This is a genomic window from Helicobacter sp. CLO-3, from assembly GCF_001854545.1.
Lineage (GTDB): Bacteria > Campylobacterota > Campylobacteria > Campylobacterales > Helicobacteraceae > Helicobacter_B.
The window spans coordinates 1-55,207 of the sequence record NZ_MLQN01000004.1 but is presented as its reverse complement, the minus strand read 5'-3'; the positions used below and the strand labels follow the sequence as shown (position 1 = coordinate 55,207).

At 44.5% G+C, this 55,207-nt stretch carries 63 protein-coding genes and 4 pseudogenes (1 of these 67 cut by a window edge); 45 read left to right on the top strand and 22 right to left on the bottom strand.

Features of this window, described 5'->3' with window-relative positions:
• The 6 genes and pseudogenes from BKN38_RS02090 to BKN38_RS02070 all read right to left on the bottom strand — a co-directional run.
• Positions 1-4 (bottom strand): annotated as a pseudogene (locus tag BKN38_RS02090) (BspA family leucine-rich repeat surface protein); its annotated part reaches 284 nt to the left of the window's first position; the annotation flags it as partial.
• Positions 5-16: 12 nt separating this feature from the next.
• Positions 17-658 carry a BspA family leucine-rich repeat surface protein gene (locus BKN38_RS02085; protein WP_066456717.1) on the bottom strand — a complete coding sequence of 214 codons (642 nt, stop codon included), beginning with the start codon at positions 656-658 and terminating at the stop codon, positions 17-19.
• Positions 659-706: 48 nt separating this feature from the next.
• Entirely contained in the window at positions 707-841 is a 135-nt protein-coding gene (locus tag BKN38_RS11615) for a hypothetical protein (protein WP_256325511.1), read from the bottom strand.
• 241 nt (positions 842-1,082) lie between these two features.
• Complete coding sequence (locus BKN38_RS02080) at positions 1,083-2,510, bottom strand: radical SAM protein (protein ID WP_066456714.1); 1,428 nt, start codon at positions 2,508-2,510, stop codon at positions 1,083-1,085.
• A 301-nt stretch (positions 2,511-2,811) separates the two neighbouring features.
• Positions 2,812-5,034: pseudogene (gene topA, locus BKN38_RS02075) on the bottom strand (type I DNA topoisomerase); the annotation flags it as partial.
• A gap of 191 nt (positions 5,035-5,225) precedes the next feature.
• Entirely contained in the window at positions 5,226-6,350 is a 1,125-nt protein-coding gene (locus tag BKN38_RS02070) for an ATP-binding protein (protein ID WP_066456708.1), read from the bottom strand.
• 350 nt (positions 6,351-6,700) lie between these two features.
• Here BKN38_RS02070 and rpsJ point away from each other — a divergent pair, with 350 nt between their 5' ends.
• From rpsJ to BKN38_RS01915, 31 genes and pseudogenes are all read left to right on the top strand, one after another.
• Complete coding sequence (rpsJ, locus tag BKN38_RS02065; RefSeq protein ID WP_066456706.1) at positions 6,701-7,015, top strand: 30S ribosomal protein S10; 315 nt, start codon at positions 6,701-6,703, stop codon at positions 7,013-7,015.
• Positions 7,016-7,039: 24 nt separating this feature from the next.
• Positions 7,040-7,621: a 50S ribosomal protein L3 gene (gene rplC, locus BKN38_RS02060; protein ID WP_066456704.1), complete on the top strand. Its 582-nt coding sequence runs from the start codon at positions 7,040-7,042 to the stop codon at positions 7,619-7,621.
• A gap of 9 nt (positions 7,622-7,630) precedes the next feature.
• The gene (rplD, locus tag BKN38_RS02055) at positions 7,631-8,323 is read left to right on the top strand and encodes a 50S ribosomal protein L4 (RefSeq protein ID WP_082942596.1); all 693 of its coding nucleotides are present in this window, start codon (positions 7,631-7,633) and stop codon (positions 8,321-8,323) included.
• A gap of 15 nt (positions 8,324-8,338) precedes the next feature.
• Complete coding sequence (locus BKN38_RS02050; RefSeq protein ID WP_066456702.1) at positions 8,339-8,620, top strand: 50S ribosomal protein L23; 282 nt, start codon at positions 8,339-8,341, stop codon at positions 8,618-8,620.
• A gap of 11 nt (positions 8,621-8,631) precedes the next feature.
• The gene (gene rplB / locus BKN38_RS02045) at positions 8,632-9,459 is read left to right on the top strand and encodes a 50S ribosomal protein L2 (protein WP_066456701.1); all 828 of its coding nucleotides are present in this window, start codon (positions 8,632-8,634) and stop codon (positions 9,457-9,459) included.
• A gap of 9 nt (positions 9,460-9,468) precedes the next feature.
• Positions 9,469-9,750 carry a 30S ribosomal protein S19 gene (gene rpsS / locus BKN38_RS02040; RefSeq protein ID WP_066456697.1) on the top strand — a complete coding sequence of 94 codons (282 nt, stop codon included), beginning with the start codon at positions 9,469-9,471 and terminating at the stop codon, positions 9,748-9,750.
• A 10-nt stretch (positions 9,751-9,760) separates the two neighbouring features.
• A pseudogene (gene rplV, locus BKN38_RS11610) lies at positions 9,761-10,198 on the top strand (50S ribosomal protein L22); the annotation flags it as partial.
• Positions 10,199-10,305: 107 nt separating this feature from the next.
• Positions 10,306-11,013, top strand: a complete 708-nt coding sequence (rpsC, locus tag BKN38_RS02030; RefSeq protein WP_066456695.1) for a 30S ribosomal protein S3 — start codon at positions 10,306-10,308, stop codon at positions 11,011-11,013.
• A gap of 2 nt (positions 11,014-11,015) precedes the next feature.
• A complete protein-coding gene (rplP, locus tag BKN38_RS02025; RefSeq protein WP_066456693.1) occupies positions 11,016-11,441 on the top strand; it encodes a 50S ribosomal protein L16 in 426 nt (141 codons plus the stop codon).
• Positions 11,428-11,622 (top strand): 50S ribosomal protein L29, encoded by a 195-nt coding sequence (rpmC, locus tag BKN38_RS02020; protein WP_066456691.1) that lies wholly within the window; start codon positions 11,428-11,430, stop codon positions 11,620-11,622. Before rplP ends, rpmC begins: the two co-directional genes overlap by 14 nt.
• On the top strand, positions 11,619-11,879 hold the full coding sequence (gene rpsQ / locus BKN38_RS02015) for a 30S ribosomal protein S17 (RefSeq protein WP_066456689.1): 261 nt from the start codon (positions 11,619-11,621) through the stop codon (positions 11,877-11,879). Before rpmC ends, rpsQ begins: the two co-directional genes overlap by 4 nt.
• Before the next feature lies 1 nt (position 11,880).
• Positions 11,881-12,249 carry a 50S ribosomal protein L14 gene (gene rplN / locus BKN38_RS02010; RefSeq protein WP_023930279.1) on the top strand — a complete coding sequence of 123 codons (369 nt, stop codon included), beginning with the start codon at positions 11,881-11,883 and terminating at the stop codon, positions 12,247-12,249.
• Positions 12,249-12,479 carry a 50S ribosomal protein L24 gene (gene rplX, locus BKN38_RS02005; protein WP_066456687.1) on the top strand — a complete coding sequence of 77 codons (231 nt, stop codon included), beginning with the start codon at positions 12,249-12,251 and terminating at the stop codon, positions 12,477-12,479. The genes rplN and rplX overlap by 1 nt, the downstream gene beginning before the upstream one ends.
• 3 nt (positions 12,480-12,482) lie before the next feature.
• Positions 12,483-13,028, top strand: coding sequence for a 50S ribosomal protein L5 (gene rplE / locus BKN38_RS02000; protein ID WP_066456685.1), 546 nt, complete (start codon positions 12,483-12,485; stop codon positions 13,026-13,028).
• A 1-nt stretch (position 13,029) separates the two neighbouring features.
• The gene (locus BKN38_RS01995) at positions 13,030-13,215 is read left to right on the top strand and encodes a type Z 30S ribosomal protein S14 (protein WP_066456683.1); all 186 of its coding nucleotides are present in this window, start codon (positions 13,030-13,032) and stop codon (positions 13,213-13,215) included.
• A 10-nt stretch (positions 13,216-13,225) separates the two neighbouring features.
• Positions 13,226-13,621 carry a 30S ribosomal protein S8 gene (gene rpsH / locus BKN38_RS01990; RefSeq protein WP_066456681.1) on the top strand — a complete coding sequence of 132 codons (396 nt, stop codon included), beginning with the start codon at positions 13,226-13,228 and terminating at the stop codon, positions 13,619-13,621.
• 9 nt (positions 13,622-13,630) lie between these two features.
• Complete coding sequence (gene rplF, locus BKN38_RS01985) at positions 13,631-14,167, top strand: 50S ribosomal protein L6 (protein ID WP_066456680.1); 537 nt, start codon at positions 13,631-13,633, stop codon at positions 14,165-14,167.
• 13 nt (positions 14,168-14,180) lie between these two features.
• Positions 14,181-14,537, top strand: a complete 357-nt coding sequence (rplR, locus tag BKN38_RS01980) for a 50S ribosomal protein L18 (protein ID WP_066456677.1) — start codon at positions 14,181-14,183, stop codon at positions 14,535-14,537.
• A gap of 9 nt (positions 14,538-14,546) precedes the next feature.
• Positions 14,547-14,987, top strand: a complete 441-nt coding sequence (gene rpsE, locus BKN38_RS01975; RefSeq protein ID WP_066456674.1) for a 30S ribosomal protein S5 — start codon at positions 14,547-14,549, stop codon at positions 14,985-14,987.
• A 34-nt stretch (positions 14,988-15,021) separates the two neighbouring features.
• Positions 15,022-15,477, top strand: a complete 456-nt coding sequence (gene rplO, locus BKN38_RS01970) for a 50S ribosomal protein L15 (RefSeq protein ID WP_066456671.1) — start codon at positions 15,022-15,024, stop codon at positions 15,475-15,477.
• 20 nt (positions 15,478-15,497) lie between these two features.
• Positions 15,498-16,757, top strand: coding sequence for a preprotein translocase subunit SecY (gene secY, locus BKN38_RS01965; protein WP_066456670.1), 1,260 nt, complete (start codon positions 15,498-15,500; stop codon positions 16,755-16,757).
• Positions 16,758-16,818: 61 nt separating this feature from the next.
• Positions 16,819-17,577, top strand: coding sequence for a type I methionyl aminopeptidase (gene map / locus BKN38_RS01960; protein WP_066456669.1), 759 nt, complete (start codon positions 16,819-16,821; stop codon positions 17,575-17,577).
• Between the two features lie 13 nt (positions 17,578-17,590).
• Positions 17,591-17,809 carry a translation initiation factor IF-1 gene (gene infA / locus BKN38_RS01955; protein ID WP_066456667.1) on the top strand — a complete coding sequence of 73 codons (219 nt, stop codon included), beginning with the start codon at positions 17,591-17,593 and terminating at the stop codon, positions 17,807-17,809.
• 133 nt (positions 17,810-17,942) lie between these two features.
• Entirely contained in the window at positions 17,943-18,056 is a 114-nt protein-coding gene (gene rpmJ, locus BKN38_RS01950) for a 50S ribosomal protein L36 (protein ID WP_066456664.1), read from the top strand.
• Positions 18,057-18,059: 3 nt separating this feature from the next.
• Positions 18,060-18,428 carry a 30S ribosomal protein S13 gene (gene rpsM / locus BKN38_RS01945; protein ID WP_066456663.1) on the top strand — a complete coding sequence of 123 codons (369 nt, stop codon included), beginning with the start codon at positions 18,060-18,062 and terminating at the stop codon, positions 18,426-18,428.
• Between the two features lie 12 nt (positions 18,429-18,440).
• Positions 18,441-18,830, top strand: a complete 390-nt coding sequence (gene rpsK, locus BKN38_RS01940) for a 30S ribosomal protein S11 (protein WP_066456662.1) — start codon at positions 18,441-18,443, stop codon at positions 18,828-18,830.
• Positions 18,831-18,839: 9 nt separating this feature from the next.
• Complete coding sequence (gene rpsD / locus BKN38_RS01935) at positions 18,840-19,466, top strand: 30S ribosomal protein S4 (protein WP_066456661.1); 627 nt, start codon at positions 18,840-18,842, stop codon at positions 19,464-19,466.
• A gap of 21 nt (positions 19,467-19,487) precedes the next feature.
• Positions 19,488-20,501, top strand: coding sequence for a DNA-directed RNA polymerase subunit alpha (locus tag BKN38_RS01930; RefSeq protein ID WP_066456660.1), 1,014 nt, complete (start codon positions 19,488-19,490; stop codon positions 20,499-20,501).
• Between the two features lie 11 nt (positions 20,502-20,512).
• A complete protein-coding gene (rplQ, locus tag BKN38_RS01925; RefSeq protein ID WP_066456659.1) occupies positions 20,513-20,866 on the top strand; it encodes a 50S ribosomal protein L17 in 354 nt (117 codons plus the stop codon).
• A 283-nt stretch (positions 20,867-21,149) separates the two neighbouring features.
• Positions 21,150-21,794 carry a hypothetical protein gene (locus tag BKN38_RS01920; protein ID WP_066456649.1) on the top strand — a complete coding sequence of 215 codons (645 nt, stop codon included), beginning with the start codon at positions 21,150-21,152 and terminating at the stop codon, positions 21,792-21,794.
• A gap of 27 nt (positions 21,795-21,821) precedes the next feature.
• On the top strand, positions 21,822-22,028 hold the full coding sequence (locus tag BKN38_RS01915) for a hypothetical protein (RefSeq protein WP_066456642.1): 207 nt from the start codon (positions 21,822-21,824) through the stop codon (positions 22,026-22,028).
• 245 nt (positions 22,029-22,273) lie between these two features.
• Here the strand turns inward: BKN38_RS01915 and uppS are convergent, their stop codons facing one another.
• Entirely contained in the window at positions 22,274-23,044 is a 771-nt protein-coding gene (gene uppS / locus BKN38_RS01910) for a polyprenyl diphosphate synthase (protein WP_066456735.1), read from the bottom strand.
• Positions 23,045-23,304: 260 nt separating this feature from the next.
• Between uppS and BKN38_RS01905 the strand changes: the two genes are divergently transcribed.
• Positions 23,305-24,852 carry an NTP transferase domain-containing protein gene (locus tag BKN38_RS01905; RefSeq protein WP_233712844.1) on the top strand — a complete coding sequence of 516 codons (1,548 nt, stop codon included), beginning with the start codon at positions 23,305-23,307 and terminating at the stop codon, positions 24,850-24,852.
• 125 nt (positions 24,853-24,977) lie between these two features.
• Positions 24,978-26,570, top strand: coding sequence for a methyl-accepting chemotaxis protein (locus tag BKN38_RS01900; protein ID WP_066456640.1), 1,593 nt, complete (start codon positions 24,978-24,980; stop codon positions 26,568-26,570).
• Between the two features lie 429 nt (positions 26,571-26,999).
• Here BKN38_RS01900 and BKN38_RS01890 read toward each other — a convergent pair whose 3' ends face one another.
• The 6 genes from BKN38_RS01890 to BKN38_RS01865 are packed head-to-tail and all read right to left on the bottom strand — an operon-like array spanning position 27,000 to position 32,963.
• Complete coding sequence (locus BKN38_RS01890; RefSeq protein WP_066456630.1) at positions 27,000-27,575, bottom strand: hypothetical protein; 576 nt, start codon at positions 27,573-27,575, stop codon at positions 27,000-27,002.
• The gene (locus tag BKN38_RS01885) at positions 27,572-27,772 is read right to left on the bottom strand and encodes a hypothetical protein (RefSeq protein WP_066456628.1); all 201 of its coding nucleotides are present in this window, start codon (positions 27,770-27,772) and stop codon (positions 27,572-27,574) included. The genes BKN38_RS01890 and BKN38_RS01885 overlap by 4 nt, the downstream gene beginning before the upstream one ends.
• Positions 27,773-27,805: 33 nt before the next feature.
• Positions 27,806-28,597 (bottom strand): dTMP kinase, encoded by a 792-nt coding sequence (locus tag BKN38_RS01880; RefSeq protein WP_070957667.1) that lies wholly within the window; start codon positions 28,595-28,597, stop codon positions 27,806-27,808.
• Entirely contained in the window at positions 28,588-29,076 is a 489-nt protein-coding gene (coaD, locus tag BKN38_RS01875; protein ID WP_066456624.1) for a pantetheine-phosphate adenylyltransferase, read from the bottom strand. The genes BKN38_RS01880 and coaD overlap by 10 nt, the downstream gene beginning before the upstream one ends.
• Positions 29,066-30,013 carry a UbiX family flavin prenyltransferase gene (locus BKN38_RS01870; protein WP_143000180.1) on the bottom strand — a complete coding sequence of 316 codons (948 nt, stop codon included), beginning with the start codon at positions 30,011-30,013 and terminating at the stop codon, positions 29,066-29,068. The genes coaD and BKN38_RS01870 overlap by 11 nt, the downstream gene beginning before the upstream one ends.
• 43 nt (positions 30,014-30,056) lie before the next feature.
• Positions 30,057-32,963: a phosphoenolpyruvate carboxylase gene (locus BKN38_RS01865; RefSeq protein WP_233712843.1), complete on the bottom strand. Its 2,907-nt coding sequence runs from the start codon at positions 32,961-32,963 to the stop codon at positions 30,057-30,059.
• 386 nt (positions 32,964-33,349) lie between these two features.
• Between BKN38_RS01865 and BKN38_RS01855 the strand changes: the two genes are divergently transcribed.
• Positions 33,350-34,480 (top strand): hypothetical protein, encoded by a 1,131-nt coding sequence (locus tag BKN38_RS01855; protein ID WP_070957665.1) that lies wholly within the window; start codon positions 33,350-33,352, stop codon positions 34,478-34,480.
• Between the two features lie 6 nt (positions 34,481-34,486).
• On the opposite strand, the gene BKN38_RS01850 is transcribed toward BKN38_RS01855, so the two are convergent.
• Entirely contained in the window at positions 34,487-34,771 is a 285-nt protein-coding gene (locus tag BKN38_RS01850) for a hypothetical protein (RefSeq protein WP_066456601.1), read from the bottom strand.
• A gap of 74 nt (positions 34,772-34,845) precedes the next feature.
• On the opposite strand from BKN38_RS01850, the gene rpsB reads away from it, so the two are divergent.
• From rpsB to BKN38_RS01825, 5 genes are all read left to right on the top strand, one after another.
• Positions 34,846-35,622 carry a 30S ribosomal protein S2 gene (gene rpsB, locus BKN38_RS01845; RefSeq protein ID WP_066456596.1) on the top strand — a complete coding sequence of 259 codons (777 nt, stop codon included), beginning with the start codon at positions 34,846-34,848 and terminating at the stop codon, positions 35,620-35,622.
• Between the two features lies 1 nt (position 35,623).
• Positions 35,624-36,691, top strand: coding sequence for a translation elongation factor Ts (tsf, locus tag BKN38_RS01840; protein WP_066456594.1), 1,068 nt, complete (start codon positions 35,624-35,626; stop codon positions 36,689-36,691).
• 380 nt (positions 36,692-37,071) lie between these two features.
• Positions 37,072-37,734: a phosphoserine phosphatase SerB gene (serB, locus tag BKN38_RS01835; protein WP_066456591.1), complete on the top strand. Its 663-nt coding sequence runs from the start codon at positions 37,072-37,074 to the stop codon at positions 37,732-37,734.
• 374 nt (positions 37,735-38,108) lie between these two features.
• A complete protein-coding gene (locus BKN38_RS01830) occupies positions 38,109-38,639 on the top strand; it encodes a hypothetical protein (RefSeq protein WP_066456588.1) in 531 nt (176 codons plus the stop codon).
• 218 nt (positions 38,640-38,857) lie between these two features.
• Positions 38,858-39,694, top strand: a complete 837-nt coding sequence (locus BKN38_RS01825) for a radical SAM/SPASM domain-containing protein (protein WP_066456586.1) — start codon at positions 38,858-38,860, stop codon at positions 39,692-39,694.
• Between the two features lie 389 nt (positions 39,695-40,083).
• On the opposite strand, the gene BKN38_RS01820 is transcribed toward BKN38_RS01825, so the two are convergent.
• The gene (locus tag BKN38_RS01820) at positions 40,084-41,121 is read right to left on the bottom strand and encodes a M48 family metallopeptidase (protein ID WP_066456583.1); all 1,038 of its coding nucleotides are present in this window, start codon (positions 41,119-41,121) and stop codon (positions 40,084-40,086) included.
• A gap of 71 nt (positions 41,122-41,192) precedes the next feature.
• Here BKN38_RS01820 and rplI point away from each other — a divergent pair, with 71 nt between their 5' ends.
• From rplI to BKN38_RS01805, 3 genes are all read left to right on the top strand, one after another.
• Positions 41,193-41,636, top strand: coding sequence for a 50S ribosomal protein L9 (rplI, locus tag BKN38_RS01815; RefSeq protein ID WP_066456581.1), 444 nt, complete (start codon positions 41,193-41,195; stop codon positions 41,634-41,636).
• A gap of 283 nt (positions 41,637-41,919) precedes the next feature.
• Positions 41,920-42,444, top strand: coding sequence for a hypothetical protein (locus BKN38_RS01810; protein WP_066456579.1), 525 nt, complete (start codon positions 41,920-41,922; stop codon positions 42,442-42,444).
• A 25-nt stretch (positions 42,445-42,469) separates the two neighbouring features.
• Positions 42,470-42,823 carry a hypothetical protein gene (locus BKN38_RS01805; RefSeq protein WP_066456577.1) on the top strand — a complete coding sequence of 118 codons (354 nt, stop codon included), beginning with the start codon at positions 42,470-42,472 and terminating at the stop codon, positions 42,821-42,823.
• 166 nt (positions 42,824-42,989) lie between these two features.
• On the opposite strand, the gene BKN38_RS01800 is transcribed toward BKN38_RS01805, so the two are convergent.
• Together BKN38_RS01800 and BKN38_RS01790 are read right to left on the bottom strand one after the other, a co-directional pair.
• Positions 42,990-43,841 carry an arginase family protein gene (locus BKN38_RS01800; RefSeq protein ID WP_082942594.1) on the bottom strand — a complete coding sequence of 284 codons (852 nt, stop codon included), beginning with the start codon at positions 43,839-43,841 and terminating at the stop codon, positions 42,990-42,992.
• A 225-nt stretch (positions 43,842-44,066) separates the two neighbouring features.
• A complete protein-coding gene (locus BKN38_RS01790; protein WP_104720778.1) occupies positions 44,067-45,290 on the bottom strand; it encodes an aldo/keto reductase in 1,224 nt (407 codons plus the stop codon).
• A gap of 400 nt (positions 45,291-45,690) precedes the next feature.
• Between BKN38_RS01790 and bamA the strand changes: the two genes are divergently transcribed.
• From bamA to BKN38_RS01775, 3 genes are all read left to right on the top strand, one after another.
• Positions 45,691-48,087, top strand: a complete 2,397-nt coding sequence (gene bamA, locus BKN38_RS01785) for an outer membrane protein assembly factor BamA (RefSeq protein WP_066456574.1) — start codon at positions 45,691-45,693, stop codon at positions 48,085-48,087.
• A gap of 204 nt (positions 48,088-48,291) precedes the next feature.
• Positions 48,292-49,425 (top strand): dehypoxanthine futalosine cyclase, encoded by a 1,134-nt coding sequence (locus BKN38_RS01780; RefSeq protein ID WP_082942593.1) that lies wholly within the window; start codon positions 48,292-48,294, stop codon positions 49,423-49,425.
• Entirely contained in the window at positions 49,425-50,975 is a 1,551-nt protein-coding gene (locus BKN38_RS01775) for a pitrilysin family protein (RefSeq protein WP_104720777.1), read from the top strand. The genes BKN38_RS01780 and BKN38_RS01775 overlap by 1 nt, the downstream gene beginning before the upstream one ends.
• 346 nt (positions 50,976-51,321) lie before the next feature.
• Here the strand turns inward: BKN38_RS01775 and msrA are convergent.
• From msrA to BKN38_RS01755, 5 genes and pseudogenes are all read right to left on the bottom strand, one after another.
• Positions 51,322-51,852 (bottom strand): annotated as a pseudogene (gene msrA / locus BKN38_RS01770) (peptide-methionine (S)-S-oxide reductase MsrA); the annotation flags it as partial.
• 238 nt (positions 51,853-52,090) lie between these two features.
• Complete coding sequence (locus BKN38_RS01765) at positions 52,091-52,879, bottom strand: glycosyltransferase (protein ID WP_083329080.1); 789 nt, start codon at positions 52,877-52,879, stop codon at positions 52,091-52,093.
• Positions 52,857-53,174 (bottom strand): glycosyltransferase, encoded by a 318-nt coding sequence (locus BKN38_RS10195; RefSeq protein WP_083329079.1) that lies wholly within the window; start codon positions 53,172-53,174, stop codon positions 52,857-52,859. The genes BKN38_RS01765 and BKN38_RS10195 overlap by 23 nt, the downstream gene beginning before the upstream one ends.
• Before the next feature lie 73 nt (positions 53,175-53,247).
• Positions 53,248-53,748, bottom strand: a complete 501-nt coding sequence (locus BKN38_RS10505) for a hypothetical protein (protein WP_143000178.1) — start codon at positions 53,746-53,748, stop codon at positions 53,248-53,250.
• 572 nt (positions 53,749-54,320) lie between these two features.
• Positions 54,321-54,869 (bottom strand): hypothetical protein, encoded by a 549-nt coding sequence (locus tag BKN38_RS01755; protein WP_070957663.1) that lies wholly within the window; start codon positions 54,867-54,869, stop codon positions 54,321-54,323.
• Positions 54,870-55,207 lie beyond the last annotated feature (338 nt).

Sequence of the window (55,207 nt, the reverse complement as noted above, 5' to 3'; positions counted from 1 at the left end):
CTACCTTGCTGACATCCTAAGATTCTAGCGGTTGGTTAAAGGATTCTGCGTGCTGAAACATGCCATTCATATCTTTTACCTTACTTACATCCCATTTATCTAGCGGCTGGTTGAATGATGTTGCCGCCCGAAACATCCATAGCATATTTTTCACCCTACTTACATTCCATTTATTTAGTGGCTGGTTAAAGGATTCTGCTTCCCTAAACATAAAGCTCATATCTTCTACATTGCTGACATCCCAAGATCCTATCGGCTGGTTGAAGGTTTTTGCGTAAGAGAACATATTGTTCATATCTGTTACATTGCTAGTATCCCAAGTCTCAATCCCGCTAAAATCCTTTCTGCTTTCAGAGTAAGGTGGAATCACTGCAAACAAAAAACTCATATCGGTGATTTTGCTCGTATCTATCGTGTCTAGCTTGATAGACTCATCTTTTAGCAGCTGCACGAGTTCATCGCGCGTCTGCGGGCGGTATTTATGCTTTGATTTGTCAGTCAAAGGGTTTGTATTGATAGCACAAGCGCTAAACATCAAGCCAAGCGCGGCTATGCCGATAAAAGCTAGCTGTTTTAGATTTGGCAGTTTTGATTTTAGTGCTTTTAGATTCCGCGCTTCGCTGGTGTTTTTTGGCGATTTTAGATTCTGCGTTGTCATTTTGACTCCTTAGTAATTAATTTTGGTATTATATCTTAAAAATCGTTTTTAGATTCTGCGCTTTTTAGATTCTAGTGTTTTTGCCACTTTATCATCGTCATTACCAAAAGAAAACTTTATTTTGTCATTGCTAAAGAAGCTAACGCTTTGCGAGGAGGCGCAGCCGACGAAGCAATCTGCCAAATATCTTTTAGTGAAGCAGAATCTAAAAAATCAAATGGATTGCTTCGTCGGCTGCGCCTCCTCGCAATGACGACAAGGTGAGTTTCTTTAGCAATGCGCAGCTTCTTTAGCGAGCTGCGAAAACCATAAATTTTTAGATTATATGTCACATATGGATTGCTTTGGATTCTGCGGATCCTTGCAATGAGTGGATGGCGCGGTTTTTGTGATGTCGCGAGTGTGGAAATATCGGCTATGGCGTTTAGCGTTTGGCGGTGTAGAAGGCGTGGGCGCCTTGTTTTTTGATGGTGAGTTTTTTGTCGCGCACGAGGGAATCTAGGATTTCTAGCGTGCGTTTGTCAAAAAGAATCCGCGCTTCGCCGCACTCGATAGGGCGCGTGGCGATGAGCTTGCAAAGCTCGCTCGCATCGTAGCTTTTGGGCTCTGGCAAACTGGATTCTGATAATGCGGATTCTGATAGACTCGCTTTTGAATGGCTGGATTCTGGCGCACTGATTGGTTTGCTGGATTTTGCTTTGACAGATTCTGACGCGCAAGTGGAGTTTATCGAGATAGATTCTGACGCGCTAGAATCTGATAATTTGCTTTTTGCGCCACTAGAATCTAAAACAAAATCCAAAGCAGAATCTAATTTGTCAGAATTTGGCTTGTTAGAATCTATTTTTGCGACATTCGCGCTTTTGGATTCTGGGGTTTTGCTGTTTTGCGCGTGGGTTTTATTGGCAGGATTCTCGTTTGTCAAATCCTCGCGCGCTAGATTCTCATTTGCCAAATTCCCGCCAGCTCGATTTTCATCCGCTAGATTTTTGCTCGCTGGATTCTCACTTGCGATTTTTGCGCGTGTGGGTAGCGATACATTTAGCCCTGTGAAAAATCCGCTAGCCCACGCCAGCTTCGCATCGCTCACCGCGCGCACTTGATATGCGCTTGGTCTATCGATGCTGCCGATATCCACGCGCGCCACACGCACGCGGCGCAAAAATGCAGCGATTGCCTCGAGATTCTCGCGCGTGTCATTATGCCCCTCCACGAGCAGTACCTCCGCGATAAGCTCGCCGCGATATTCGCGCGCGAAGCGCTCTATCGCCGCCAGCATAGCGGGCAAATCAAGCGCGCGGCTTGGGCGGTCTATCTTTCTAAACTCTTTGGCAAGCGCGGCATCGATGGAAAATTTCACCATATCAAAAAGCAACAATGCATCGTGCGCCTGCGCGAAACGCGAGCCATTGCTTAAAATGAGCGTCTTGATATGCGCGGGCAAAAGCGGCTTGGCACTAGTGATGAGCTCGCGCAAATGCGGATAAAGCGTCGGCTCGCCGGTGGCGGTAAATGTCAGCACATCGATGTTTTTATGCGCCTGCAACGCTTCAGCGATGGCCTGCAGAATCTGCGCTGGCGGCAGGACTTCCTCCATAGAATCCATCGGCGCGCTTTTGTGAAGCTCGCAATACACGCAGTCAAAATTGCACTGCTTTTTGCTAGGTGATAGATCCACGCCCAAACTCCTGCCAAAGCGGCGCGAAAGCACGGGTCCAAAGATGATTGGCGGGGATTTTGGCGGGGTGGATTCTGGTGCGCTGGTGTGTGTGCTCGGCGTAGATTCTGCTTTGCGTGGATTATTGCCTTTTGGCGCGCATGCAAAATCTTTTTTGCCTTGATTATTATTCATTATTTTTAGCAGTTTTGCATTATTTTTTGGCAGTTTTGGCGCTGGTGGAGGCAGTGCTTTTAGCGGCTTTGGTGCTTTTTACACTCTTTACACTTTTGGCGTTGGCACTTGATTTTGTGCTTGCACCTTTTGTCGCAGCGCTAGATTTGGCGCTAGTGCTAGCTTTTGCCTTGCTAGCTTTTGCACCAGAATCTTTAGCGCTTTTGTCAGCGCCCTTGCCAGCACTTTTGCCAAAATCCTTGCCAGAATCTTGCGCTTCTTTTGCGCTCTGCGCGCTCACAGGCTCATGCGTTTGCGCGTCTATGCGATATTTGCATTTGAGGCATTCCAAAAGATCGCCGCTTTTTAGATGCTTTTCACCCATGATATAGCCGCATTCTGGGCATTTGGTGTTGGTGGGCGGGATGGCTGAAGTGAAGTTGCATTTGGGATAGGTTTTGCACCCATAAAACACGCCTCTCCTGCTCATGCGCTCGACGATATCGCCGCCGCATTCTGGGCATGGCACGCCTTCTACTACGATGCTAGGTTTGACGCTTAGCGATTTGGTGTTTCGGCATTCTGGATAGCCGCTGCATGCCAAAAACTCGCCTCTAAATCCGGGTTTTTTCACCATTGGCTTGCCGCATTTTTCGCATGTTTCATCGCTTTCTACTTCTGGGGTGATTTCGCGTTTTATGTATTTGCATTTGGGATAGCCGCTGCATCCGACAAACTCGCCATATCGGCTTTTGCGCCTTAGCAGTTCTTTGCCACATTTGGGGCAGGATTCGCCGGTGGGGGCGGCTAGCTTTTGGCTTACGATATTTACTTTGCCATATTCTAGCTTTTCCATAAATGGCTTATAGAAATCCCATAGCACCTCCTGCCATGAGTGCTTGGCAAGCGCGATAGAATCTAGCTTTTCCTCCATATCAGCGCTAAACTTAGAATCCACGATTTCATTGAAATAATCCTCCAGCATCCCAATCACTTGAAACGCAGATTCTTGAGGGATGAGCTGGCGGTTTTGGATGCTTAAATACTCGCGCGAGACGAGCAGCGAGATGGTCGGCGCATAGGTGCTCGGACGCCCGATGCCTAGCGATTCTAGCATTTTGATAAGGCTTGCTTCAGAATATCTAGCCGGTGGCTCGGTGGTGTGTTTGGTAGCTTTTATTTCGCTTGGCGTGATGCTAGCTTTTTCGCTAAATTCCGGCAAAAGCTTGTCTTTGTCCTCATTTCCCAGAATCTTATAAAAGCCATCAAATACAAGCTTCCTGCCATTTGCTTTAAACACGCCTTTATCGCTTTCAAAACTCACACTTTGAGATTCAAACACGGCATCAGTGGTCTGTGAAGCAAGGAAGCGATTGTATATCAGCGTATAGAGCTTTAGCTCATCAGGCTTCAGATACGCGCGCGCTATGGTAGGCGTGAAGTCGATATTGGTAGGGCGGATGGCTTCGTGCGCTTCTTGCGTGCCTTTTGACTTGCTGGCATAGATTTTGGGCTTTGGCGGGACATAAGCGTCGCCATAGTCTTTTGCTAGCTTTTTTAGCGCGGCGTTTTGCGCGATAGTGGCGATATTTAGGCTATCTGTCCGCATATATGTGATGATACCCATCGTGCCTTTATCAGTCGCCACGCCCTCATAAAGCCGCTGGGCGATACTCATCGTGCGCGATGGCGAGTAGCCTAGCAATGAAGAGGCGCTTTGCTGCAAAGTAGAAGTCATAAATGGCGGAGGGGTTGGCGATTTTTTGGTTTTTCTGCTTATTTCGCTGATGATAAAAGATGAGGCTTTGAGTGCTTTTAGCATATCATTGGCTTGGGCTTGGCTAGAGATGTCTAGCTTTTGGAGTTTGCGCCCTTCAAAGCTGGCAAGCTCGGCTTCCACGCCTTCAAACACGCCATGAATCGTGTAAAAATCCTGCGGCACAAACGCCCTTATCTCGCGCTCTCTATCCACCGCGATTTTTAGCGCAGCACTTTGGACGCGCCCAGCGGATAGGCCTTTGGAGATTTTGCTAGAGATAAGCCCGCTAAGCTTAAATCCCACTATCCTATCTAATAGCCTTCTAGCTTGTTGTGCATTGACTTTATCCATATCTATGGTGCGCGGATTTTCTAGTGCGTGCGTGATAGCGCCTTTGGTTATCTCATGAAAGACGATGCGCGGGAAGGAGGCGAGCGGCTTTTTGGCATCGATGGCTTGAGTGATATGATAGCCTATCGCCTCGCCCTCGCGGTCCTCATCAGTCGCGATGTAGGTGGTTTTGGCTTTTTGGGAGAGTTTTTTTATCTGCTCGACGAGTTCTTTGTGGTCGGCATCGATTTGGTATTGTGGCTGGAAGTTTTTGTCCGCTACTTTGATGCCAAAAGAAAATTTGGGTAAATCTCTGATATGCCCCTTTGAAGCGATGACTTCGTAATTATCGCCTAGGAAGGTTTTTATCGTCTTGGCTTTGGCGGGGGATTCTACGATGATGAGGTCTTTTGTCGCGCTTTTTGGCGTGGTGCTTTGCTTGGTCGTATCTTTCATGGGGGCTCTTTTGCTTGAATTTGAAGCAGGCATTATAGCAAAAAAAGAAAATACATATATAATGTTTAGTGATTGGAGATTGATTTGGTGGATTCTGGTTTTGTGGTGGTGGATTCTCGCGCTAGAACTCTGCGTTAGAATCTTGCGCGCGAAATTTTAGATTCTGCAAAATCTCGCAAAATATACAGAATCTACTGAAAATACTCCAGCGCAAAATCGATAAAACTCATCACTTTATACGCGCCTTTTGCGCTCGTGTGCGTTTCTACATTGCTATCTACGCTTATGAAAATTATCTCTTCATGCGCTTTTGAAAGCCTAGCGAGCTTTGCGTCGATTTGCGTTTGCGAAGGAAAAGGCATCGCAAAAAACGCGCTAGAATCTAGCACAAAATCGCACTCATCATCATACACCACGCCAAGCTCGCGCCTAGCAAACTCGCAAAAAATCATATTTTCAAAAATCGCTTGAAAGTTTGGCGCGGGTGAAAGTGCGTAGGGCAGGGCGAAGTTGTAAAAATAAAGCTTCGCGCGCTTGGTGGCATGGGCGTGTGGCAGCAGCGAGATGGCGCATTCATCGGCTAGCTGCTGGATGAGCGCGTAGATTCTGTCTTTGGAGATTTTTTGCTGCTGTTTTAGGTGGCAATAGACATTATAAGTGCTAAATTCACGCGACTGATATGCAAGCAGAAATGCCACTAGCGGCGCGTTTTGCTGGAAGTGCAGGGCGATGATTTCTTGGTGTCTAAGCGCGCGTTTGAATTCTGGCAAAAAGAGCATTTCTGGGAGGTTGCCATCTTTTACAAAGCTCGCAAATATGGATTCTAGGCGTGATGATTTGCTGAAAGAGACATACTCTTCAAAGCTAAGCGGATGGATGCAATGCGCGCTAAAATCGGCGAGAATGGAGGGGGTGGATTCTGGCGCGCTGGATTTTGATGCGCTGGATTCTAGCGTTTTAGATTCTGCTATTTTGGATTCTCGCATTTTTGGGTTTTTATGCGAAGTGATGATGATGTGGCTGTGGTTTGGGATGGTGAAGGCTGGTGTGTAATTATCGATGATTAGCATATCAAAGCGCTTTTCCAAAAACAGCTTCAAAAGCACCTTTTGCGCAGAATCTAGCGATACTCTAGGATCAGCGCAATCTATGAAAAGCGGCTTTTTGTAATGCCTTGCCAAATCGAGTGCCAAAGAGGTTTTGCCACTTTTTGGCGCGCCAAAAAGGATGAGCTTCTCCGGCGCTAGCGCGTAGGAGCGCGGGTATATGGTGGTGTTTTTGACGCGTTCTTCATACGCGCTAAAAAAATCTATCATTTTGCAGAATCCTTAAATGTCAAATTTTTGCCAAGCTTTTGGCTTTGTGTTTGTTTGGATTCTGCGATAATATCTTGTTCCTTTTTATAAGGAAATAAAATTTGCAATTTATGCCTAAAAATAGGCAAAAGACTTGACTATTTTTTGTTTTTCTCATATAATCACGCTTCCAATTTTAGCACATTGCCATATTTTGCGCGCTAGAATCCCGATAAATGCTGGCTAAACGCTTAGGCTAGATGCTAGGCAAACGCTTAGATTAAGCGCTAGATTTTAGGGCTGGCAAAAGTCGCGATACTAGCGAGCCAGATATGGTTTTAATGAGTTCTTTATGTATAAAAAGGAATAGCATGGAAAAAATCAGATTAAAGCTTAAGGCGTATGATCATAGGGTTTTGGATCGCTCTGTGGCGTCCATAGTAGAGGCGGTGAAACGCACTGGGAGTGAGATATGCGGTCCTATTCCACTTCCTACAAAAAGTCGAAAATACACCGTTTTGCGCTCACCGCATGTGAATAAGGATTCTAGAGAGCAGTTTGAAATCCGCGTGCATTCAAGGATTATCGACATTGTTTCTGCTACGCCTGACACGGTAGAGGGCTTGATGAAGCTTGATCTAGCTCCAGAGGTGGATGTAGAAGTCACTTCAATGAGTAGCAAATAATTTAGATTAGGGCAAGGATAAGACATGGAATTTATAGTAGAAAAAATAGGTATGAGCCGCAGCATAGGCAATCCGAGCATTCCTGTGACTCTTTTGCGCGTGCTTGGAGCAAAGGTGTGCGAAGTGCGAGAGGATGGCAAGGCGCTAGTGGCTTATGCTAAGGGCAAAGCGATGAATAAAAGCATCGCTGGACAGCAAAAAAAATACAACCTTAGCAAAGAGTTTAACCGCTTTGTCACACTAGAGACAGAGGCGAAAGAAGCGGGCGATTTGGATCTCTCTGTGCTAGAAGGTGCAAAACGCATCAAAGCGACTTTCAACACCAAAGGGCGCGGGTTTAGCGGCGTCATGAAAAGGTGGAATTTCCAAGGTGGTCCAGCAGCGCATGGTAGCCGCTTCCATAGAAGGGTCGGCTCTATCGGTAACCGCGAGTGGCCAGGACGCGTCCAGCCGGGCAAAAAAATGGCAGGACATTATGGCAATGAAAAAGTAAGCGTGCAAGCAGAAATAGTGTCTTTTGATAAAGGAAGTCAGATTCTAGTCATCAAAGGCTCGGTGTCTGGATACAATGGCGCGTTTGGCAAGATAGCAATCATCAAAGCATAAGGGTAACAAATGAGTAGCGCAATCGTATTGGATAAACAATTCAAAAAGAGTAGCGAAGTAGCTTTGCCAGCTAGCTATGATGAAATCAAAGAGCATAATCTATACCTCTATGTAAAATCATATCTAGCCTCTTTGCGAGCAAACAACGCAAAAGCTAAAAAACGAGGCGAAGTAAGCGGCGGTGGCAAAAAGCCATGGGCGCAAAAAGGCGGCGGACGCGCGCGCGCTGGTAGTATCACATCGCCGGTATTTGTAGGTGGTGGTGTATCACATGGTCCTAGCAATAACCGCAACTATGATATAAAAATCAACAAAAAACAAAAACGCCTAGCGCTAGAATTTGCCATGAAGCAAAAAGCAGAATCTGGCAAGCTTTTTGTGGTGGATTCTGTAGCGGTGGCTAGTGGCAAGACAAAAGATGCTAACAATATCCTAAAAACACTAGGCGAGCGCAGCGTGCTTTTGGTATCTAGCTCTATCCAAGATGAAAAAACTTTCCTAGCATATCGCAATCTGCAAAATTGCTATCTTATCGATGCAAATGAGCTAAATGCGTATTTGGTAGCAGTTTTTCACGCGGTAGTGATAGAAAAAGCGGTGTTTGATGAGTTTTTGGGAAGTAGCCAAAATGCTGGCAAAGCAGAATCCAAAGCTTCATCAAAAGCTAAACCTAAAGCGGACTCTAAAGCAGAATCCAAGTAAGAAGGGGAAAAAGAAATGGCAGATATTACCGATATCAAATCAATCCTATACACAGAAAAGACGCTTGCCCTTCAAGAAAGCGGCACTATGGTAGTGCAAACATCCACAAGGGTTACCAAAAACCAGCTAAAGCAGGTGTTTATGGAGTATTTTGGTGTGGTTCCACTGAAAATCAACTCTTTGCGCCAAGAAGGCAAAACAAAGCGCTTCAAAGGCAGAGTGGGACAAAGAAGCTCATATAAGAAATTTTATGTAAAAGTCCCAGAGGGCGCGAAGATAGATTCGCTATCAGTATAAGGAGTTTGTAAATGGCAATCAAAACATATAAACCATACACCCCCAGCCGAAGGTTTATGAGCAATCTTAGCTCTAATGACATTACTTCTAAACCAAGCGTGCGCAAACTGCTAGTGAAGCTTCCAGTGACAGCAGGGCGCAATAACAATGGGCGCATCACTAGCCGACACAAAGAAGGCGGCGCGAAGAAGCTCTATCGTATCATAGATTTTAAGCGCAATAAATTTGGCATAGAAGGCAAAGTAAGCGCGATAGAATACGATCCATACAGAAACTGCAGAATTGCACTCATCACTTACGCAGATGGCGACAAACGCTACATCCTTCAGCCAAGTGGCTTGAGTGTAGGCGATAGCATATTTGCAGCAGAATCTGGACTGGATATCAAAACCGGCTATGCTATGAAGCTAAAGGCTATCCCAATCGGAACAATCGTGCATAATATCGAAATGCATCCCGGTGCTGGCGGACAGCTAGCGCGCAGTGCTGGTGCGAGCGCGCAAATCATGGGGCGCGAAGGTAAATATATTATCCTTCGTATGCCAAGTGGTGAGATGCGTTATATACTAGATGAGTGCATGGCGACTATCGGCGTAGTGGGAAATGAAGACTTTATCAACATCTCTATCGGTAAAGCTGGTAGAAATAGGCATCTTGGCGTGCGCCCACAAACAAGAGGTAGCGCGATGAACCCAGTGGATCACCCACATGGTGGAGGTGAGGGCAAAACAGGCTCTAGCGGTCATCCGGTATCTCCTTGGGGATTGCCAGCTAAAGGCTACAAGACTCGCAGGAAAAAAGCAAGCGATAGGCTTATCATTTCAAAGAAGAAAAAGTAAGGAAGTAAGATGGCAAGATCGATTAAAAAAGGTCCTTTTATTGATGAGCATTTGGCAAAAAAGGTTGCTAAAACTAAGCAAACAAAAGATAGCAAGCCTATCAAAACTTGGTCTAGAAGAAGCACCATTTTGCCAGATATGATTGGTATGACTTTCAATGTGCATAATGGCAGGGCGTTTGTGCCTGTGTATATCACAGAAAATCATGTGGGCTATAAGCTTGGTGAGTTTGCACCTACGAGAACTTTCAAAGGGCACAAAGGCAGTGTCCAAAAGAAAATAGGTAAGTAAAGGGGAGACGATGAGTAAAGCATTATTGAGGTTTATCCGACTATCCCCTACAAAAGCGCGCCTAGTCGCTAGAGAAGTGCAGGGCATGAATGTAGAGCTAGCGCTTGCGAGCCTAGAATTCACCACTAACAAAGCTGCTAGAATCATCGCCAAAGTCATCGCTTCTGCGGTGGCAAATGGCGGGTATGACGCGCAAAGCGCTGTGGTTTATTCTTGCAGGGTAGATGCAGGTCCTGTGTTGCGTAGATTTATGCCAAGGGCGCGTGGTAGGGCGACTCCTATCCGCAAACCCACTTCTCATATTTTGGTAGAAGTTTTGAGTGAGAGCGAAGCAAACGCAAAAAAAGCTGCGTCAAAGAATGCTAGCAAAAAGCTAGATTCTAGCACAGAATCTAAAGTTGCCAAAAAGTCAGCGAGCACAAAAGCTACCGCTTCAAAAGCAGAATCTAAAAACACAGAATCCAAAGCCAAAGCCGCTAAAGATTCTGTATCAAAAGCCCCCAAGGCAGCAACTTCAAAAGAAGCAAAAAAACCAAAAGGTGAGGATAAGTAACTATGGGACAAAAAGTCAATCCAATTGGACTAAGATTAGGTATCAACAGAAACTGGACTTCTCGATGGTTTCCTAGTGCAAAGACTGCGCCTGCTAGCATCCTTGAAGATCATAAGATTAGAAAATTCCTCAAAAAAGAGCTCTATTATGCAGGGATTAGCGAGGTGATTATCGAGCGCGCAGCAGCCAAAATCCGCGTGACCGTAGTAGCAGCGCGCCCGGGTCTTATCATCGGCAAAAAGGGCGCAGACATCGAAAACAAACGAGAAGCGCTAAAAGCACTTATCAAAAAAGATGTTTCTATCAATATCAAAGAAGTCAAGCGCCCGCAAGCAAACGCGCAACTTGCCGCAGAAAATGTGGCTACACAGCTAGAAAAACGCGTAGCATTCCGCAGAGCGATGAAAAAGGTAATGCAATCTGCTATGAAATCTGGCGCTAGAGGCATCAAGATAAAAGTATCTGGACGCCTAGCAGGTGCAGAGATGGCGCGCACAGAGTGGTATATGGAGGGGCGCGTTCCTTTGCATACACTGCGTGCGAAAATCGATTATGGATTTGCCGAAGCTTTCACGACTTATGGAATCATTGGCGTTAAAGTATGGATATTTAAAGGTGAGATTCTCCAAAAAGGCATCCAACCAGAAAAACGAGATGATGCTGAAGAAGCACGAGAATCTAGACCAAAACCTAGAAGAGGGAGACAATAGCTATGTTGATGCCTAAAAGAACAAAATACAGAAAGCAGATGAAAGGGCGCAATCGCGGTAAGTCATTGCGCGGCGCTTCACTAGCGTATGGAAATATCGGTATCAAAGCGCTTGAGCTGGGCAGAATAGATTCTCGACAAATCGAAGCTGCTCGTATCGCGCTTACTCGCCATATCAAAAGAACGGGTAAGGTTTGGATACGCGTTTTTCCAGACAAACCACTAACCGCCAAGCCTCTTGAAGTGAGAATGGGTAAAGGTAAGGGTGCTGTGGAAAAATGGGTGATGAATATACAACCCGGCAGAATCATATATGAAATCACCGGCGTTGAAGAAAGTATGGCTAGGGAGGCGCTGGCTTTGGCACAAAGCAAACTTCCTTTCCGAACAAAAATCATAACTAGCGAGAGTGAAAATGAAATTTACTGATTTGAAAGAGAAAGATCTAGCAGAGCTTCAAAAAATGCTAAAAGACAAGAAGTCCGAGCTTTTTGAATTGCGCTTAAAGCTCAAAACAATGCGCTCTACTAATACTAGTGAAATCGCAGTGGCAAGAAAGGATATCGCTAGAATCAGGACAGCAATATCCGCAAAAAGGATCAATTCATGAATCAGGTTCAGACACATAAAAGAGTCATACAAGGCAAAGTCGTCTCTAAGGCTGGCGATAAAAGCGTGGTGATATTGGTAGAGCGCAAAGTGGTGCATCCAAAATACCGCAAAATCGTCAAAAGATTTAAAAAATACACTATCCATGATGAGTCCAACAAAGCAAAAGTCGGCGATGAGATTTTGGCAATAGAATGCAAGCCCATCTCTAAGACAAAAGCTTTCAATCTCAAAGAGATAGTCTCGGTAGGAGTATAGTATGATACAGAGTTTTACACGATTAAATGTAGCTGATAATAGCGGCGCAAAAGAGATTATGTGTATTAAGGTGCTTGGCGGTAGCCATAAGCGATATGCGAGCGTGGGCGATGTCATCGTGGCTTCTGTGAAAAAGGCTATCCCAAATGGCAAAGTTAAAAAAGCTCAAGTCGTCAAAGCAGTCGTAGTGCGAACCAAAAAAGAAATACATCGTGCAAATGGCTCTTTGGTGCGATTTGATGACAATGCAGCAGTGATTTTGGACGCAAAGAAAGAACCTATTGGGACGAGAATCTTTGGTCCTGTGAGTAGAGAAGTGCGATATGCGAATTTTATGAAAATAGTATCGCTAGCTCCGGAGGTGTTATAGTGGCAAAGTTTAAAATCAAAAAAGGCGATATGGTAAAGATTATCGCCGGAGATGACAAAGGCAAGAGCGGAAAAATACTTCGCGTATTTCCCAAAAAATCAGAAGTGATCGTAGAAGGTTGCAAAATCGCCAAAAAAGCGATAAAGCCTACGGAAGAAAACAAAAAAGGTGGCTTTGTAAATAAAGAGATGCCTATACATATTTCAAATGTCAAAAAAGAGGGAGAGTAGGCGATGTTTGCGCTAAAGAAAAAATACAACGACGAGATAAAATCGCAGCTAAAAAGCGAGCTTAATATCCAGAATCCTATGTTGCTTCCCAAGCTTGAAAAAATCGTGATTAGCGTGGGTGCTGGCGATTATGCAAAAGATTCTAAAATCATGCAAAACATCGCTGACACTATCTCGCTAATCGCCGGGCAAAAAACTATCATCACCAAAGCAAAAAAATCTGTAGCTGGCTTTAAGATGAGAGAAGGTATGCCTATGGGTGTCAAAGTCACACTTCGCGGCAATCAAATGTATAACTTCCTAGAAAAGCTCATCGTCATATCACTGCCTCGCGTGAAAGACTTCCGCGGTGTCCCACGAAATGGATTTGATGGCAGGGGAAATTATAGCTTTGGACTAAACGAACAGCTTATGTTCCCAGAAGTGGTATATGATGATATTATGGTTACACATGGTATGAATATCACAATGGTGACTTCAACGCAAGATGACAAACAAGCATACAAACTTCTTGAATTGTTTGGTATGCCATTCGCAAAAGGAAGATAACATGGCAAAAAAATCTATGATAGCAAAGGCTGGCAGAAAAGCGAAATTTAGCGCTAGGGCTTACACAAGATGCAAAGTGTGCGGCAGACCACATTCTGTGTATAGAGATTTTGGGCTTTGTAGAGTGTGCCTTAGAAAAATGGGCAATGAGGGGCTAATCCCGGGATTGCGAAAAGCTAGCTGGTAAGGAGTGATTTATGGTAAATGATATTATTGCAGATTCTCTCACAAGGCTTAGAAATGCTTCTATGAGACGACTAGAATCTACGACGCTCTATTATGCAAAAATCGTCGTTTCTATTTTGGAAGTTTTCAAAGCAAAAGGTTTTATCAAAGATTACAGCGTAAAAGATGAGCAAGGCAAGCAATCTATTTTGGTGCAGCTCGCATACGATGAGCGCGGAAAATCCGCTATTAATGAGCTAAAGCGCATCAGCAAGCCCGGTCGCCGCGTGTATAAAGGCAGATCAGAGCTCAAACGCTTCAAAAATGGATATGGAACTATTGTTGTAAGCACAAGCAAAGGTGTCATCGCCAATGATGAAGCATATCGCGCCAATGTCGGCGGCGAAGCATTGTGTAGCATTTGGTAGGAGAAAAATATGTCAAGAATTGGAAAAAAACCCATTAGCATCCCAGATTCTATCCAAGTGAATCTAGAAGGGAGCAAAATAGTGTTTAAAGGCGCCAAAGCAACAAAGGAACTAGAGACTCATGGACGCGTGAAAATCGAAGTGAGTGGCAAAGAGCTAGTTTTTTCTGCACTAGATTCTGCTCCTCAATCGCGAGCATTTTGGGGAACATATCGCGCTTTGGCAAATAATATCGTCGTGGGACTTACTAGCGGATTTAGCAAGACGCTAGAAATCAATGGCGTAGGTTACAAAGCTAGTGTGGCAGGCAAAACGCTAGAGCTAGCACTTGGATTTTCACATCCTGTAAAATACCCAATCCCTGAAGGCGTAGAAATATCAGTCGATAAAAACCAAGTCATCATCAAAGGCAATGACAAACAGCAAATTGGGCAGATTGCTGCAGAGATTCGAGAGTTTAGACCGCCAGAGCCTTATAAAGGAAAGGGCATCAAATACATCGATGAAACCATCATCCGCAAAGCCGGAAAAACAGCCAAGAAATAATTAGGGGCGCATAATGACAGCAAAAATACTAGAATCTAAAAAGAGATTGAGACTAAAAAGAAAGCTTCGCATCAAAGGCAAGCTAAATGGCAGCGCTGAATGCCCTAGAATCAGCGTATTTCGCTCCAACAAATATCTATACGCGCAAGCGATAGATGATGTGAAGCAAACTACCATAGCTAGCGTAGATGGCAAAAAGCTAAAACTAGGCAACAACAAAGACAATGCCAAAGAAATAGCCAAAGTCTTTGCTGGCGAGCTAAGCAAAAAAGGCATCTCACAAGCGATTTTTGATCGCAATGGCTATTTGTATCATGGTGTTGTGGCGGCGTTTGCAGACTCATTGCGAGAAAATGGAATTACACTATAAAGGATTTCTATGGAAATTAATAGAGAAGAATTCAGCGAAGTTGTTGTAAATATCGGCAGGGTTACAAAGGTTGTAAAAGGCGGGCGCAGATTCCGCTTCAACGCGCTTGTGGTAGTAGGAAATCGCAATGGAATGGTGGGCTTTGGCTTAGGCAAGGCAAAAGAAGTGCCAGATGCGATAAGAAAAGCCATCGATGATGCATTCAAAAATGTAATCAAAGTCAATGTCAAAGGCACAACAATCGCACATGACGTCGAGCACAAATACAACGCAAGCAGAATCCTGCTAAAGCCAGCTAGCGAAGGGACAGGCGTAATCGCCGGTGGCTCTGCGCGCCCAGTAATCGAGCTTGCCGGAATCAAAGACATCCTTACAAAATCTCTTGGCTCAAGCAACCCATACAATGTCGTGCGCGCAACATTTGACGCGCTTGCTAGAATCAAGGCATAATCCACAAAGCCCATATTAGGCATAGGAGAAAATAATGGCATCATTACACAACATCAAGCCTGCAGAAGGCAGCACAAAAGATATCAAAAGAGTAGGTCGCGGACAAGGTAGCGGCATGGGTAAAACCTCCACAAGAGGTGGCAAAGGACAAACTGCAAGAACAGGCTACAAAGCAAAGCGCGGATTTGAAGGCGGGCAACAGCCACTTCAAAGACGACTTCCAAAAGTAGGCTTTAGGACGCAAATTTGCAAGCCTTATGTGATTAGCATCGATAAGATTAAAGGCATAGCCGAGCTAAGTGAAATCACAATAGAGAGCATCTCTAGCGTGCATAAGCTACCCGGCTTTGTGCGCAATGCCAAAGCTTTGGATAAAGCTACAGATTCTAGCAGTGTAAAAGCTATCGTAAAAATCATCGGCAGCAACGCATCATCTCTTGTTAGCAAGATAAAAGACCCTAGAATCTCCGTAAGCGGACAATCAAAATAAACACATAGGCAAAACACATAATGAATAAGGCAATCGTAAATAAGATTCTCATCACTTTGGCATTTTTGTTTGCATACAGGGTGCTGGCGTATGTGCCAATCCCGGGCGTTGATGTGCTGGCTATCAAAGAATTTTTCCAAAGCAACAGCAGCAACGCGCTTGGCTTATTTAATATGTTTAGCGGAAATGCGGTAGAGCGTTTGAGTATTATCACGCTTGGGATTATGCCTTATATTACCGCTTCGATTGTTATGGAGCTGCTTTCGGCTACTTTTGCACCATTGGCAAAAATGAAAAAAGAGCGCGATGGTATGCAAAAATATATGCAAATCATCCGCTATGTGACGATTCTCATCACTATCGTGCAGGCTATCAGCGTGTCTTTTGGCTTGCGAAGTATTGGCAATGGTGTAAATGGCGCGATACTAATTGATATGACAGAGTTTTTGATTATCTCTGTGTTTGCGATGCTTGCAGGCACGATGCTGCTTGTGTGGATAGGCGAGCAGATAACACAACGCGGCGTGGGTAATGGTATAAGCCTCATCATTTTTGGTGGTATTGTTTCTGGTATCCCAAGCGCGATAGCCTCGACATTTGGGCTTGTAAATAAAGGCGAGATAAATATCCTAAGCCTTATCATCATCGCTGGCATCATCATTGCAACAATATGGGCGATAGTGTATATAGAGCTTGCCGAGCGCAGGATCCCCATATCCTACGCGCGCAAAGTCATCATGCAGAATCAAAACAAGCGCATAATGAACTACATCCCTATTAAGCTAAATCTAAGCGGCGTGATTCCGCCTATTTTTGCTTCAGCATTGATCGTTTTCCCTTCTACTATATTGCAGGCATCTAGCAATAAATACTTGCAATTTATCGCTGATATGTTAAATCCTAGCCAATATCTGCACCATGTTTTGATGTTTTTGCTAGTGATATTTTTTGCTTATTTTTACTCCTCTATTGTGTTTAATGCCAAAGACATAGCGGATAATCTCAAGCGACAAGGCGGATACATACCCGGTATGCGTCCGGGTGAAGGCACTGCGTCTTTCCTAAACTTTGTGGCAAATAATCTAACCCTTTGGGGCTCGCTGTATTTGGCTATCATCTCGACACTTCCTTGGATTCTGGTTAAGCTTTTGGGCGTGCCGTTTTATTTTGGCGGGACAGCGGTGCTTATTGTCGTGCAAGTTGCCATAGATACGATGCGTAAAATCGAAGCGCAAATCTATATGAATAAATACAAAACGCTAAGCGCTGTTGGATTCTAGGCAGAATCTAGCGTCGCTACAAAAGATCATAAATGACACATAGAAAAAATCGGAGTTTAGTTTGGCGATAGCTATCCGAAGCAAAAAAGACATCTCCATGCTTGCCAAAGCATCTAGCATCGTAGCTAGGACACTGGATAAAGTATCAGCTCACGCAAAAGTAGGTGTCAGCCTAAAAGAGCTAGATCTAATCGCAGAAGATTATATCCTATCCCAGCAAGCAAAGCCCGCATTCAAAGGGCTTTATGGATTCCCAAACACTACTTGCCTTTCACTAAACGAAGTCATCATACATGGTATCCCCAGTGATTATAAGCTAAAAGAGGGCGATATTTTGGGGATTGATTTGGGTGCGGAGATTGGCGGGTGGTTTGGCGATGGTGCGGTGACTATTGGCATAGGCAAAATAGATTCTAGCGATGAAGCGCTTATTGATTGCACCAAAGACACGCTTTATAAAGCGATTGATGCGATAAAAGTTGGCATGCATTTTAAAGAGCTTAGCCTATTTTTGGAAAACACTATCAAATCCAAAGGCTATGTGCCGCTAGATGGATTCTGCGGGCATGGCATAGGGCGCAGACCGCATGAAGAGCCAGAGATTCCAAACCTGCTTGGCGCGCCAAACCCCAAACAAGGCCCCAAGATAAAAGAAGGCATGGTTTTTTGCATAGAGCCTATGATTTGCCAAAAAGATGGCGCGCCGGTGATACTTGCAGATAAATGGTCTGTCGTCTCACAAGATGGGCTAAATGGCAGCCATTATGAGCACACGATAGCGATTATTGATGGCAAGGCTAGGATACTTACTCAAGCTTAAGAAAAGGAGAGAAATGGCTAAAGATGATGTGATAGAAGTCGATGGAAAAGTGATAGAAGCACTGCCAAATGCGACTTTTCGCGTGCAGTTGGATAACGGGCATGTCGTGCTTTGTCATATTGCCGGGAAAATGCGAATGCATTATATCAAGATTCTGCCCGGCGATGTGGTGAAGCTAGAGCTCACACCATATAGTTTAGATAAGGGCAGAATCACTTATAGATATAAGTAAATAAGCCGCTTTTAAACTATTTTTGGGTAGAATCTGCGTTTTTAGTTTTGATTGCGCTGCTTTCTATGATGGCTATCAAACCGCGTTGGTTAGGCATTTGTGGCGTATATCTACAAAAAATAAAGGAGAAATGATGAAGGTTCGACCATCGGTCAAAAAGATGTGCGATAAGTGCAAGATTATCAAACGAAGGGGCGTTGTGCGCGTGATTTGCCAAACCCCCAAACACAAACAAAGACAAGGATAACAAATGGCTAGAATTGCTGGTGTAGATTTGCCAAAGAAAAAAAGGGTCGAATACGCTCTTACTTACATTTATGGTATCGGGCTAAAAAGCTCTAGAGATATTCTAAATGCAGTAAATATTTCTTTTGATAAGCGAGTTCATGATCTCAGCGAAGATGAAGTATCCATTATCTCCAAAAAGATTCAAGAATCTTATATGGTAGAAGGTGATTTGCGTAAAAAAGTGCAGCTAGACATCAAGTCTCTTATGGATTTAGGAAGCTATCGTGGCTTGCGCCATAGGAAAGGCCTGCCAGTGCGCGGTCAAACCACCAAAAACAACGCTCGCACAAGAAAAGGCAAGCGTAAAACCGTTGGTTCTAAAAGTTCTTAATAGGGAGTAATAATGGCAAAAAATGTAACAAAAAAACGCGGGGTTAAAAAAAATATTGCCCGCGGCGTTGTATGTATATCTGCTTCTTTCAACAATACAAATGTAACCGTAACCGATGAAATGGGAAATGTGCTTTGCTGGGCGACTGCGGGCGGACTTGGATTCAAAGGTAGCAAAAAATCCACTCCATACGCCGCGCAACAAGCTGTAGAAAGCGCGCTAGCAAAAGCAAAAGAGCATGGAATCAAAGAAGTTGGCATCAAAGTGCAAGGTCCTGGTAGCGGAAGAGAAACCGCAGTAAAAAGCGTAGGCGCTACAGAAGGCATCAAAGTGCTTTGGCTAAAAGATGTGACACCGCTACCTCACAATGGTTGCAGACCTCCTAAAAGAAGAAGAGTGTAAGGGGAAAATATGGCGAGATATAGAGGACCAGTAGAAAAACTAGAAAGACGATTTGGCGTAAGTTTGGCACTCAAAGGCGAGCGCAGACTTGCAGGAAAAAGCGCGCTAGATAAGCGCCCTTATGCGCCCGGACAGCATGGACAAAGAAGAGGTAAAATCTCTGAATATGGCTTGCAGCTACGAGAAAAACAAAAAGCAAAAGCTATGTATGGAATCTCTGAAAAGCAATTCCGCTCTATTTTTGTTGAAGCAAACAGACAAGAGGGCAACACCGGGGAGAATCTCATAAGACTTATCGAGTGCAGACTTGATAATGTCGTGTATCGCATGGGATTTGCGACTACTAGACGATTTGCCAGACAGCTAGTCACACATGGACATATCCTTGTAGATGGCAAGCGCTTGGATATACCTTCTTATGTTGTCAAACAAGGGCAAAAAATAGAAGTCAAAGAAAAATCCAAAAATAACCCACAAATCGCAGCTGCCGCAGATCTCACCGCGCAAGTGGGTATCGTGCCATGGGTAGATGTAGATAAGGATAAGCGACTAGGCATTTTCACACGCTATCCGCAAAGAGAAGAGGTTGTGATTCCTATCGAAGAAAGATTGATAGTAGAATTGTATTCTAAATAATAATTTAAGAGGCGGTAAATTATGGATATTTTTAAGACTATTCCCCACATTCCAGAACATGTTGCTATGGAGGATATAGGTTCAAATGCTGTGCGTATCAGCGTATGGCCCTTTGAGCCGGGATATGCTATCACATTCGCGCATCCTTTGCGTAGGCTTATGATGTCATGCACGCCCGGCTATGCGCCTGTGATGCTGCATATCGATGGTGTTTCGCATGAGTTTGATTCAGTAAGAGGTATCGCAGAGGATGTGACGCCTTTTATCGTAAATCTAAAAAACATCCGCTTTGCTAGCAAAGGCGCAGAGCCAAAAAATACCATACGACTAAACTATGAGTTTAGCGGCCCTATGGAGCTTCGCGGCGCAAACCTTGCTACTGATGAAATCGATGTCGTCAATAAAGATGCCTATCTGGCGACTATCAATGAAGATGCGAAGTTTAGTTTTTCTATCGTTGTAAAATACTCTATCGGCTTTAAGCCAAATGATTTGGTGCGTAAAGACAAAGATTTTACCGGCGAGATTGGGCTTATCCCGCTAGATGCGTATTTTACCCCGGTAAAAAAGGTCGTCTATGAAATCAAAGATATGCTGATAGATGACAATCCAAACTTCGAAAAAATCGTGTTTGAGATACAGACAGACGGACAGGTAGCACCTCTTGATGTGTTTAAAAATGCCATCGCTATGGCACAAAGGCAGCTGCGCGTATTTGGCGAGGATATTTCAGTGGTAGATTCTGACTCCAAAGGCGCTTCAGAAGATGCTATAGATATCAAAAATCTGCTTATCAAAATCGACACGCTAAACCTTAGCACAAGGTGCTTCCACTGCCTAGATAAAATGGGAATCCAATACATCGGGCAGCTAGTGAAGATGAGCGAAAATGATTTGAAAAACATCAAAAATATGGGTAAAAAATCATATGATGAAATCGCAGAAAAGCTGGCATCTCTAGGCTATCCTGTCGGCACTGTGCTAAGCAGTGAAGTGCTAAATGCGTTTAACAAAAAAATCGGCAAAGCAAAATAAAGGAGCATATCATGAGACATAATCATGGATATAGAAAGCTAGGCAGGACTTCTTCTCACCGCAAGGCGTTGCTGAAAAATCTTGCTATAGCGCTTATCACCAATGAAAAAATAGAAACCGGCGTGTTTAAAGCAAAAGAGCTGCAAACCTATATCGAAAGGCTTGTCACCACCGCGCGCAAAGGCGATTTCAACGCGCATCGCTTGGTATATGCCTATCTACAAAACAAATCCGCCACCAAAAAGCTGGTGACACAAATCGCGCCCAACTACAAAGATAGAAATGGCGGATACACTAGAATCAATCGCACCAGAACCAGAAGGGGCGATGCTTCACAAATGGCTATTATCGAGTTTGTTTCTTAAGGTTTTGCTAGGGTTTGGATTCTGTGCTTTTGAGACTTCAAGGCTTGTAGAATCCAAATGCAGCACGCATCCAGCGCAAAACCCCCAAGCGCAAAGCTAAATACAAAATAATACAAATCCGATAAAGCTAAATAGCCTAATCCGCGCTTCTAGATTCTCCCCAAAAGTCACTTTTTCTAAATCCTAAAACAAATTACAAAAACATGCCAAACCAAAAAACCCAAAACAAACCAAGCGCTCAACAAAACGCAGTAATAATAAACCCAAAACATCAGGTGACACCATGAACCACTCCAGCTACGCAAAACCACAGCAAGACAAAATCATATATGAATTTAAATATACCTTTCCAAAGAAGGCATGGTTTATATTTGAAAGATTTTTGCGACGCATCGTCTTGCTGATAGTGTTTTTTGCTTCATACGCGATTATCACATTTTATTACAATAGCTTTGCCCAAACTAGAGGCGATATATATGATATAATCATCTTTTTGTTGCATATTCTCATCCCTAGCATTCTTATGCTTATTGCTTTTAATTCATTTTTTATCATGCCTCGTGCCAAAATCGCACTCACTGATGAGGGCATGTATATCAAAGCTTCTTATTTTTTGATAGGGCTTTGGAATAGATGGAGATTTTATAAATATGGCGATTTTGGATGCCGCGTAGATATTTTGTCTGCGAGATTTTATGATGATTGGATTGTCGGAATCTACAACATTGACAAATATAAAATTTCTGAAGTCAAGCTATATGCCCTCGCTTCAAATGGTGAAATGCAAGATATGGATAAGCTGCTTGATATATTGCAGCAAAAAAGCCAGCAGGCACTAGAATCACAAGGCAAAGCAGCAGCGTATGATATAGAAGAAAAAATACGATACCGATACAAAAAAGGCTCCGAGAACTACTGGCTAGATTAAAAAGCTTAAAAAGATAAAAGGATAAAAATGAATCTAGATTGGTCTTTTGCGCCATATTTGATTCTGGGATTTTATATAAAAAGCCAAAAGACAGAATGCTTTAGCTTAGAAAACAAATCGTGCCAGAATCTAAAATCACTGCAAAATCAATTATTTACAAAAATCTATCATTTGCCAGAATCTAAACTGCCAAATCTAAATATCTGCCAGAATCTAAAATCACTGCAAAATTGATTATTTACCAAAATCTATTATCTGCTAGAATCTAAGACGCGCCAAAACTTAAGATTTATTGGCATTTTGAAGCGCGCCTTATCTTATCAATCTTAGAATCTTAAAATTTCACAATTCCAAGATTCTGCAATCTCGCAATCTAAAAAACCCAAAATCTTAGAATTGCCAAGTCTTAAAATCTCAAATCTTAGAATCTCAAAATCTCGCAAGATTCTGCAATCCCAAAATCTCGCTATCTCGCAACTTCACAGCCCGCCAAAACGCCTTTGCCTTTGATAAAAACCCTCGATGATTTCCGCCAGCTCATCGCTGCCAAAATCAGGCCAAAGCGTCTTGCTAAACGCCAGCTCCGCATAGCTTGCCTGCCATAGCAAAAAGTTTGACAGCCTCTGCTCCCCGCCCGTGCGCACGAGCAAATCCACATCAGGCATATCCGCTGTGTCAAGATGCCGCTGCACCAGCGCCTCCATTTGCTTGAAATCTCTATCAGAATCTAGCATTTTTACGACACTCAACGCAAAATCCGCGTTTTTAGATTCTGCGCCAGAATCCACACCACCCACACACTCGCCCACTATTTTCGCATACGCTCTTGCTATTTCATTGCGCCCGCCATAGTTTAGCGCGAGCGCTTGGGTTAGGTTGGTGTAGTGCGCGGTTTGGGATTCTAGCTCGAGAATCATGCTTTTTAGCGGCTGCGAAAATGTCGCGATATTGCCTATCGCGCGGAATCGGATTTTGTTTTTGTGATAGGTGCTCGCCTCATCTCTTAGGTATTTTTCCAAAAGCTTCATGAGAAAATCCACCTCTTTTTTGGGGCGATTCCAATTCTCCGTAGAAAACGCGTAAAGCGTGAGATAAGATATATCATGCTTAGCGCACCAATCCGTTATCGCGCGCACATTTTGCGCGCCCTTGCGATGCCCCACCTGCCGACTTTTGCCCTGCATTTGCGCCCACCTGCCATTACCATCCATGATGATAGCAAGGTGTTTTAGCGTCTTATCTTGGGGCATTTTCTCTCCTTTTGCCTGCGTGGTGGTTGTGATTTGCGCTAGATTCTGGCATTTATACTTTATCCATATTTGATCCATATTCGCGCCGCGCTGCTTTAGAATCCGCATTTAGAATCTACATCTAAAATCCGCGCCTAAAATCCGCGTTTAGAATCCAGCATTATACAAGATTTTAGAATTTTTAATATAAATAGTGCTAATATTTGTGCTTTTATGAGCGTTTGGCGGCGTTTATCAAAGCCAAGCCAAAAGGAGCGAGCGTGGATTTTTCAGTAGTGATTTTGGCGGCGGGCGCTGGGAGCAGGATGTATTCTAGCAAGCCAAAGGTGCTGCATACCATTTGTGGCAAGCCTATGATAGATATGATTCTCACCCAAGCGCTTAGCGTGAGCGATGATGTGCGCGTGGTGCTGTATCACCAAAAAGATGCGATAGAATCTTACTTGCGCGCACATTTCAGCGCGCATTTTGCAAGCGGCGCGCTTGCTATTCATATCCAAGATCATGCCAACTTGCCCGGCACCGGTGGCGCGCTGCTAGAGATAGCGCCAGAATCTAAAGCGGATTCTAATGCAGAATCCACACCAGAATCTAGCGCGCCAAACAAACAAGCACTGCGCTTTAAGCATAAGCGCGTGGTGGTGCTAAATGGCGATATGCCCTTGATCCTCTCTAGCAGTATAGAATCTATCGCCAAAACCAAAGCATCCGCAGTGGTGGGTGTCATCGAGCTAGAGAATCCGCAAGGCTATGGCAGGGTGGTTTTATCCAGCGCGCCAAATTTAGATTCTGCGTCAAACTTAGATTCTGCTGCTTCGCGTCAAGATTCTGCGTCAAAACTAGATTCTGCATCTAAAAGCCCAGAATCCACCATGCCGCGCATCTCCCGCATAGTCGAGCAAAAAGACTGCGATGAAAAAGAAGCGCAAATAAAACTCGTAAATGCCGGAATCTACGCATTTGACACGCATATCCTAGAAGCCAATTTGCCAAAAATCAGCAATAATAACGCACAAAAAGAATACTATCTCACTGAAATCATCGCGCTAATCGTGCAGCAAGAAAAAAGCGCAAGCCAAAACAGCGACACAAACACAAGCGCAGCCAAAAGCAACGACACAAGCGCAAGCATCGCACCTTTTTACATCAGCCAAGATGAGTTTATCGGCGTAAATACCAAATACGAGCTCTCCATCGCAGAATCCATGCAGCTACGCAAACTCCGCAAACAAGCGATGGATAAAGGCGTGATTATGCGCCTGCCAGAGACGATTTACCTAGAATCTAGCGTGGTGTTTGAGGGCGAATGCGAGATAGAAAACAATGTCCGCCTTTGTGGTGACACCAAAATAATCCGCTCGCACATCAAAGCTGGCAGCGTGGTAGAGGATGCGATAATAGATTCTAGCGACATCGGACCCATGGCGCGCGTGCGCCCCAAATCTCACATCAAAAACACACATATCGGCAACTTCGTCGAAGCCAAAAACGCGCATATGCAAGGCGTGAAAGCAGGGCATTTGAGCTATTTGGGCGATTGTGAGATAGGGGAGGGGAGCAACATAGGCGCAGGCGTGATAACCTGCAACTATGATGGCAAAAAAAAGCACAAAACAACCATTGGCAAAAATGTCTTCATAGGAAGCGACAGCCAGCTAATCGCGCCTGTAAATATAGAATCAGACACGCTAATCGCGGCTGGCTCTAGTATCACTGCGGATGTGAAAGAAGGCGAGCTAGCTATCTCGCGCGCCAAACAGCAAAACAAAAGCGGATTTTTTTACAAATTTTTTGGCAAAACTAGATAAATCCACAAACACCTAACATTAATTATGCTAAAATGATGTGTTTTGCAAATACAAATCGCGCTTTGTTGCATTTATAAAAGCAGGGTGGAAGTGGCAATAGGGCGCATCAAGCGTAAGGGGAGAGTATGCTTAAGACTTTTCGCGCAAAGATGATTTTCACGCTTTTGGTGTTTTTTATGGTGGGTGTGTTTGGGCTGATTTTCTTGCTGAAAAGCAATTTCAACAGCCTTGCGATGCGAGAATCCACCAATGTGTCAAATATGCTTAGCCAGTCCATTTTCTACGCGGTGCGCTCGGGGATGAATATGGGCTCGCGCGAGGCGATTGATGAGAGTGTGGAGTATTCCAAAAGTATCCCGGGTGTGGAGGATGTCAAAATCTATCAAGCACCAAGTGTCGTCGAGCTTTTTGCTATCCAGAATCCGCTCGTGCCTACCAGCGTGGCGCAAGGGGTGTTTGACTCCAAAAAGCCAGTGCTTGAGAATATTTCAGAAAATGGCGAGCATTTCGTGCATCTCTATGAGCCGCTTATCGCGCAAGAGAGCTGCCTTATGTGTCATGCCAATGCGAGTGCGGATGATGTGCTAGGTGTCATGGAGCTAAAGATTTCGCTATCTGATTTGCATGAAGAGATAAATAATAGCATGTATTGGGTCATCGGCTCTACGATAGTGGCGTGCCTTATAGCGATCGCTGGGCTTTGGGTGTTTTTTGAAAAGGAGCTTATAAAGCCGCTTGGCTCGCTGCGTATGATGGCGCAAGATCTCACCAGCACCAAAGAGGGCGATCTCACTAAGCGCATCACGATAAAAACGCAAGATGAAGTGGGCGTGACTTCTTCGTTTTTCAACCGCTTCATAGAAAAAATCCAAAACACCATAAAAATCGCCAAAAATGTGTCGCTTGAGAATCTGCAAACCATAGACAACCTGCATCAAATCTCGCTTGAGCTCACCAAAAACTCCAATATCCAAGTAGCGCATATCGGCGATGTGGATGAGTTTTCCAAAGATATCGCTAGCCAAACTCGAAGCGTCAAAGGCGAAGTGGATGATATGATGCAAAATGTGCTAAAGACGCAAAAAGCGCTCGATGAGTTTATAAGCAAGCTGCAAGAGGTCGCTGAGCATATGCAAAGATCTAGCGAAGATCACAACCACATCCTAGAAGGCGCAAAAATGCTTATCGAAAACACCGAGCAGACGCGCAAGACGCTAACCTTTATCGATGATATTTCTAAGCAGACAAATTTGCTCGCACTCAATGCCGCTATCGAAGCAGCGCGCGCGGGCGAGAATGGCAGAGGGTTTGCGGTGGTGGCGGATGAAGTGCGACATCTCGCCGAGCGCACGCAAAAATCGCTCAATGAAATCTCTGCTATCACCAATGCCAGCGTGCAAAGCATCCAAGAAGTGGGTGAGGAGATAAAAGCCACCGCGCAAGAAGCGCAGCAAGTCGCGATACAAGCGCAAGAGCTGATACAAAGCGCGAATGAGACAAAAACGCTGCTAAGCAACACGCTAAACTCTTCGCATAGAATTTCAGAGCAAAATGAAGAGGTGTTTGAAGAGACGCAGCAGCTTAGCGAGAAAATGCATAAAATCGTCGAGCTATCCGCGCGCACAAAAGAGCTTGGCGGCGAGCTGGATTCTATCGTGCAAAGCACAGAGAGCAAGACAAAAGAGCTAGATAAGGGCATCTCGGCGTTTAAGACTTGATAGCGATTTGATGGGCGATGATAGGATTAATAAGCGCGCCACAGGCTGATTTTGTGGGCAGGATGATGGATTTGCTGGCACCGATAACTAAAAATAATTGTTTTGCAAGAGTCGCTTTCTGGCGTATGAATGGTTTGCTATTTGACTTGCGGTTATGCTCGATTCTGCTAATTCTCTTAGCATCCATAATACCTTAAGTGGCAGCAGCTCCACTGTTCAATTTATATGGGATGGTGCTATGACCAATGCAGCTTTATTTTGCATGCTTTTAGTTTGATTTTAGCGAAAGTTTTGACGCTTTGTTAAAAATTAAAAATAGCAAAACTACAACCACGCTTCTTGTAACTTTTTGTTTGCAAATAATATTGACGCTATTTTATCATTGGGTTTTAAGCATCTGCTACAAGCCATGCTATCGCGAGGCAGAATCTAACTCCTCGCATCACAAAGTGCTAGGCATAGATGCACCTGCGCGCCGGCATTTTGGCATACTTCTATCGCTTCAGAGAAGCTCGTGCCAGTGGTGATGATATCATCGATGATTATCAAATCGCGCTCTTTGTGCGTGTAGCGCAAGCCGCGCTTGTGGCTTTGGCGGTATGCTAAGGATTTGCCAGCATAAGAGATGTCATGCGCGGCTTTGAGCTCGCCATAGATGGGCGCTAGCCCGCTGGCTTTGGCAAACTCGTGCATGATGACGCCTGTGTGTGAGTAAAAACTCCTAGCGCTATCATCGATTCCCACCATGCAAACACCGCGCAAATCCACGCCCGCCAGCACCTCGCCAAAGCACTTATGCGCGGCTTTTCGCGCTAGGCGCGCTAGGATTCTAGAGCCAATAGCATAATATTTCGTCCGCAGCAAAAACTCCACATCATCATACGCAAAAAAGCCATACACGCGCACGCCGCGCACTTCTCGCATGCTAAGGCGAAAGGGGATAGATTCTAGGCAGCGCTCACACAGCACGCCAAGGCAGAATCTAGCGCATGAGAGGCATTTCATCTAGTGCCTTGCGAGTAAGGCTCGCGCGCCCAAATAAAATCTCGCGCAATAAAATCCTGCACGAGAGAATCTAGCATAATAAAATCCAGCGCGACAAAATAGCGCGCAATAAAATATAATGATTTGGATTCTGTGATTTTAGATTCTATTATTTTAGATTCTATTATTTTAAAATCTTGCGCTTTGGATTCTAGCATTTTGCCGCCCTAGATTTTTTGCCACCTTGGATTCTAGCGCCCAGAATCCAAATCGCCAGAATCCAAAACACTAGAATCCGCGCTTGCAGAATCCACTTCAGAATCCACCGCCAAAGAATTAAAGTCGCCAGAATCCACCAAAGAATCCACCCCGCCAGATTCTAGCTCCTTTTGCGCGCGCTGTATATGTGCGATGATTTGCTTTGTGATCGCTTCTCTATCATCGCTTGCGTTTATTATAGCGGTGCGCTTGGCGATTTTTCGCGCGGTTTGGAGGATTTTGCTTTGGATATTTAGCAGGTATTCTATGCCGCGCGCCTCGATAGCATCGTGCGTCTTGCTAGCTAGCCTTTGTGTAAGCGTGTCTTTGTCTATCTCAAAAGCGATGCAAAGCTCGGGCAGCACGCCTTGCGCGCAAAAAAGATTTATGGATTCTGCCTGCGCGAAGGGCGCATACGCGATGCCAGAAATGAGGCTTCTATCAGAGATGATGAGCTTTTGGCGGTTTGGCTTGATGACTTTGTCAATATGCTCGGCGCGATCGGCTAGAAACAAAAAAAACTCCGCCATAGCGCTTAGTGGTGCTTGCGCGCGCTGACTATTTTCAGCATTTTGGCTATTTGCGCCCCCATGATTTGCGCCCTCGCAACTATTCTGACTCAAATCCTGCAAACTATGGCTTTGCAGTATCATCTCGCGCACGCGCACGCCTAGCGCGCTTCCGCCGGGCTCTTTGGTATAAATCGCCTCGGGAAACACACCCTTTAGCCGCTCAATCTGCGTGGATTTGCCACAAGTATCGATGCCTTCAAACACTACATACATGGCATTTTGTCCTTGATATACGCAAACGCCGCGCTTGGGATTAGATGCGAGATTTTGCCGCGGTGGCTTAGGATGTTGCGCACGATAGATGAGCTGATAAAAGCATTTTGCAAAGTCGGCATAAAATAGATAGTGTCAAGCTCCGGGTTTAGCGAAGTGTTGGTATAGCCCATTTGCAGCTCGTATTCAAAATCGCTCACCACGCGCAAGCCGCGTATCAAAATTTTGGCGTTGTATTCTTTGGCGAGATCAGCTAGCAGCCCGCCAAACTCGATGCAGCAGACATTATCAAAATCGCTTGTCACAAGCCGCGCCATCTCAAGCCGCTCCTCTATGCTAAAAAGCGGCTGCTTGGACGCGGAATGCGCGATCGCTAAAATGACATTATCAAAAATCTCGCAACTGCGCTTGATGATGTCTAAATGCCCATTGGTAAGCGGGTCGAAGGTGCCGGGGTAGATTCCGATTTTATGCTTCATTGGCTAGTCTTTTTGGGTTTTTCTTTTTGTTTTTGGTTGGTTTGGACGCTGGTTTGGTGCTTGTTTTGGCTAGATTCTGGCGCGCGCTAGAATCTAATCTACTAGAATCTATTTTGCCAGAATCCATTTCGCTAGATTCTCCCCAGCGCTGGTAGAGATCATTTGGTATGCGAAGTATGTCAAGCCATTTGCCATAGATAAAATGCTCCATTTGCGCTAGGTTTTTGGGGTATGAGTAGTAGGCAATGATGGGCGGGGCGATGATGACGCCAAGGCTCGCAAGCCGCTGCATCTGCTCGCAGACAATCGCATTTAGCGGCATTTCGCGAGGCGCTAGCAATAGCGTGCGCCGCTCTTTTATCATCACGCTTGCTGCGCGCGAAAGCAGCGTGTCGCTGATGCCGCAAGCGATTTTGGCAAGCGCGTCCATGCTGGTAGGGATTATCGCCATCATCTCTGCGCCAAAGCTGCCTGAAGCCACTGGCGCGCCGATCTCATCATCATGCCAAATGTGGATTCTGGGTGTTTTGGCGCTGGCAGAATCTAAAGCGCTAGAATCTAAATCGCTAGAATCTAAATCACGCGCAGAATCTAAAACGCCAGAATCTGATTTGCTAGATTTTGCTTTGGATTTTTGGCTAGATTTTGGCGCAGAATCTAAATCGCGCGCAGAATCTAAAGCTCTAGATTCCCCAAAATCCGCACGAGAATCCACCCCGCGCACGCCCTCATTTCTAGCATTTATCAGCATAGATTCTAGCCCCTTTATATCAAGCCCTAGTTCGTATTTAGCGCATTCACACACGCCGCGCGAAAGGATGATATGCACCTCAAACTCCCTAGGCAGCACGCGCAAAAACCCGCTCGCAAGCTTCACGCCACTCGCCCCGCTGATACCTAGTATAAACCTATTATGCGTATTTTTCATATTTTCCATATTTCCATTGTCTTGGCTTTGCAAATCTCATTACTATCGCGCATCAGCCTGTGTTGCGTAAGCCCTGCGCGATGCCTATGATAGTAGAGTGGATTTGCTCCATGATGCGCGCGCGCTTGGCTTCATAGCCAGCATCTTGGTATTTTTTGATAAGCTCGATTTGCAAAAGATTTAGTGTCATTACAGAGGTGTTTCGCAGGAGGATAGATTTTTGCAGCGTCGGCTCGCTATCTAGCAGGCTTTCTTCGCCGCGTATTTGGATGAGCGCTTGGAGCGTTTTTTTGTGCTCTTCTAGGATTTTGCCCCAGATGGTATCGCGCAGATTCTTGTCTTTGACAAAGGCGTTGTATTGGCTAGCGATGCTTAGATCCACCTTCAAAAAGGCTTGCGAGATGTTGCTAATAGTCGCGGCGAAAAATTCAGATTGCGCGTAGCATTCTTTGAGTGTTGTCATATCAATCGCCTTTAGCCCACTGCCTAGCCCATACCACGCGGGGATTATCGCGCGGTTTTGCGTCCAAGCAAACACCCAAGGAATCGCGCGCAAATCCTCTACTCTCATCGTGTCTTTGCGCTTGCTAGGGCGCGAGCCTAAGTTTAGCTGCTGTATGAAAGATATGGGTGTGGCGGCTTTGAAATAATCCATAAATCCATCTGTCTCATAGACTAAATCGCGGTAGGTTTTGTATGAGATGCTAGAGATTTGCTCCATGATTTGCTTGTGGTTTGGGCTTATGGAGCAGCGCGCGCCGATGGTGAAGCTTGCGGGGCTAGAGTCTTTAGAATCCGCCACTGATTTGGATTCTGGCGCTTTGGATTCTGGTGACTTGCGCGCGCTAGATTCTGGCATTTTTGGCGTGCGAGAATCCAAAACATTTTGCGCGCTAGAATCTAAATTGACATCCGCACAATCGCTAGAAAACACATCATAGCTGGTTTTTTTAAGCAGCCCTGCCATCGTCGAGGCTAGGAAAAACTGCGCGGAGGAGACATTGAGATATTTTGAGCTTATGACTTCGCCTTGCTCTGTCGTCTTTAGAAATCCCTGCACGCTGCGTGGTGGCGAGGCTAGAAGTGCTGATTCTAGTGTGCCTCCACCGCGGCTCACGCTTCCGCCCCTGCCATGGAATAGCACAAACTCCACGCCAAGCTCACCCTCAAGCGCCTTTAGCTCTTGTATCGCGACATAGAGGCTATAGTTGCTCGTGAAAATCCCGCCATCTTTGCTAGAATCTGAATAGCCCACCATTATCTCTTGGCGCATGCCGATGTCATGCAAATAATGCGCGTAATGCTTGTTTTGCACCAAAGTTCGCATGATATCGCCCGCACGCCGCAAGTCATCTATCGTTTCAAATAGCGGCGTGATAGCGATGCGCGCGCGCATTTTTTTATCCTCATCTTTTGCCTCGCTAGATTCTAGATTCTGCCGCTCGCTTTTATTTTTGCTAGGCTTCCACAGCCCGCTTTGTTTGGCAAACCACAGCACGCAAAGCAAATCGCTAGCATCGGTAGTCATCGATAAGATAAAGGTTTTTAGCACATTTTCATTGATGTATTTTTTGCCCCAAACGATTCGCATAAATATCTCTATCACATTTTGCGTAGTCTCGCTTAGCTCATCGCCTATCGAGCCAAGCTCGATTTTTGGCATATCAAGTGCCGCGCTTAGCACTTCTAGCTTTTTCTCCTCGCGATAGCTCATGAAGTCATTATCACAAATGCCAAGCAAGCAGAAAATCTCGCTAATCGCCTGCGCGAAGACATCTTTGTGCTCTCTAAAATCAAGCTGCATCAGATGAAATCCGCCAAGCAGCACAAAGCGCCTAAATTGTCGCAAATACTTGCCTAGCACATCATCAAGGCATTCTATCAGCATCTCGACATCAGCGATAAGCTCTTTTGGCTCGGCGTAGGTGTTTGATATAGAATCTGGCGCATTGACAAATACTAGTCTATTTTGCAGCTTTTTTATCATCACATAGAGTTTGGCGCGGAAAGGCTCGCTAGCGCAGATTTTGGCGATTGGCTCGCTTAGGATGCTTGACTCTTTTTGCAGTGATTTGCTAAGGCGCGGCGAAATCTCGCAAGAATCGCTACTTATGGATAAATCGCGCACCAAGCGCTCTAGCTTTTTGATGTAAAAGTTTATGATGAGTTTGTGCTGGATTTTCATCACTTCTGTCATTAAGTCGTTGGTGACAAATGGATTCCCATCTCTATCGCCACCTATCCAGCTTCCTAAATGTATGGGCGAGTGCGTGAGCGGTTTTTTTAGCATTTTTTCTATGTAGTAGAGCACCTTTTGGCTAGCGCGCAGCACGGAGTTTTCTACGATATAGAGGAGATTGTCTAGCTCAAAAAGCACTTCTAGCTTTTGTGAGCGCACGAGGTTTGTATTCCACAAAAGGCGCAAGCGGTATTGAATATGCTCTTTTGCTTTGAGTTCGCCTAGCTCAAAGAGTTTATACAAATCCTGCGTGATTTCATAGTGTGCTTCTAGAAAAGTGCGGCGTCTAGATTCTGTCGGATGCGCGGTAAATACGGGATAAAAGCAGATAGATTCTAGTATCTTATCTAAATCATTTCTATCAAAGCCCTCTTTGATAAGGTCGGTATATGCGTATTCTATGCGCTCAAGGCTTTTGGTCGCATCTATGTTGAAGCGCTCCTCGACGATGTTTATGAGGATGTTGTATAGTGAGAAGGCTTTGATGACTTCGAGCGTTTTGCCAGAAAGCGAGATTTTCTCTATCTCATCGCGTATGCCATCTAGGCTTTGATGATCCGAGATTGATGGCGCGGAGGAGATTTTGTCATAGAGTGATAGGAAAAACGCGCAAACTTCTTTATCCACTTCTTGGAGCATTTCTATCATGATGTCTAGGATGAATTTTATCTCTTTGTCCAGTGAGTCTTCATCGAAAAATGGCGAGTGATGCTTTGTCATATGACTCCTTTTGTTGGTGTGGCTTTGTTGTGTCTTTGTGTGTGGCTTTTGCGCGCTTGCTTTGTTGGTGCGACATTTGGCGCTACTATGTTTTTATCACTTATTTTTTTGCCTTATGCGATTTTAAATATTTTGATCTCGCTATATTTTACATTTTGCATAAAACTCATTGTATCGAAAATATGTTTTATTTTGCTTTACAAAAAATCTCCTTAAATTTTTACCATAGTTTGGCGCATCTTAATTTCTTCTAGCAAAGTGGTTTTACTGGTATTTATGATAAATGGCTAAGTATAAAGCCATGATTTTGTATAATGCTTTTTGTGTTTAGTACGTGATTTGGGGCATTGATGTGCAATTTGCACTAGGTTTCATAAAGGCAAAAGATGAAGGATACAAAAGGCATAAAAATAAAGGCATTTTGGGCGGGTGCGGTGATGCTAGGGGTGGTGCTTTTGGTGGTGCTTGTCACTGGCTGTGGGGATGGGGCAGAATCTAAAAATGGGGATTTTGCAAATACCAAACCTTTGGAATCCGCACGCGCAAATGGCACAAATATGGGCGCGCCAAGCCATGCAAATGAGCGGCAGAATCTGCAAAATGTTGTAAATCTGTATGGTGCAGAAAATGAGTGCCAGAATCTGCAAAATGTTGTAAATCTGCATGGCGCTGCCAATCTGCCAACTTGCGCTAGTGTGGAAAATGCGTATTTTGCGAGGTTTCAAGACATTTGGCAAAAGGCAAAATCTCAAAAGGCGGAATCCAATAGTGATATGCAAGAGATTTTCAAGGCGAATCTGCAAGCGACTCACTATGATATGCGCGAGAAATCAAAGCCTATGGATATGCGCGAGTATATCGTGTATAAGCCACGCTCTCTAGGTGCTGGCAAGGTGGAATCTGGCGAAACAGATTTTGGCGAAACAGATTTTGGCGAAATGGATTTTGGCAAAGCGGATTCTGGCGCGCTGGATTCTGATGAGGTAGAATCTAAAAAGGAAGGCGCTGATAAAATGGATTTTGGCAAGGCGGAATCTAATGAAGTGGATTCCGAAAAAGCAGAATTTAAAAAAGTGGATTCTGCGATAGATTCCAAAAAGGCGGATTTTGGCGAGATAGTTTATAATGCCTGCACGCCCGCGTGGTGCGAGGTTTCTGCCTATAGTGTGCGCTCTATGCAGACGCGCGAGAATCTGATGCGTATCGAGCTTGATAAAAATGAGGGCATGGCGCATATTGTGTGGCTGGAGTTTCTTTTTGCGCGCGATTTTGGCGCAGAATCTAGTGTGCCGGATGCTAAAAAATCAAGAGGTGCTCAAAAATCAAGGGGCGCTCAAAAATCAAAGGATACCAAAAGCGTGGATTCTAAAAATCTAGATTCTGCCAAAATAGATTCTAGCGGCGTGGATCTTATGGGAAATAGCTTAGAATCCGTGCCCGCGGGTGCTGTGCGCGTATTTATCACCGATAAAAAAGGTGAGACTAGGTATATCGGCGATTTATCACCGCTAAAATAGTATGCCCTAAATATCACACCAAGTCGCGCCAGCAGAATCCAAAATAGCGCGCCAAATACATGCCAAGTCGCGCAAATTACGCGCACGATACACGCCAAATATATACAAAACCCAAAGCTTTAAGGCAAAAATTATCAAATTTAAGCTAGAATCCGCCGTCCTTTTTATTGATTGGTGTAAGGATTTGCGCGCTTGTGCTTGCAGTTTGTGGTGACAAAACTGCGCCAAAATCGCAAGCAAAGCACCCGCGCCAGCGCGCCAAACCCCAAAGCAAATCAAAAATTCACACATACCCATTCCTGTTTGTGTTGCAAGCATCGCTTGTTTTTGGGTATGGCGGACAAACCAAACTTTAGGAGAATACCATGGTCACTATGAAAGACTTGCTAGAATGCGGCGTGCATTTCGGGCATCAGACGCGCCGCTGGAATCCAAAGATGAAGCCATTTATCTTTGGCGTGCGCAAAAACATCCACATCATCGATTTGCAAAAGACACTTCGATACTTCCGCTACACTTACAATATCGTGCGCGACGCCGCGGCTGAAGGCAAAACGATAATGTTTGTAGGCACCAAAAAACAAGCCAGCGACACCATCAAAGAATACGCAGAAAAAGTGGGCGTGCCCTATGTCAATTATCGCTGGCTGGGCGGGATGCTGACAAATTTTAGCACGATACGACGCTCTGTGCGCAAACTAGAAGTGATAGAAGAAATGGAGACTAGCGGGCAAATCGATCTGCTAACCAAAAAAGAAAAGCTCATGCTTCTACGCAAAAAAGACAAGCTGACGCAATATCTAGGCGGCGTGCGACATCTCAAAAAAGCGCCGGATATGATTTTTATCATCGATGTGGTGAAAGAAAAAATCGCCGTCGCTGAAGCTAGAAGGCTAGGCATCCCAGTAGTTGCACCTCTTGATACCAACTGCGATCCGGATTTGGTGGATTATCCAATCCCAGGTAATGATGATGCTATCCGCTCCATACAGCTACTTTGCAAAGAAATCTCTGAAGCGATAATCGAGGGCAGAGAGATGAATGGCGATGCTGGCGAAGAAGCGCAAGAAGTAGCGCCCTCCACACAAGCCGAGCGCGATGAAGTCATCAAAGAAGCCGCAGAAGAGGCAAAAGGAGAATAAAATGGCAGAGATTAGCGCACAGCTAGTAAAACAGCTCCGAGAGATGACTGATGCAGGGATGATGGACTGCAAAAAAGCGCTTGTAGAGGTGGCTGGCGATATAGAAAAAGCAGTAGAATATCTGCGCGAAAAGGGTCTAAGCAAAGCCGCCAAAAAAGCTGATAGAGTCGCCGCAGAAGGCCTGATATCTGCAAAAATCTCGCCTGATTTCAAAAAAGCAAGCCTGCTAGAAATCAACAGCGAGACGGATTTCGTCGCCAAGAATGATGGCTTCAAAGAGCTTGTGGCAAAGACTACAGACCTAGTGTTTAGCCAAGCCATCAATGATATAAACGCGCTTGGCGCGCAGCAAATCGATGGGCAAAACTTCGATGAATACCTAAAAACGCAAATCGCAAAAATAGGCGAAAACATCGTAATCCGTCGCATCGCCACCATCACTGCCAAGCAAAATGAAGTGGTGAATAGCTATGTGCATTTCAATGGGCGCGTGGGCGTGCTCGTGAGCGCTACCTATAAAGACGCCAAAAATGAAAGCAAGCTTGCTGAACTGCTAGGCAATATCTGTATGCACGCCGCGGCGATGAAGCCTCAAGTGCTTGATTTTAGCGGCTTTAGCAAGGATTTCATAGCTAAAGAAAAAGTAGCGCTCATCGCTGAAGTAGAGAAAGAAAATGAGGAGCTAAAGCGACTTGGCAAAGCGCTAAAAAACATCCCTCAATACATCTCTCGCTGCGAGCTCACCAAAGAAGTGCTAGAAGCGCAAGCCGCCAAGCTAAAAGAAGAGCTCAAAAAGCAAGGCAAGCCAGAGGCGATTTGGGATAAAATAATCCCCGGGCAAATCGAGCGATTTATCGCAGATAATACGCTAATCGATCAGCGCTTGACGCTGCTTGGGCAGTTTTTTGTGATGGATGATAAAAAGACGATAGCGCAAGTGCTAGAATCCAAATCCAAAGAATGGGGCGATGACATCCAAATCACGCAATATGTGCGATTTGAGCTAGGCGAAGGCATCGAGAAAAAAGCGGAGGATTTCGCCGCGGAAGTCGCCGCGCAGATGAAATAGGGCTTGCTTTTGGAAAAAGCCGCTTTTTGAAAAGGCTCGCTTTTGGAAAAGACTCATTTTTGGAAGCAAAGCTGGCTTTGGGCTAGTTTCAAAAGCAAGGTTTGTCGCAGGAAAATTGTAAAGTTTTCTTGCGAAATCAAAGTCTCGCGCGCCAGAGCAAACCTAGATTCTGGTGGATTTGTAAAATTTGCTAGAATCTAAAATTTGTCAGAATCTAAATTTACCAAAAATCCAAAATTCGCATGACAATTTTTCAATAAATCAAAACTTCGCGCGTGAGTGCATCGCCTTTTTGTAAATTTTATAACTTATATCAAAATGCAAAATCCCGCGCAAAAACCAAGCGCGCAAAACGCAAAACCTCAACACAAAGCCAAAATATGAAACCTCTAGATTCTATAAAACTTGCTGTTTTTGATTTTGATTCTACGCTTATGGATGGCGAGACGATAGATTCTCTAGCGCTTGATTTTGGCGTGGGCGAGCAGGTGAGCGAGATCACGCACCGCGCGATGTCTGGCGAGCTTGATTTTTTTGAGAGCTTGAGCGTGCGCGTGGGGCTTCTGGAGGGTATGAGTGAGGCACGCGCCAAAGAGATTTGCGAGAATCTGCCTTTGATGAATGGCGCGCAAGAGTGCGTGAGTGCGCTAAAACGGCAGGGCACCAAAGTGGTGTGCTTTAGCGGCGGATTCCGCCTAGCCACCGCGCATTTTGCCAAGATTCTGGGACTTGATGCGGATTTTAGCAATATCTTGCATGCCAAAAACGGTGTGCTCACCGGCAAAGTCGGTGGCGAGATGATGTTTGGCAGCTCCAAAGGCGATATGCTTTTGCGCCTGCAATCCCTGCTTGGTATCACGCGCGCGCAGACGCTTGTGGTGGGCGATGGCGCGAATGATTTGAGTATGTTTGCGCACGCGGATTTTCGCGCGGCATTTTGCGCCAAACCAGCACTCAAAAAAGAGGCAAATATCATCATCGAAACCAAAGACCTACGCGAAGTTTGGCTAAACTTAATGAGAAAATCTAGCACTAGATTCTAGCTTTTGACTTCAAGATTTTAGTCTTTAAATTTGACAACTAGCAACTAGCAACTTCCCGCAACCCGCCCAAAAACGCAATTTCTTATAATTTACTTTATCCGCGAAATAATCTATAAAAACAAAGTGTCGTTTAGATTCTAGATTTAGCAGAATCTAGAATTTTGCGTATTTTTCTTTGGATTGTTTTGTTGCCTTACCCCTCGCGATGACTATATAGAATCTATCAGAATCCAAATAGCAAAACAAATCCACAAAATAAACAAAATAAAAACCATGAGATAAAATGATAAAATTTCATCTTGTCTATTTTGTTTGCCTCGTCTGTGGATTCTCTAGATTCTGCAGAATCCAAAAATTACAAAAGGAAAAATAAAATGATAGAAAAATGCAAAACACTTAAACTCCTCAAACCCCTTGGGCTTTTTGTCGCTATAATTCCGCTTGTGTTTTTGTTTGGTGGGTGTTCTGGCTGGGGTTGGTTTGTGCCTTATAGTTTTCAGCCTAGTTATTATAAATTTAAGAAAATGTGCAAGCTAAATAAATTACCAAATAATGAAGAAAAGTATAATAAGGTTTTAGGGTATTTTGGTAAGAGTTTAGATAGCTTGGACTGGGATGAACTAAATAAAAAAACCAAAAAGTTACAATATAAAAGTGAATATGAATATGTTAGCGCTATCGACAAGCAAATTAGCCCTAGAATATATATGCTTATATTGATGTATGGGAACGAATCCATATTTAATAGAGAAAATATAAGATTTATGCAATTTGTTGGCGATTGGGATACTGGCAGAAAGGTGCTTTATTTGGGACATGAGGGGAATATGAGAGTTGATTTTGTCAAGAAAGAATTAAATTGCAATGATTTCAATATTTACCATAATTTAGAATATTCAAAATAAAGGTAACAACTATGAATAACAAAGAGCAGATAAATTAATGCAGATCTTGCTTGGGCGAGTTATGGATATTTTTATTTGGCAAATAAAAGCATAAGTATAGCGCGGCAAAAAACAGAATCCAAAAGCAAAAAGTAAAAAATCACAAATGCAAACTAACAAAAAACACGCACAAAATAAAACACAAACCGCAAATCTGCATTGTGCTCTAAAGGCTATTTATGAAAAAAATCTATATCGAGCTTAGTGATATTTGTCATCTTGCCTGCTCGTTTTGCCCAGCACCAAAAGCCTCGCGCGGGATCATGCCGCTAAGCCTGTTTGAGCGCGCGCTCGATGAGGCGCTGCCGCTATCAAAGCGCATAGCCTTGCATATTTTGGGCGATCCTTGCTATCTGGACGCGCTTGGCAGCTACCTAGCGCTCGCGCGTGATAGGGGCGCGCAGGTGGAGATAGTCACCAGCGGGCTGTTTTTGCCAAAGCATCCACCCGCCCTCCTGCTCGCCCCGCCAGTCTATCAGGTCTCTATCTCGCTAGAAGCTGGGCTTGATAACAATATCCGCGATTATGCCGCGCGCATCGCGCCTTTTGTGTCCGCGCATTTTGCCAATCCTGCTTGCTTTCTAAATCTCAGAATCCAAAGCGTGAGCGACAAAGATAAGATTCTAGCGCTTTTGCGCGAGATTTTGCCAAGCGAGGCGCTAGGCGCGCTGCGAGCCGAGCTATCTGATACGCTAATGCAAAGCCCCAGAATCCGCCTGTGGAGCAAGGCATTTCTCATCACAAAGCCGTGCTTCACATGGGCGGGCTATAGCCGCGCAAAATCCACGCGCAAAAAATGCCACGGGCTCATCGAGCAGCTGGGGATATTGAGCGATGGCAGAGTCGTGCCCTGCTGCATCGATGCGCGCGGCGAGATGACGCTGGGCGACATACGCACGCAGGGCTTGGCAGAGATCTTAGCCACGCCAAGGGCGCGCGCTATCGCAGAGGGATTCCGCCAAGGCATCGCGCGTGAGGCGACTTGCCAAGCTTGCGGGTTTGTGGGCGTGAAATAAATGGGTGTAAAGTTTGGCGGATGCTAAAAATAAATAGGCGTGAAATTGGTGGGTGTAAAATTGGCAATGTAAAATTAAGCGGGTGTGAAAATAGCAAATGTAAAATAATGAGGATAAAAAAACAGCTGGTGCAAACTCACAAAAATAAGTCAGTAAGCGCAAAACAATAAAACAATGGATGCAAAAAACAGCAAGCATAAAATAAATTGGCCTAGAATCCAGCGGGGCGCAAATTAGCGAGTGTGAAAAAATGGGTGCAGAATAAATGGGTGCGAAATAAATAAATCAAATAAATCAAGCTGGATGTAAATCGGCGTGGCGCAAAACAGCGAGTGTAAATTAGCAAAAAACAAACTAGCCAGCGCAAAGACAAACCAGCCAGCGCAAAATCACGATCCAGCCAGCGACTCCAAAAGCGCGCGATAAATCGCGTAGTTGTCTTTCAGCTCTTTGCGCAAAATCTTCCAGCGCGGGCAGTGTGCGGCTACTAGATTCCAAAAGCGCGCGGAGTGGTTTTTGTGCGTGATGTGTGAAAGCTCGTGGATTATCACATAATCTATCTGCTCTTTTGGCGCAAACGCCAGCAGCAGCGAGAAGCTAAGCCTATCGCCAGCGCAGCTGCCAAAGCGCGTGCAAGAGGCGCGCACGCCAAGCTTGCTATAGCGCAAGCCCATGGATTCTGCGAGAATCTTGGTGCGCTCGCGTAGATAGGATTCTAGCGCGCTTTTTACCGCGCCTAGCGGGATCGCCGCCACCCATTCGCCAAATAGCAAAATCTCGTTTGGATGGCGCGCGAGCACATCATTTTGCGCGCCGCTCCTTTGTGCGATGCGCGCGATGACTTGCCGAAGCCATGTTTCGTTTGCCTCTATGAAGTCATAGATTTCTCGCGCGCTGGCGCTGGCACGATGTGAAAGCTTGATAAAAGGCGCGCCGTAAAGGCTGGTGGCGGATTCTGCACCGCTCGAGGTGGAATCTAGGCTAGAATCCACCCTAGAATCTGCATGGCCCAAACTTGGCGCGCTAGATTTTAGATTGCTCGAGTCAGAATCTAAAATTTGCGCGCTGGATTCTGGGCTGTTTGAGTTAGCCTCCAAACCAGAATCCGCGCTAAATAGCGTCCTAGATTCTGCGCTAGAATCTAAATTACCAGAATCCGCAAGCGCCCCACCAAAACCACCTCCAAGCTTTTTCGCAAAGCCCTTTGGCGGATACGCGCTGATACTTAGGCGAAGCGTCCTGCTGCGCGCTGGGAAAAGCCATATAAGCAAATCTTTATAATACATAGAGCTTGGTGCTGCGCTTTGGGCGCGCTTTGGGCGTGGCGACTTCGCACGCTGTGATTTTGCGCGTGGCGACTTCATAAACCCTGCGTGCGATGTTTGTGGCGGCGTTTTGGGTAGTTTTTGTGCTGGCATTTTCATCATTCTTTTGTCTTTTATTTTGTTTTTGGCGGCGAATCGCTAAAATCAAGCCCACATTATACCAAAGGATAGCTATGAAAGTATTGTTGCTAGAAGATGTGCAGGGGCTTGGCAAGCGCGGCGAGGTGAAAGAGGTGAAAGATGGCTACGCGCAAAACTTCCTCATCGCCAAAAACAAAGCAAAGCACGCGACCAACGAGGTGCTAAACAAATACAAAGCCGAGCAAAAGCGCCAAGAAGAGCAGCGCGCGCTTGATATGGCGGAGCGCAAACAGCTTGCCAAAAGCCTAGAATCCATCACTTTGACCCTAAGCAAAAAAAGCAATAATGGCGCGCTTTTTGGCTCGATAACCAAAGATGAGATAGCGCAAAGTCTGGCAGAATCCCATCGACTAAGCATCGATAAAAAAGACATAGAAATCGCCACGCCTATCAAGCATCTAGGGAGCTTTGTCGTGGATGTGAAGCTGGGCGCTGGAATCCATGCGAAGCTAAAAATCGAAGTCATAGAGGAGTGAGGGCACGCGGATTTGGCGCTTTCGCGCGCAAGGTGGAATTTGTGCGCTTTGGCTTTGCAAGCCCGCTCGCTCCATATCAAGGCTATAAACCACAAAAACCTTTAGCTTGCGAGATTAACCTCTCAAATATTTCTAGGAAATGCTATGAATAATTCTTTTATTGTTGTGATTTTCACATCAATAGCTCATGTGATTTTGTTATCTGCTTATATTTTTTTATTGTATTAAAAATGAAGAATATAGGGCTTTTGCGCTAAGTAAAGATTTTTATAAAAATGCTTTGATGGCAGTTTTGTTGGGATTTTTTGTGGGGATTCCAGGTTTTGGTTTGTCATATTATGATTTTGGGATTATAGCCAAAGCCATAGCTAAAGCAGCGGTTGTATCTATATTTATGGCCTTGATTGTATTTATAGTGGCTAAAGATTTTTATGGTGCTTTGGTGGCGATTTTTATTGGAGAAGTGATAGGAATATTCACGCCTGCTTCAAATTTTTCTATTGGTTTTGCATTTGCGCCAGAGACTTTTCCTGTATTTGTGATAGTTGAAGTGATTTCTTTGATAATATTTTTAGATATTGTCCACATCATAATAAAGAAAAGTTGGCCTAATGAAGCGCTTATTATAAATATAAAAAAATACCGCAGAATCAATTTTATATTTTTATTCTTTATAAGTATGAGTTTTGCTGGGGCGATTTTTTCATACGGGGCAGCATATCTTGCATTTAGAATAATGGGTTCATTCTTTCGTGATTTTTATATAGCTTTATTTATAACCACTTGTATGACTATATTTTTTTATTAGATATTGCGTAAAAAACAAAGAGCTTTTGGCTTTTGTTTTAAGCAAGGGGTTTCATAAAGTCTTTTTGCCTGGCGTTTGGCTAGCTCCACTATTTTTAACAATTTGTGCTATGTTGGTATTGAAAAATACAAGCATGGCGCTTGAAATATTATATCTTTATTTGTATGTGCCATTAATGTTTTCTTTGATTTTTGGCATCGAATTTTATGCATTATTTTTTATCATAAAGCTAATCTATAGACATGCCAAAGCAATCGAAATAAATACTTCAAAAATAAAAAAATACAAAATAGCGGTGATTTTATTTATTTGTGTTTTATATGCATTGTTTGTCGCTTCTATGATGCCCGAATTTGATAAAATACATGTGAGATTCTAAACAAACTAGAATCTAAAATCCAAACTCTAGAATCCAAAACCAAAGCCAAATCTTCGTCAATCTCAAAGCCTCGCATTTTCTGGCTTTTTGTTGTGTTGCCAAAGCGCATTAAACGCCACGCGCCTAAACAGCTTTTGCTCGCTTAGCAGAATCTAGTTTTGGAATTTCACTTTTTCAAAAAATCAAAATCTTTAAAAAGCTCTTGAAGCTTATAAGCGCTAAATGGCAGATATTCAGCTATGCTAAAGCCTACTATTTTTGAGCTTTTATCAAGCAAAGTTAAAATATGAGCGAGCTTTTCAAGGCTCATCTTACCTCCACCGCTACCATCGCCTACCAAAGTAGGATTTGCAAAATAAGTATCACTAAAATGCTCTACACTCAACACATCTATATCAAAATGCACCAGCAAAGCATCAAATTTATCTATAAAACTTTTTAACTCCTCATCGCTTACAAAGCCCTTATCTTGCACCTTATAAGACACGCCTTTTTTATCTAAAAACTCTTTTTGATAGCTATGAAGCCCTTGCAAGCCTATGTATAAAAGCTCATCAGCCTTAAAAGGCTTGTTTTTAAGCAAGCTTAAAAGCTCTGCGTCACCTTCTCCTAAAAGCGTGCCAAGCACGAAAGCATGAGCGTTTGGGTAATTATCCTTTGGCGCACTCACATCAGGGTGCGCATCAAGCCAAACAATGCCAAGCTTAGGATACAAAGCGTGCAAATAATCAAAACTCGCCAAAGAAACATAGCAAGTCCCGCCTATGGTAATGACTTTTTGAGGCTCATAGCGCGCTAATATATCTTGAGCTTTTTTGGTGTTTTGTATCACTTCATTTCTCGCAAATATGCCATTTTCTATTTGAAACTTAGCCTCGCTTGGCGGAGCAATAGGCACTTCAAAACTTGGCTGATTGCTATTTTGAGGCAAAATTTGAGTAAGGAGTTTGGCCCCCAGATAGTATTCTTTCAAACCACCACTAAGATAGTCTGGATATACGAGTCTTAAGCTTTTCATTATCTCATCCTTTAAAAATGGGGGATAATTTTAGCTTAAAAAGATAAATTATGCCTTGCGCATAACTTAGCTGATTTTCCCGCTCTAGCACGCAAGGTGCGCGGACTAGATTCTGGTTTGTATTTATGCTGCGCGTTTTGGTGGCGGCGCGTTTTTAATCTCGCGCTTTCATAGCCTTCGGCCTTTGCACTTTTGCAGCCGCCGCGCTCTTGCAATCCCACACCTCTATAACCCCACACTCTTTGCCGCATCGCTATTTGGCGGGTAGCGGTCGCCAAAGATAGGGACATTTTTTAGCTCTGTGGCGATTTGGCTTAACTCTGCTTTGCTGAAGCTTATTTTTAGCGCGCCTAGATTCTCTCTCAAATGCGTCGGGTTTGTCGTCTCTGGGATTGGGATGATGAAGTCTTTTTGCGCGAGCAGCCACGCAAGCGCGATTTGCGCGATAGTCGCGTTTTTCTCCTGCGCGATATTTTGGATAAACTTCACTATCGCTTGATTTTTCGCTAGATTTTCTTTGGTGTAGCGCGGGAAATTTGCACGCATATCAAGCGTCGCATGAAAAGTCGTGTTTTCATTCATCTTACCTGTCAATAGCCCTCTATCAAGCGGGCTGTAGGCTACAAAAGCGATGCCTAGATTCTCGCAAGTCTTTAGAATCTCATTGCCCTCGACCTCGCGAAAACTCATCGCATAATGACTCTGCAGCGCATTTACAGGCGTCACGGCGTGCGCTTTTTTGATGCTTTGTGCGCCCGCTTCGCTTAGCCCAAAAGCCCGCACTTTGCTCGCTTTTATCAGCTCGCCAATAGTGCCCGCCACCTCTTGCATAGGCGTATCCAAATCCACGCGATGCTGTGTGTAAATATCGATATAATCGGTGTTTAGCCGCTTCAGACTCGCATCAAGCGCGCGCAAAATCGCCTTTTTGCTAGAATCCTGCATCTGCTTGCCAAAGGGATAATAAAGCCCAAATTTTGTGCCGATTTTCACCCTGTGCCGATAGGGCTTTAACGCCTCTGCTAGCAATTCCTCGTTGCCGATGTAGGCTTCCGCGCTGTCAAAATAGGTGATTCCTAGCTCGATCGCCTCATGGATTAGCCGAATCATCGCTTTTCTATCGCGTGGCGCGCCATGCCCGTGCGTCATTCCCATGCAGCCAAGCCCTAGCGCGCTTATGGTGAAATCGCCCACTTTGCGTTGCGGGAGCGCGGCTGTGGTGGTTATTTTTGCCATTTTGTCCGCGTCTTTTGTGGTGTTTTGCGCGCTTGCTTGCGTGTTCGCCAGTGTGTTTGTTTGTGCGCCTGCTTGCATGTTCGCTCGTGTGTTTGTTTGCGCGCTAGAATCCACCGCGCTCAATACACTTGGCGCGCCTATCGCGCTAAAACCAGCGACACTAGCCATCATCGCCGCACTTGTTTTGAAAAATTCCCTGCGTGAAGACTTCATTTTTACTCCTTGTATTTTAAATTTGACAAATCCAATATAAGCGCCAAATCAACGATGAGACAAAGTTATAAAGGATTCAAAATTATAAAGCATGCAAATTATAAAGGATGATAGTAGCTATCTGTCAAGACCAAAATGCAAAAATATACAAAATTCACCAGAATCTAAAAAAAGTAAAAAGTTGGACAATAACAAAAAGCACAAGCTGAATGATGTCTATTGAGATTCTCATCAAAACTTGCGTGCATTATAGCAGAATCTTGCGCGCAAGTTTTCAAAGTATTTGCAGCTTTTAAGCCAAATTATTACATTCGCTTTGTATAATGCGCCTTTTCAAAACCCACTTCTATTAATAAACGCTTAAGGGATTTCTTTGTTTAAAAAAATATTGATATGTAGTATGTTGTGCGCTGCGTTTGTAAGCGGTGCTTTTGGCGCGCGCATAGATTCTATACGATATGAGGGCTTGCAGTCGCTTTCAGATATGCTAGCGAGCGAGATTGCCAAGCTAAAAGTGGGCGAGGAGCTTGATGAAAAAGCCCTTGATGACGCGGTGCTGGCATTTTACAATCAAGGATATTTCAAAGATATTTATGTAAGCTTTGAGCGCAGCGAGCTGGTGTTTTATTTCACAGAGAAGCCGCGCATTGCAAGTGTGGAGATCAAAGGCTATGGCAGCGATCAAGAAAAGCAGACGCTTTATACACAAATGGGGATAAAAAAGGGCGAAAGCCTCGATGATGAGAAGCTAGAGCACGCCAAAGATGTGCTAAAAACGGTGCTTGAGTATCAAGGCTATTATGGCTCTATCGTGCAAGAAGAGCTTACAAAAGTCGGCGATACGGACGCGTATGCCATCGTGTTTAATGTAAATCGCGGGGATAATATCCTCATCCGCAAAGCCTACTATGAAGGCAGAAAAAAGCTCAAAACTTCCAAACTAGAATCTTTGAGCGCGAATAAAGAGCGCGATTTTATGGGCTGGATGTGGGGGCTAAATGATGGCAAACTGCGCTTGCAAGAGCTAGAATATGACAGCATGAGAATCCAAGATGTGTATATGCGTAATGGATTTTTGGATGCCACGGTGTCTTCGCCCTTTTTGAGTGCAAATTTTAGCAACCTAAGCGCCACGCTATACTATAAGATAGAAGAAGGCATCCAATACCGCGTAAGCGACATAGAAATCGATATAAATAACGAAGATATCGTGCCTACAAACACGCTAAAAAAAGCAGCTAGCGTGAAAGTCGGCGAGATATTTAATATCGAGAATCTCCGCGCAGACGCACAAACGCTAAAGCGCCTCATCGCAGACAAAGGCTATGCGTTTGCCCAAGTGCGCCCAGACCTTGACAAAGATGAAACCACTGCCAAAGTAAAAGTCATCTATCACATAGATGTCGGCGAAAAAGTGCATATCAGCGATGTGCTAATCTCTGGCAACACGCGCACAGGCGATCGCATCATCCGCCGCGAGATGCTGCTAGCACCCGGCGATGTGTATAGCCTCACCAAACTAGCAGAATCTGAAAATGCGCTAAAGAGACTCGGCTTTTTTGATAGTGTGAAAATCGATGAGCGCCGCGTGAGCGAGGATTCTATGGATTTGCTTATCGAAGTGAAAGAGGGGCGCACGGGGCAGTTGCAGTTTGGGCTAGGGTATGGAAGCTATGGTGGGCTTATGATAAATGGCTCTATCAGCGAGCGCAATCTCTTTGGCACAGGGCAAAGCGGCAGTATCTATGCCAATATCTCCACAGGGACAGGGCAAAGCTATAATTTCAGCTACTACGGGCAGACGCGCCAGTATAATGGACGCCAATTTAGCGGGAATATCTCGCTTACCAATCCGCGCATTTTTGACTCCAAATTTTCCACTTCTGGCAGTATCTATGGAAACTACTACATAAATTATGTGTATATCGAGCAAAGCGGGGGCTTTAGCTTCAATGTCGGGCGCTTGCTTTTGCCAACGCTGCGCGTATCTTTGGGCTATGATATAAATATCGTCAAAACCTATGACTTCACTAGCCCGCTATACGAGCAGTTTTACTCCTCGCAAAATCAATGTATAAGCTACGCGCAAAACGGCACTTGCCAAGCGTATGGACTCTGGAAAGATGATAATCACTTGCCTATCACCTCTTCGCTCTCACCCAGCATAAACTTTGACAACACCGATGACTACTACTTCCCTAAAAATGGCGTGATAGCCTCCGCTTACGCGCAGTTTGCGGGGCTTGGCGGGACGGTGAGAAATGTCAAAGCGTATGCAAAGCTAGGGCTTTATTATCATCTGCGCTCGCTTATTGGCATCGATCTTATCGCGCGCTACAAGGCGCAAGGCGGGTATATATTCCGCTATGATAGAGAGGACTTTTTGCCGCTAAATAGCACCTTTTATATGGGTGGTGTGACGACTATCCGCGGATTCCGCGCGGGCTCTATCACGCCGCGCGATAGCAATGGCTTGTGGGTAGGCGGCGATGGGATGTTTTCAAACTCTGTAGAGCTTAGCTATGGGATTTTGGAAGCGGCGAAAATGCGCCTCGCGGTGTTTGGCGACTATGGATTTTTGACTTTTAAAGCTAATGGTGGCGTGGCGGATTTCAAAAGCTATGGCGTGCTAGGCACTGGCAACCACAACCTAGAATGGCGCGCGTCTGTGGGGCTAGCAGTGGAGTGGATATCGCCGATGGGACCGCTGGTGCTGATTTTCCCTATCAAGCGCTTTAATGAACAGCGCGGCGATTATACTTCCAATTTTGAGTTCTCTATGGGGACGAGATTCTAGGGGGACAAGATGCTGGGGGAACGAGATTTTAGGAGGAACTAGATTCTAGGGAGAACGAGATTCTCGAGACTTAGATTTTGGTGCCAAAAGCTAAAAAGCAAGCTAGAATCTAAAATGACAAAAATATAAATCCAGCTCGCCACCAAGCGCAAAATCTAGAGCGCAACGCCAAAAGCAAGCCTTAAGAATCCAAAAGGAGCAAAAATGAGCGACACACCAAAAATATCAGATTCTAGCCTGCTAGGATCGCTGCCAAGCGCGCCGCGCGATGTCATCACCCCGCCAAATCCTTTGAGACGATACAGCGATAAAGAGATAAAAGATCTCATGCAAAACGCCTCTTTGCGCGAGCTAGGACAGCTAGCAAGCGAGGCAAAAGCAGCTTTGCACCCCGATAAAATCACCACTTTTATAGTCGATCGCAATATAAATTACACAAATATTTGCTGGGTGGATTGCAAGTTTTGCGCGTTTAAGCGGCGTGTGGGCGATGATGAGGGCTATATCCTAAGCTATGAAGAGATTGATAAAAAGATAGAAGAGCTGCTAGAAATCGGCGGCACGCAGATTCTCTTCCAAGGCGGCGTGCATCCAAAGCTAAAAATAGATTATTATGAGAATCTAGTATCTCACATCGCGCAAAAATACCCACAAATCACCATCCATGGATTCTCCGCTATCGAGGTAAATTATATCGCCAAAGTCTCACATCTTAGCATACCAGAAGTGCTCGCTAGGCTAAAAAACGCGGGGCTTAGCTCAATACCCGGCGCGGGGGCGGAGATACTAAGCGATCGCGTGCGTGATATCATCGCGCCTCGCAAGTTGGATTCTGATGAGTGGATAGAGGTGCATAGGCAGGCGCATCTACAAGGCATCAAATCCACCGCTACGATGATGTTTGGCTCGGTGGATGATGATGATGATGTGATAGAGCACTGGCGGCGCGTGCGCGAGCTGCAGGATGAGACGCAAGGATTCCGCGCGTTTATACTCTGGAGCTTTCAGCCGGATAACACGCCGCTGCAAATCGAGCTGCCAAACATACAAAAAGCAAGCTCCAACCGCTATTTGCGCCTGCTTGCTTGCTCTAGGCTCTATCTTGATAATGTGCGAAATATCCAAAGTAGCTGGGTGACGCAAGGAAGTCACATCGGGCAGCTGGCACTGCTTTTTGGCGCGAATGATCTAGGAAGCACGATGATGGAGGAAAATGTCGTAGCTGCGGCGGGCGCGCGCAACTCGATGAATCAAGATGAGATGGTCCGACTTATCAAAGACATAGGCGAGCTGCCCGCTAAGCGCGACACGGCGTATAGGATATTGGAGAGGTTTTGATGAAAAGGGATAGTGTTTTGGCGCTTGTGCGCGGGGTTGGCGCGGGCTTTGGGGCTTTTGGTGCGCGTGTGGTATTTGGCGTATTTGGCGCGCGGGCTTTGGCAGCAGCGGCGGTAGTGGCGATAGTGTCGATGATAAATATAGGAGTATGCATGGCAGAATCTAAAAAGATAGAATCTAGAATAGAAGCCAAAAAAATAGAATCTAGTGGCAAAATGGCTGGCAAATCAGAATCTAAAAAAGTGGAATCCGCAAAAGTAGAATCCACAAAATCAGATTCTGGCACCGCAAGCGGACTGCGCGAGATAGAAATCCAAGGCATAAAAATCCCGGTGGTGTATGAAGTGTCTGATATGATCCCCATGGGGCGCATCAGCCTTGTTTTCCGCGGTGGTGGCAGGCTTAGCAACAATGGCAAGGCAGGGCTTGATGTCTTGCGCGACACGCTGCTGGATGAGGGCACCAAAGCGCTTGGTGGCACCGCGTTTGCAAGCGCGCTAGAGCAGAAGGCAATATCGCTCATCATCGGCAGTAGCGAGGAGAATCTAAGCTTTAAGCTAGAGTTTCTAAAAGAGCAAGAAGAGGCGGCTATCGCGCTTCTAGGCGAGCTTTTGCGCGATCCAAACCTCACCACAAAAGCGCTCAACAAATCAAAAACCGCCATCATCTCACAAATCCTAGCAAACCAAAATGACTTTGATTTTATCGCCGATGAGCTGCTGCGCGCGATGCTTTTTGAGGGCACGCCCATGGCAGAATCCAAACTCGGCTCGATAAAACAAATCGAGGGCTACAGCCTAAAAGACATCCGCGCCTCGCTTGATAATGCCCTGCAGCTTCAAAAGCTATCCATCATCGTGGGTGGTGATGTGAAGCTAGACAACACGCTAGCGCGCCTAAGCGAGATGCTGTCATTTCTGCCACAGGGCAGTGCATATAAGCGCGCGCATTTTGAAGTGAGCGCAAAAAATGCCACGCGCACACAGGATGTGCAAACGCAGCAGGCATATATTTATTTTGGCGCGCCATTGAAGTTTAGCGATTTTGAGAAAGAGGCGTATTTGGCGAAGGTTGCGGGCTTTATCCTAGGCTCTGGCGGCTTTGGCTCTAGGCTTATGGAGGAGGTGCGCGTGAAGCGCGGGCTCGCGTATGGCGCGTATATTTCTTACAATACTGCGCTGCTTGTGTCGTTTGCCAGCGGGCATTTGCAAACCAAGCTAGAATCCAAAGATGAAGCGATAGCGCTGGTGAAAAAGGTAGTAAAAGATTTTGTCAAAAATGGCGCGACGCAAAAAGAGCTAGATAGCGCGAAAAGCTTTTTGCTAGGTAGCGAGCCGCTGCGTAATGAGACGCTAGAGCAGCGATTGCAGGCAAAAAGCCTGAATTTTTATCGTGGCTTGCCGCTTGATTTTGACAAGCACCAGCTGCAGCAAATCCGCGATCTAGATCTAAAAACGCTAAATGCCTATATAAAAGCGCATGATGAAGTGGCAGATCTAAGCTTTGCTATCGTGACAGATACCGCGGATTCTGGCACAAGCCAGCACTAAAAACCAGCAATAAATTACAATCAAACCAAATTGACAAATAAGAATAATTTGTGCAGGTATCACAAGTTGCCAGAATCCAAAAGGAGAAATAATTAGTTTGTGCTGTCATTTTTATATGATTGAATTTTAAATTATCAAGCCGAATCGATGTTTGTTTAAGGTTTTTTGGATATGTTAATTCATTGCTGTAAGAAAAAGGTCACAGTAAATGCTTTTTGAGTGGAGTCAAGATATATAATTTATCTCAACTTTGTTATTAATTTTTGTGTTTTTTATTTAGAAAATATGCGTATTTTTGTATTTATAAACCCAACCTTGGGCTTTAGTTCTTTTTACGCTCCACGCCTTCAAGCGCTTTTTCTATATCAAAATGACAATACCCGCCGGGATTTTTCGCCAAATAGTCTTGATGATATTCTTCCGCTTTGACATAGTTTTTCAGCGGCTCTAGCTCGACTTGGATTTTTTCTTTGTGCTTGCTTTGCAGCGCATTTAGCGCGGCGCGCGCGGCTGGCTCATCACTCGCGCTAGATTCTGGCAGGTAGTAGATGCCGGTGCGATACTGCCGCCCGCGATCATTGCCCTGCTTATTGATGCTCGTTGGATCAATCACTTTGAAATAATACTCCAAAAGCCGCGCGAGCGGCAGCTTCGCGCTATCATACACCACCTTCACACTCTCGGCGTGATCGGTGATTGGCAAAATATGATAGTTTGTCTCTTGCGTCTTGCCATTGGCATAGCCCACCTCCGCGCTCTGCACGCCATCGATCTCTTTCAAATACGCCTCCAGCCCCCAAAAACACCCGCCAGCAAGGTAAATCGTCTTTAGATTCTGCGCTGATTCTACTGATTTTACTGATTCCACTGATTTCATGGCTTTCTCCTTTGTGCTTTTTGGTGCTTGTTTTGTGGCTTGCGCTGTGTTTTGTGCTGGTTGTGCTGTGCTTTGCGCTAGATTCTGGAGCGGATTTTGTGCTAGATTCTGATCCAAATCCTGCGCACCAAACGCATACACCACGCACGCAAAAGCAAGCATAAGCATTTTGTGGATTCTAGACATTTTGCTTCCTTGCAGATTTTTTGATATTTATTATAGCGCAAACGCCCAGAATCTACACCACTTCTTCTATTATAAACCTCGGGCGATGCTTTATCTCTTGATACATTTTGCCAATATATTCACCAATAATCCCAAGGCTAAGCAGCTGCACCGCGCTAAAAAAGCACAGCACAATCACGATAGACGCCCAGCCAGAGATAGTCTGCGTGGTAAAAAGCCTCATAAAAAGCGCATAAAGCCCAAACCCAGCAAAAAGCACAAAAAATGTCATCCCAAGCATGCTTACAAGTCGCAACGGCTTAATAGAAAAGCTAGTGATGCCATTCCATGCGAAAGAAAGCATTTTGGCAAGGCTGTATTTGGACTCTCCAGCCTCGCGCTCTTTGACGCTAAACTTCACAAAATCGAGCCTAAATCCCAAGTCCAGCACCAAAGCGCGCAAAAATAGATTCCGCTCATCATAAGATTTGAGCGCCTCTAGCGCTCTTTTGCTCAAAAGCCGATAGTCCGCATGGTTTGTCACCAAATTCACGCCAAGCGCTTGCATAAAGGCATAGAATCCAAGCGCGCTGTATTTTTTAAACACAGAATCGCTCTGCCTATCCTCCCTCACACCAAGCACAATATCCGCTCCAGCCACAAATTTCGCCACAAACTCATCGAACTTCTCGCAATCTTGCTGCAAATCACCATCTATGCTTATCACACAATCGCATTTATCTCTTGCATATTCTAGCCCTGCCAAAAGCGCATTCTGATGCCCGCAGTTTTTGGAGAGCTTTATCGCGATAGTTTCTACCTGACTGGTGTTGGAATGGCTAATGGGGGGGGGGGGGAGCATCAATTTCGCGAGCGCTTTTAGATTCTGTGTTGCCTGTTTGGTTTATCTGATTTGAGTGATTGGAAAATGCTGTATCATGTGATTTACTTGCATTTTTGCTAGAAAAACTAGATAGCAACTCCCATGTCCTATCCTTGCTGCCATCATCGACAAAAATAAGTTTAGAATCTAGCGCGATGCTTTTGCCAATCATGCCTTTTAGCTTTTTTTGAAGTTGCAAAAATGTCCGCTCAATAATCGCCTCTTCGTTATAGCAAGGCACAACTACGCATAGGCTTGGTAATGTATCATTCATGATGTTTCCAACCCCTTGATTGATGTAAAGTTTCTGGGCAATTATAACAAAAGTATATGGCAATGCTATAAAATTATCGAATCCTAAAAATATACATTTGCGATGGCAGGCGCAAAGGATTTCCCATATTGCTTAGCGAGTGCTTGATTCCTAGCTTTTGCAACGCCAGCGCGCCAAAGCTCATAATGTTATACGAAGGAATATAGCCAAAATTATCCGTCTCAAAAAGCAGCTCCTCTTTCTCTTTTAGATTCTCAATATATTCTTGCGAAATTGGCTTGTCACTCATAAAGCTCACAAATAGCAAATCCCCACTTTTGGGCGTGCTTACTTCATCGCTTGAAAAAAAGCTAAACTTTGCGTTTGGGCTTATGGTGAAATTTTTGCCATTTGGCTCATTTGACTTGATATCAAAATTCTCCGCGCCATAGATTCTAGGTAGGATGTTAAAAAATGTCACATACTGATCGTAATAATGACATCTATCGCTACCTCTGCATAACCCATCAAAGTAGAGCGTGGTGCCCGGATTTTCTTTTATATATTTGGCTAAAAATTCCATAGAATCTTGCATATTACGCATTTGTGTTTTGTTGAGCGTAAAACAATGCAACCCATATGGAATAGTATGAAACACAGAAATAAGCCCAAATATGACAACCACAACCCAAAAAAGAGTGCTTTTAACAATGGTTTTGGCATACAATTTTATAAAAAAGAGTCCATATAGACATGCAAGCAAACTAGATGGTGTAAAATAATAAAAACTAGACATGCCAAGCACCAAATATGCACTAAAATATGCAAATGACATGAGTGCGATACTATCCCAAAATATATTCAATGTATCTTTATCTTTTACAATGCGATACAGGCGATACAAAATCATACATGGCAAAGCAATACTTACAAGTGGCGCGCCCAAAATAGACATAATAAAAATTCGTATTGTAGAGTCAAACATATAAAGATTAGTATATGACTCATTTGCACCATGCGTAAAATATACATATAACAGCAGAAAAATCACACCGCTAAGCATTAAGAGGCAATTAAAAATCACAAAGATTTTTGAAGGTTTTGGAGTGTGGGAAAAGCGAGTATTAAGGAAGGCTAAAAAAAGCGAAGTGAAGCCAAAGCCGCTAATTAATGCAAACGAAACTTCTTTGAGGTAAATAACCGCGTTTCCAAACACGAGCGCAAGTATGATATATATATATCAGAGTTTTTCATTTTAGTAAATACGCGTTGCGCGCAAAGCAAGAAAAGGAGTAAAAACATTATCTGCGTGTTTTCAGGGAATGGAATCTGCGTGATTATTTTCACATAGCCTACACTTAGAGCAAAAATCACAAAGCTCACAAAAATAAGCGCTTTGTTTGCGCCAAAGCTCCTAGCTAGCGCATAATAACAGCCCGAGACAATAACAAAAACAAGCGCATTCCCAATCATAAAAGCATAAGGGCTTGTCGAAATGCTAGCTATTAGATTAAGATTCCACCCAGCCAATGGAAAAAATCGCTTATAATCAAAATCTAGCCCATGCCAAGCACCGCTACCATCACGCAAACTCATAAAAAAGCTTATATCATCGCCACTCATCAATGGCATACTTGATTTATAAACAATACAAAACGCATACACAGCGACAAACGCCCAAAAAGCCACATCCCAACCATTTTTAAATCTACTCATTTTTTGCCTTTTGTGATTTTAGTTTTTGTCTTTTTGGTGATATTTCTTTAAAGTTGCTATTTTTGTGACCTTTGCACTACCATAATTCCAGCCATGCTTTCCCAAACTTTGAATTATAAATCATATATCCTTGAATGGCTCTTAACCAAGCCGCTTGCCACGAATGCCAAAAATCGCTTTACAAAGATATGTAAGTATTTTTGGCAATAAAGCTTAAAGTATGGATTGTTGTGCTACGGATTTTTGTGCTTACGTCCTCCGCGTTACCGATTCGTCTTGTGGCGTCTCGATGGCTGACACAGCTCGGTGGTTGCGGTGTCTTGATGGTGGTAGATGAG

Excerpts from the sequence above, each read along its gene's own strand:
- BKN38_RS02085 (WP_066456717.1), bottom strand. The coding sequence starts at position 658 with ATGACAACGCAGAATCTAAAATCGCCAAAAAACACCAGCGAAGCGCGG.
- BKN38_RS02080 (WP_066456714.1), bottom strand. The coding sequence starts at position 2,510 with ATGAATAATAATCAAGGCAAAAAAGATTTTGCATGCGCGCCAAAAGGC.
- BKN38_RS02070 (WP_066456708.1), bottom strand. The coding sequence starts at position 6,350 with ATGATAGATTTTTTTAGCGCGTATGAAGAACGCGTCAAAAACACCACC.
- rpsJ (WP_066456706.1), top strand. The coding sequence starts at position 6,701 with ATGGAAAAAATCAGATTAAAGCTTAAGGCGTATGATCATAGGGTTTTG.
- rplC (WP_066456704.1), top strand. The coding sequence starts at position 7,040 with ATGGAATTTATAGTAGAAAAAATAGGTATGAGCCGCAGCATAGGCAAT.
- rplD (WP_082942596.1), top strand. The coding sequence starts at position 7,631 with ATGAGTAGCGCAATCGTATTGGATAAACAATTCAAAAAGAGTAGCGAA.
- BKN38_RS02050 (WP_066456702.1), top strand. The coding sequence starts at position 8,339 with ATGGCAGATATTACCGATATCAAATCAATCCTATACACAGAAAAGACG.
- rplB (WP_066456701.1), top strand. The coding sequence starts at position 8,632 with ATGGCAATCAAAACATATAAACCATACACCCCCAGCCGAAGGTTTATG.
- rpsS (WP_066456697.1), top strand. The coding sequence starts at position 9,469 with ATGGCAAGATCGATTAAAAAAGGTCCTTTTATTGATGAGCATTTGGCA.
- rpsC (WP_066456695.1), top strand. The coding sequence starts at position 10,306 with ATGGGACAAAAAGTCAATCCAATTGGACTAAGATTAGGTATCAACAGA.
- rplP (WP_066456693.1), top strand. The coding sequence starts at position 11,016 with ATGTTGATGCCTAAAAGAACAAAATACAGAAAGCAGATGAAAGGGCGC.
- rpmC (WP_066456691.1), top strand. The coding sequence starts at position 11,428 with ATGAAATTTACTGATTTGAAAGAGAAAGATCTAGCAGAGCTTCAAAAA.
- rpsQ (WP_066456689.1), top strand. The coding sequence starts at position 11,619 with ATGAATCAGGTTCAGACACATAAAAGAGTCATACAAGGCAAAGTCGTC.
- rplN (WP_023930279.1), top strand. The coding sequence starts at position 11,881 with ATGATACAGAGTTTTACACGATTAAATGTAGCTGATAATAGCGGCGCA.
- rplE (WP_066456685.1), top strand. The coding sequence starts at position 12,483 with ATGTTTGCGCTAAAGAAAAAATACAACGACGAGATAAAATCGCAGCTA.
- BKN38_RS01995 (WP_066456683.1), top strand. The coding sequence starts at position 13,030 with ATGGCAAAAAAATCTATGATAGCAAAGGCTGGCAGAAAAGCGAAATTT.
- rpsH (WP_066456681.1), top strand. The coding sequence starts at position 13,226 with ATGGTAAATGATATTATTGCAGATTCTCTCACAAGGCTTAGAAATGCT.
- rplF (WP_066456680.1), top strand. The coding sequence starts at position 13,631 with ATGTCAAGAATTGGAAAAAAACCCATTAGCATCCCAGATTCTATCCAA.
- rplR (WP_066456677.1), top strand. The coding sequence starts at position 14,181 with ATGACAGCAAAAATACTAGAATCTAAAAAGAGATTGAGACTAAAAAGA.
- rpsE (WP_066456674.1), top strand. The coding sequence starts at position 14,547 with ATGGAAATTAATAGAGAAGAATTCAGCGAAGTTGTTGTAAATATCGGC.
- rplO (WP_066456671.1), top strand. The coding sequence starts at position 15,022 with ATGGCATCATTACACAACATCAAGCCTGCAGAAGGCAGCACAAAAGAT.
- secY (WP_066456670.1), top strand. The coding sequence starts at position 15,498 with ATGAATAAGGCAATCGTAAATAAGATTCTCATCACTTTGGCATTTTTG.
- infA (WP_066456667.1), top strand. The coding sequence starts at position 17,591 with ATGGCTAAAGATGATGTGATAGAAGTCGATGGAAAAGTGATAGAAGCA.
- rpmJ (WP_066456664.1), top strand. The coding sequence starts at position 17,943 with ATGAAGGTTCGACCATCGGTCAAAAAGATGTGCGATAAGTGCAAGATT.
- rpsM (WP_066456663.1), top strand. The coding sequence starts at position 18,060 with ATGGCTAGAATTGCTGGTGTAGATTTGCCAAAGAAAAAAAGGGTCGAA.
- rpsK (WP_066456662.1), top strand. The coding sequence starts at position 18,441 with ATGGCAAAAAATGTAACAAAAAAACGCGGGGTTAAAAAAAATATTGCC.
- rpsD (WP_066456661.1), top strand. The coding sequence starts at position 18,840 with ATGGCGAGATATAGAGGACCAGTAGAAAAACTAGAAAGACGATTTGGC.
- BKN38_RS01930 (WP_066456660.1), top strand. The coding sequence starts at position 19,488 with ATGGATATTTTTAAGACTATTCCCCACATTCCAGAACATGTTGCTATG.
- rplQ (WP_066456659.1), top strand. The coding sequence starts at position 20,513 with ATGAGACATAATCATGGATATAGAAAGCTAGGCAGGACTTCTTCTCAC.
- BKN38_RS01920 (WP_066456649.1), top strand. The coding sequence starts at position 21,150 with ATGAACCACTCCAGCTACGCAAAACCACAGCAAGACAAAATCATATAT.
- BKN38_RS01915 (WP_066456642.1), top strand. The coding sequence starts at position 21,822 with ATGAATCTAGATTGGTCTTTTGCGCCATATTTGATTCTGGGATTTTAT.
- uppS (WP_066456735.1), bottom strand. The coding sequence starts at position 23,044 with ATGCCCCAAGATAAGACGCTAAAACACCTTGCTATCATCATGGATGGT.
- BKN38_RS01900 (WP_066456640.1), top strand. The coding sequence starts at position 24,978 with ATGCTTAAGACTTTTCGCGCAAAGATGATTTTCACGCTTTTGGTGTTT.
- BKN38_RS01890 (WP_066456630.1), bottom strand. The coding sequence starts at position 27,575 with ATGAAATGCCTCTCATGCGCTAGATTCTGCCTTGGCGTGCTGTGTGAG.
- BKN38_RS01885 (WP_066456628.1), bottom strand. The coding sequence starts at position 27,772 with ATGCTAGAATCCAAAGCGCAAGATTTTAAAATAATAGAATCTAAAATA.
- BKN38_RS01880 (WP_070957667.1), bottom strand. The coding sequence starts at position 28,597 with ATGTATGTAGTGTTTGAAGGCATCGATACTTGTGGCAAATCCACGCAG.
- coaD (WP_066456624.1), bottom strand. The coding sequence starts at position 29,076 with ATGAAGCATAAAATCGGAATCTACCCCGGCACCTTCGACCCGCTTACC.
- BKN38_RS01870 (WP_143000180.1), bottom strand. The coding sequence starts at position 30,013 with ATGGAAAATATGAAAAATACGCATAATAGGTTTATACTAGGTATCAGC.
- BKN38_RS01865 (WP_233712843.1), bottom strand. The coding sequence starts at position 32,963 with ATGACAAAGCATCACTCGCCATTTTTCGATGAAGACTCACTGGACAAA.
- BKN38_RS01855 (WP_070957665.1), top strand. The coding sequence starts at position 33,350 with ATGAAGGATACAAAAGGCATAAAAATAAAGGCATTTTGGGCGGGTGCG.
- BKN38_RS01850 (WP_066456601.1), bottom strand. The coding sequence starts at position 34,771 with ATGTGTGAATTTTTGATTTGCTTTGGGGTTTGGCGCGCTGGCGCGGGT.
- rpsB (WP_066456596.1), top strand. The coding sequence starts at position 34,846 with ATGGTCACTATGAAAGACTTGCTAGAATGCGGCGTGCATTTCGGGCAT.
- tsf (WP_066456594.1), top strand. The coding sequence starts at position 35,624 with ATGGCAGAGATTAGCGCACAGCTAGTAAAACAGCTCCGAGAGATGACT.
- serB (WP_066456591.1), top strand. The coding sequence starts at position 37,072 with ATGAAACCTCTAGATTCTATAAAACTTGCTGTTTTTGATTTTGATTCT.
- BKN38_RS01830 (WP_066456588.1), top strand. The coding sequence starts at position 38,109 with ATGATAGAAAAATGCAAAACACTTAAACTCCTCAAACCCCTTGGGCTT.
- BKN38_RS01825 (WP_066456586.1), top strand. The coding sequence starts at position 38,858 with ATGAAAAAAATCTATATCGAGCTTAGTGATATTTGTCATCTTGCCTGC.
- BKN38_RS01820 (WP_066456583.1), bottom strand. The coding sequence starts at position 41,121 with ATGATGAAAATGCCAGCACAAAAACTACCCAAAACGCCGCCACAAACA.
- rplI (WP_066456581.1), top strand. The coding sequence starts at position 41,193 with ATGAAAGTATTGTTGCTAGAAGATGTGCAGGGGCTTGGCAAGCGCGGC.
- BKN38_RS01810 (WP_066456579.1), top strand. The coding sequence starts at position 41,920 with ATGGCAGTTTTGTTGGGATTTTTTGTGGGGATTCCAGGTTTTGGTTTG.
- BKN38_RS01800 (WP_082942594.1), bottom strand. The coding sequence starts at position 43,841 with ATGAAAAGCTTAAGACTCGTATATCCAGACTATCTTAGTGGTGGTTTG.
- BKN38_RS01790 (WP_104720778.1), bottom strand. The coding sequence starts at position 45,290 with ATGAAGTCTTCACGCAGGGAATTTTTCAAAACAAGTGCGGCGATGATG.
- bamA (WP_066456574.1), top strand. The coding sequence starts at position 45,691 with ATGTTGTGCGCTGCGTTTGTAAGCGGTGCTTTTGGCGCGCGCATAGAT.
- BKN38_RS01780 (WP_082942593.1), top strand. The coding sequence starts at position 48,292 with ATGAGCGACACACCAAAAATATCAGATTCTAGCCTGCTAGGATCGCTG.
- BKN38_RS01775 (WP_104720777.1), top strand. The coding sequence starts at position 49,425 with ATGAAAAGGGATAGTGTTTTGGCGCTTGTGCGCGGGGTTGGCGCGGGC.
- BKN38_RS01765 (WP_083329080.1), bottom strand. The coding sequence starts at position 52,879 with ATGCTCCCCCCCCCCCCCATTAGCCATTCCAACACCAGTCAGGTAGAA.
- BKN38_RS10195 (WP_083329079.1), bottom strand. The coding sequence starts at position 53,174 with ATGAATGATACATTACCAAGCCTATGCGTAGTTGTGCCTTGCTATAAC.
- BKN38_RS10505 (WP_143000178.1), bottom strand. The coding sequence starts at position 53,748 with ATGCAAGATTCTATGGAATTTTTAGCCAAATATATAAAAGAAAATCCG.
- BKN38_RS01755 (WP_070957663.1), bottom strand. The coding sequence starts at position 54,869 with ATGAGTAGATTTAAAAATGGTTGGGATGTGGCTTTTTGGGCGTTTGTC.